The organism is Rhodobacter sp. SGA-6-6, assembly GCF_011043545.1.
Classification (GTDB): domain Bacteria; phylum Pseudomonadota; class Alphaproteobacteria; order Rhodobacterales; family Rhodobacteraceae; genus Pseudogemmobacter.
Genome location: NZ_JAAKGP010000002.1, coordinates 111859 through 168017, shown reverse-complemented (window position 1 = coordinate 168017; position 56159 = coordinate 111859). Strand labels below are relative to the sequence as shown.

Genomic DNA, 56159 nt, shown 5'->3' with positions numbered 1-56159 from the left:
TGCAGGCGCCGGACGGCTCCACCCGCCACATCTTCCTCGATCCCTGGGGCGGGGCAGAGGGCGTCCGCCCGGTCGGCGGCGCGAATGTGCTTGACCCCAGCGTGATCGTGTTCTGATCCTGCGGCCATGACCGAACATACGACAGACCGCATCCTGCCCGATCGTATCCTCATAATCGAGGACGACGCCGAGACCGCCGCCGCCGTGGCCGCGGCGGTCCGCGACCTCGGCTGCACCCCCGTCCACCGCGACACGCTGGACGATGGCGTGGCCGAGGCGGCCTTGGGCGGCTACCGGGTGATCGTGCTGGACCGGATGCTGCCCGGCGGAGACGGGGTGGAGGCGATGGCCCGCATCCGGGCCGGCGGCAGCGGCGCGCTGATCCTGATCCTCTCCGCCCTCGGCCGCGCCGCGCAAAGGGTGGAGGGGCTGGAGAAGGGCGCCGACGACTACCTGCCGAAGCCCTTCGAGCCCGAGGAACTGCGCGCCCGCCTGCGCGCGCTCTTGCGCCGCGGCACGATGCAGGTGCTGGACAACGACCTGATGGCCTTCGGCGATCTGGAAATCCGGCTGAAGGCCCGCACCGTGCATGTCAAGCTGACCCATGTCCCGGTCAGCCCCAAGGAATTCGAGCTGATCACCTATTTCGCCCGCCACTCCGGCCAGACCGTCACCCGGATGCAGCTTCTGGAGAACGTCTGGAACCTGCATTTCGACCCCGGCACCAATGTGGTGGATGTCCATGTCGGCCGGTTGCGCCGCAAGCTGGAGGAAGCCGGGTCCCACGCCATCCAGACCGCCCGGGGCGAGGGCTATGTCTTCGCGCCTCTGCCGGGCGCGGGCTGAGGGTGTCCCCCGCCGACGAACGCCCGCTGAAGGCCCGCGCGACATGGCGGCTGGCGGCGGTGATGGCGGCAGCGGTGGCGGCGCTGGCGATGCTGGCGATGGGGCTGCAATACAGGCTGGTGGAGACCCGGTTGATGCAGGCGCAAAGGGCGCTGCTGACCGCCGATCTGGACGGCTTCGCCGCCCTCTACGACCAGCGCCGGATCATCGCCGTGCGCGAGGCCATCGCCTTGCGGGCGGCCTCGGGCGCCGATGAGATGCTGCTCTTGATGGACCGGCAGGGCGGGGTGCTGGCGGGCACCTTGCCCGGCTGGCCCGAGGGGCTGGCGCGGCAGGGCGGGGGCTTCACCATAGACCCGGCGCAGGAGATCATCCGCGACGGCCACCGCTGGCTGGCGGTGGCGCGGGAATTGCCGGGGGGCTTCCCGCTGCTGCTCGGCCGGTCCTTGCAGCCGGTGGACGACACGCTGGCGGATCTGCGGCGGGGGATGCTGGGGCTGTTGCTGGCGGTGCTGCTGGCCGCCGGGGGCACCGGCTGGCTGGCCGCCCGCTGGGTGATGGCCCGCATCGGCCGGGTGAATGCGCTGGCCGACCGGGTGGCCGGCGGCGACCTCTCGGCCCGCCTGCCCGGCCCGCGCGCGCCGGACGAATTCGGCCTGCTGGAGACCCATGTCCACGCCATGCTGGACCGGATCGAGAACCTGAACCGCGCCACCCATCACCTGTCCGACACCATCGCCCACGAGCTGCGGACGCCGCTGAACCGCATGGTCCAGCGGCTGGCGCGGCTGGAGGGGCAGGAGGAGGAGGTCGGCGCGCTGAAGGCCGAGATGCGTCAGGCGATCCGCATGTTCGATGCCCTGCTGGACATCAGCCGGGCCGAGGCCGACCAGGGCGGCGGCGGGCTGGTGCCGGTGGACCTGTCTTCCGTGGCCGCCGAGGTCTGGGAACTCTACGAGCCGCTGGCCGAGGACAAGGGCCTGCTGCCGCGCGCCGAGGTGGCGTCGGGGTTGCAGGTGCTGGGAGACCGCACCCTGATCGCGCAGGTGGTGGCGAACCTGCTTGACAACGCCATCAAGTATTGCGGCCCGGGCGACAGCCTGGCCCTGACCGTGGCGACCGAGGGCGGCCGTCATGTCCTGCGGCTGGCCGACAGCGGGCCGGGCCTGCCGGCCGGGCTGCGCGAGGAAGCCTTCGACCGCTTCACCCGCGCCGACCGCGACCGGGCGCGGGGGATCAAGGGCCACGGGCTGGGGCTGGCGCTGGTCCGCGCCATCGCCGCCCGGCATGGGGCGCGGCTGATCCTGCCGCAGACGGCGCGCGGGCTGACGGTGGAACTGGCCTTTCCGGTGTTGGCCGAGGGTGGTGTGTAGCTGCTGTTTCGCGTCTCCCTGGCGAAGGCGCGTGCCTTCGCCACGGCGCAACGGTTCAATCATCCCGGCCGGGCCCCAAAGGCCCGGCCAGCGCCCGCCCCGCCCTCGGCGGGCGCTTCTCGCCCGCCGGGTCGGGCGCTGGCCTGTCGGGGTTATGCGCTGCCAGCGTGTCCGGGTGATATGCCACGCACGGGCGGGGGCGAGGCAATGCCTCGCCTTTTCCCGCCCGACCTGACCGCCGACCTCCCCCGATGACAAATGCAGTCATCCGATCCCGCATCCCCTGCGCGGACTTGTGCCACGCCCCGGCCCCGCTATCTTGGCCGCATGATCAGACCCCTGGCATATGCGCTTCTCCTTTCCACCACGGCCCTTCCGGCCCTGGCCGAGACGCGCGCCATCGTCATCGGCGTCTCCGACTACACCGTGCTGGACGCCGACCTGAAGGGCCCCTCGCACGATGCCCAGCTGATCGCCGAGACGCTGGTCGCCCGCGGCGTGGACCCGGCGCAGGTCACCGTCCTCGCCTCCGCCCCGCCGTCGCTGCCCGAAGGCGTCTCCAGCGCCCAGCCGACCCGCGCCGCCATCCTGGCCGCGATGGAGGATGTGGCGGCGAAGGCCCAACCCGGCGACACCGTGGTGTTCTACTTCTCCGGCCATGGCTCGCAGGCCCCCGATGCCTCGGGCGACGAGGGCGGGGGGTATGACGAGATCCTGCTTCCCGCCGATGCCGCCGGCTGGAAGGGCGCCATCGGTGCGGTGGAGAATGCCATCGTCGACGACGAGTTGCAGGCCTGGGCGCAGGGGCTGATGGACCGCGGCGTCCAGCTGGTCGGGCTGATCGACGCCTGCCATTCCGCCACCGGCTTCCGCGCCATCGGCGGCGAGGGCGTGGCGAAGACGCTGGAGCCGGAGACGCTCGGCATCCCCGACGACGCCCCCTCGGCCCCCGCCGCCGCGCCGCTGGTGCTGCAGGGGGACTACGTCTTCCTCTATTCCTCGCAGTCCGACGAGCGGTCCTTCGAATACCCGTTCGGCGACACCGGCGCCTGGCATGGCGAGTTCACCCTGCGGCTGGCGCAGGTGCTGGCCGAGGCGCCGCAGGCGACCTGGGCGCAGGTGCTGGCGGCGGCGACCGACGCCATGGCGCAGGGCCCGGCCCGGCAGATGCCGGAAGGCGAGGGGCCGCTGCTGGACGCGCAGGTCTTCGGCACCGGCTCCGCCCCCGGGCGCTGGCGGCTGGATGGGGCCAAGGTCGAGGCCGGGCTGCTGCAGGGGCTGGAGGCCGGGGCGGAACTGACGCTCTATGCCGCCGGCGCGGGCGGGGAACCGCTCGGCACCGTCACCGTGGCGAAGGCCGAGGCCCGCAGCGCCACCCTCTCCGGCCCGCTGCCCGAGGGCGCCGCCTGGGCCGAACTGACCGCTGCTGCTCCGGCGAAGCCCTTGGTGCTGGCCGCCCCGGTCCGCGCCGATGCCGGCGACGGCTTCGACTATGCCGCCTGGGAGGCGGCCCTTCCCGCCCCCGGGGCGGACCCCGACCTGATCCCGATCCTTGTGGACGGCACCGTGGCGCTGGCCAATGCCGACGGCGTGCTGGACCCGGAGGGCCCCGGCTCCACCCCCCGCATCGTGCCGGAGGAGGGCGAGACTCCGGCGGCGGCGGTGGAGCGGGTGCTGGAGACCGCCGCCCATGGCCTGCGCCTGCGCGAGACGCTGGCCGGCGCCGCGGGCCGCGGGCTGACCGGCCAGCCGGTGATCGCGATAGAGGTGGAGCGCCGCCCCGCGCTGCCGGTGCCGTCCGAGGGCGGCGTGGCCTGCGGCCCGGCCGATCCCGGCACCGCCGCCGATCCGGCGAAGGGCGTGGCGCCCTGCGACCAGCTGTGGCTGACGCTGACCAATACCTCCGGCAAGGCGCAGGACGTCTCGGTCCTCTATTTCTCCGCCGATTTCACCGTGGCGCCGATCTGGCCGGTGCAGAACCTGGCGAACCGCCTCGCCCCCGGCGAAAGCGTGACCGTGGGGCTGCAGATCGCCGCGGGCTCCACCGCGGGGCTGGAGGAGATCTGGGTCCTCGCCGTGCCGGAAGGCGACGGCCCGCGGGTGGACCTGACCCGCCTTGCCAGCCCGGAGATGACGCGCGATTTCGCCGGCGCATCGGACGGGATGACAATGTGGCTGGAAGACCGCATGATCGACCCCGAAGAGGCCGCCAACCGCGGATTTTCCCTGAAACCCAGCCCCCTTGCGATGATCCGCCAGGTGGTGAGACTGACGCCCGAGCCTTGAGACACCCCCGGGGACGATTGCCCCGGACCCGCAACGGAGACCATGATGCGAAAATCCCTTTTGACCTCGACATTCGCCGCCTTTCTGGCGCTGACCGGCGGCGCCCTGGCCGAAGCCCCGCCCGAGGTGCTGACCGGCGACTTCGGCGGCGCCGGCTCCTCCTCGCCCTTCGACTTCGCGGCCTCGGGTTCCAAGGCCGCCCGCAATGCCGAGCCCGAGGAGGCCGGCGCCAAGGTGATCGGCGGCGAGGTCGCGGCCGATGGCGCCTGGCCCTGGCAGGTGGCGCTGGTGGTGGCGGGGCAGCCGGTCTCGCCCGACACCCAGTTCTGCGGCGGCTCGCTGGTGCTGGACACCTGGGTGCTGACCGCGGCGCATTGCGTCCACATGGCGGACGACCAGGGCGAATGGTTCGATGTCGATCCCAAGGCGATCTCGATCCTGGTCGGCACCAACAAGCTGGACGGCACCGGCGACGTGGTGCCGGTGGAGAAGATCATCAAGCACCCCTCCTACCTGGGCACCCAGTTCGACTACGACATCGCGCTGATCAAGCTGGCCCGGGCGCCGACCGTGCCCTACAAGACCATCGAGGTGCCGGACGCCAACTTCAGCCAGGTGCTGAACCAGCCCGGGGTGACCACCATCGTCACCGGCTGGGGCCTGCAGAACGGCGGCAAGCTGTCGCCCGAGCTGCGGCAGGCGCAGATCCAGATGCTGGACCGCAACCTGTGCAACACCGCGATGATGGAGGCCCGGGCGGACGAGGCCGCCAAGGGCTTCTCCTACGCCGCCCAGGTCTTCGGCCTGCGCGAGGAGGACGCCTATGCGGTCTGGGACGAACTGGTCGCCAAGGCGCCGATGCCGCTGAGCGAGAACATGATCTGCTCGGGCACCTTCGAGGGCGGCAAGACCTCGTGCAACGGCGACAGCGGCGGGCCGCTGGTGGTGCCGCTGGAGGACGGCAGCTACATCCAGGCCGGCATCGTCAGCTGGGGGCTGAGCGCCTCGTCCGGCAAGGGCTGCGAGGAGACGGCGACCTTCTCGGCCTATACCAACATCGCCAATTTCGTGCCCTGGCTGAACGAGGTGATCCAGAGCGCCCCGTGAGGGGGCAGAAAGGACAGGAGGCCCCTTCCTTGAGGAGGGGTCTTCTTGCGTAGGGTTGGGGATAAGCCCTTTGGCCGTTGAGTGCTGGTTCAGTATTAAGGTGGAATGGAAGGACGGGAAGTGACACTGAAGCCAATGCTCGCGAGAGCGGTTTCCCTGATCAGTGCCAGTGCGGTATCGGCTGAGATGAGCACCGAAGTCAATGTGACTGAACCAACGGGGTTGCCTCCGTTCGAGCTGTTTCAGGAATGCGATGCCTGTCCCGAGATGATCGTCATGCCGCCGGGCGAGTTCATGATGGGGGCCATCCCGGGAGAATCCGTCAACCCGTTCGACATCTATGGCGAGAACGCCGGGATGCGTAAACGGGGGCCGGATGAGCCGAACATCATCCCGAGCGAGCACCCGCGGCACAGGGTGCAGATGGATATCCCCTATGCCATCGCGCGCAACGAGACCACCCATGCGGATTGGATGGCCTGTGTGGAGGATGGCGGCTGCACCCATGTGCCCGATCACCGTGTCCTGACACCCAGTGGATACAGGGAGCTGGGTCCACAGCATCCTGTGATCAACGTCTCCTATCTCGACTCGCTGGAATATGTGGCCTGGCTCAACGGGCAGGTCGGCGCCGAGGTCTATCGCCTGCCGACGGAAGCCGAGTGGGAATATGCCGCGCGCGCCGGGACGGAGACTCCCTTTGCGCAAGGCGATGAACTGACTGCGGAGCAGGCGAATTTCTCGCGGAGCGCGAGTGAGAACCTGCGGGGAGAGCCCATGCCCTGGCTTCTTGACCGATATATGCCGGTGCCTGTCAACGAACTCGACGCAGCGAACGCTTGGGGCGTTCGGCACATGTCGGGGAATGTCGTGGAGTTAACCCTGTCCTGTTGGTCGGAAGAGCACTTGGGCCTGTCAAGTGATAGCGCCTATCTTGCCAATGCTGTAGCACCGGATTCCTGCCGGAGCGTCGCCAATCGGCGTGTCGCCAAAGGCGGAGCATATATGATCGCCATGGACAGTCTCCGTCCTGCCAGACGATTTCGTCCGACTGAGGATCGCAGGCGTGGCTTTTTTGGGTTTCGTGTTGTCCGGATTCTTGAAGGCAGCGAGGGAGTGCAATAGCGATACTGGTTCAATGATCCGGCGATAAATTCGGGTCAGTGGTTGCAAGATGGCTCTCTTCCGCAAAGCTGTCGGCCAGGTCCTTGCTCCAACAATCCCGCGATGAGGAAAGACCCGGGCGTCCACCCGGGCCTTCCGTCCTCCGCCGCAGCGAAGATCAGTTCGTCATCAGGTAATAGGAGTTCCGGCTGCGGCCGGTGTTCTCCACCGCGATGTAGAAATAGCCGTCCCAGGCCGGGACGAAATCGCAATAGACTTGGTCCGAGGGCGAGGTGTCGTAGCAGATCACGTTGCCGTTCTCGTCGGTGATCACCATGTCGAGGTTGGCGTCGCCGTCGCCGACCACGGCCACCTCGGCATAGGAATTGCCGTAGAAAGGCACTTCCCAGATGTCCATCCGGCCCGAGTTCAGCCGCGACAGCCAGCTGACCGCGCCGCCGATCCGCCCGCGCGAGGTTTCCGCCTCGGCGTCGGCGATGATCTCCTTCAGCGCCTCGTCGTCTCCGGCCAGTTCCGTCGCCTTGGCGAACATCTCGGCGGCGGTCGGCGGGGCCTCGGCGGCGCCCTCGTCCTCGTTCGCGGCGGCGCCGAAGGTGGCCACGGCGGCGGGGCGGGTCTCGCCCTCGTTCATCATCGGCGCCGGGGCGGCGGGCGCGGCGGGGGCGGCCTTCTTGCGGAAGCTATCGAGGCTGAGTCCCTCCTCGTCGAAGCCGGCGGGGTCGAGCGCGGCGGGCTCCTTCGCCTCCACCTCGGCCGAGGCGGCCAGCTTGGCGGCGGTCAGCACGGTCAGCGCGTCGCCCGAGGCGGTGCCGATCTCGTAAAGCTCGTAGGCCATCGACAGCGTGGCCGCGGCGCCGCGTTCGCCGCCGGCGGCGGTGGTGACGTTGGTGCCGGACTTGTCGGCATCCTGGGCGAAGGAGGGCAGGGAAAGCGCCACCAGCGCGGTGGTGGCGAGCGTCAGGGAAAGGGATTTGAGTTTCATGGCGGATCCTATGCTTGCACATGTGGCCCGGGGGGCAGGGGGCCGGGATGCGGGCATGGTGTCATCCCGCGAAGCGTTTGGAAAGACGGCATGGCGTGACAAATGCCGTCATCCGGGGGAGGGCGATTTTTCGGCGAAAAATCGGGATCTCCCCGCAGCGGCGGTCAGTTGGTGACCAGGCGATAGCGGGTCTCGTTCCCACCCCGGTTTGTCACCGTCACGGTGAAGAAGCCGTTGCGCGCCGGGGTGAAGCCGCAGAAGGCACGGTCGCGGGAGCCGTCCTCGCGGCAGATCTCGGCGCTGGTCTCGTCGGTGACGGTCAGGTCGAGATTGCCGCTGCCGTCGCCCGTCAGCGCGATCTCGGCCGGCAGGCTGCCGTTGAAGGCGATGCGCCAGCTGTCGGCCTTGCCTGCGGGCAGGACCATGGCGGCGGCGCTGACATGGCCGCGGCCGGGGGCGGGGCGCTCCAGCGCCGCGGCGACATCGGCGGCCACGTCGGCCAGCGCCGGGCTCCCTTCGGCCATCATCAGCGCCAATGCCAGCGCCTCGGGCGAGGCCGGATCGCGCGGCAGGCCGGCGGCGGCGGGCGCCTCCGGGGCCGGAGTGCCGGCGCCCTCATGCGTCCAGCCGGTGGCGGGGCGCAGTTCGGCGCCGCGGGCCAGCCGGGCGGCGGCGAGCAGCAGCACCGCATCCTCGCGCGCGAGGCCGAGGTCGTGGATCTCCTGCGCCAGCGCCAGCTGCCGCACCGGGCCGGGGGCGGCGGCCTCGGCGGCGGGCGCAAGGTTGGGGCCTTCCGCCGCGGCGGGCAGGGCGGAGAGCAGCAGGGCAAGGGCGGCGCGCATCGGGTGGTCCTTCCTGGCGGCCAGATTTGCACCAAGGCCGCGGCGGGGGGAAGGCGGGATTTCCGCTTCCCCCTTCCGGCGCAACGGCTTTCGCGCTACCCCGGGGGCCGACAGGAGGAACCGCCCATGCCCGCCATCCCCTCGGCACAGGACATCCTTGCCCGGCTGATCGCCTTCGACACCGTGTCCTCGAACCCCAACCGGGCGCTGATGGACTGGGTGGCCGGGCTGCTGGCCGGGGCGGGAATCGAAAGCCTGCTGGTGCCGGACGCTGGCGGCGGCAAGGCCAATCTCTACGCCACCGTCGGGCCGGCGGGCGGCGGCGGGGTGATGCTGTCAGGCCATACCGACGTGGTGCCGGTCGAGGGGCAGGCCTGGACGCATCCGCCGTTCCAGCTGACCGAGGCGGAGGGGCGGCTCTACGGCCGCGGCACCGCGGACATGAAGGGCTTCGTCGCCTGCGCGATCCGGGCGATGCTGATGGCGGCGGAGACCGGGGTCAAGACGCCGCTGCACCTGGCGCTGTCCTATGACGAGGAGATCGGCTGCATGGGTGTGCGCAGCCTGATCGAGATGCTGGAGGCCGCGCCGCAGCGGCCGCGGTTCTGCATCGTGGGAGAGCCGACGGGGATGCAGGTCGCCACCGGCCACAAGGGCAAGGTGGCGCTGCGGGCTACCTGCATCGGCCGCGAGGGCCATTCCGCGCTGGCGCCGCTGGCGCTGAACGCGCTGCATCTGGCGGCGGAGTTCATCGGCACGATCCGGGCGGCGCAGGCGCGGGTGGCGGCCGAGGGGCCCTTCGACGGCGACTACGACGTGCCCTATACCACGATCCACGCCGGCAAGATGCAGGGCGGCGTGCAGGTCAACATCGTGCCCAACCGCGCCACGGTGGATTTCGAGATCCGCTCGCTGGCCGGGGTGGACGTGGCGGCGCTGATCGGCGAGCTGCGCGCGGGCGCGGAGGCGATCGTGGCGCCGCTGCGGGCGGAGTTCCCCGAGGCGGCGATCGAAGTGGAGCGGCTGTGGGACTATCCGGGCCTGGGGACGCCGACGGATGCCGAAGTGGTGAATTTCGTCAAGGCGCTGACCGGGGCGAACGGCACCATCAAGGTGGCCTTCGGCACCGAGGGCGGGCTGTTCGATGCCCGCCTCGGCGTGCCGACGGTGATCTGCGGCCCGGGGTCGATGGCGCAGGGGCACAAGCCGGACGAATTCGTTGCCGTCGAGCAGATCGGGCGCTGCGAGGCGATGCTGGCGGGGCTGGTGGAGCGGCTGCGGGCGGGGCTGTGAACTGGCCGAAGGGGCTTGCGGCTGGGGGCGGAGCCGGGGGTTTTCCACCCCCGGACCCCCGGAGGATATTTGGGGACAGATGAAGACGAGAGGCGTTGCCGGGCGCCGTGCGGCGGCCTAGCCTTGCGGCCATGTCGGGGCGCAATCGCATCACCATCGCGCAGAGCCAGAGGCTGTCGCTGAACACGCGGCTCTTGTCCTCGATCAAGGTGCTCGGCAGCGATGCCGCGGGGCTGAGCCGGTTCCTGGAGGAGGCGGCGGCGGAGAACCCGCATCTGCTGGTGGAGCCTGCCCCGCCGGGCGACTGGCTGCCGCGCTGGTCCGAGCCGCTGCGGCAGTTGCGGGAGGGGGCGGCGCCGGCGGCGGAGGAGATCGCCGCGGCGGCGGGGCCGAGCCTGCAGGCGCATGTGGCGGAGCTGCTGGCGGGGCTGCGGCTGCGCGGGGCCGAGGCGCGGCTGGCCGAGGGGCTGGCGCTGGCGCTGGAGCCTTCGGGCTGGCTGGGCCGGCCGCTGGAGGCGCTGGCGGCGGAGGCGGGGCTGGCCCCGGCGCAGGCGGAGGCGGTGCTGGCGCGGGTGCAGGCGGCGGCCGACCCTGCGGGCCTGTTCGCTCGCGATCTGGCGGAATGCCTGCGGCTGCAGGCGGCGGAGGAGGGCTGGCTGGACCCGCTGGCCGAGGGGGTGCTGGCGCGGCTGCCGCTGGTGGCCGCCGGCGCGGTGGAGCGGATCGCGCGGGAGCTGGCGGCGGAGGAAGCGGCAGTGGAGGCGGTGATCCGCCGCATCCGCGGGCTGGACCCGAAGCCGGGCGCGCGCTTCGCCGCCTGCGCCGCGCCCTTGCGCGAGCCGGACCTGATCGCCCTCCGCGGGCCGGAGGGCTGGGAGGTCCGGCTGAACGGCGCGGCGCTGCCGGCGCTGCGGTTGGCGGGGGAGAAGGGGCCGGGACGCAGCGCGGCGCAGGCGCTGGTCCGCATGGTCGAGGGGCGCAACGCCACCCTGCTGCGAGTGGCGCGGGCGATCCTGGCGCGGCAGGTGGCGGCGCTGGAGCAGGGGATCGGCGCGCTGCGGCCGATGACCATGGCCGAGGTGGCCGAGGCGACCGGGCTGAACCAGAGCACGGTCAGCCGGGCGGTGGCGGGGACGGCGGTGGACACGCCGCGCGGCACCTGGTGGCTGCGGCAGCTGTTCAGCCGGCCGGTCCGCGGCGAGGGGCCGGCGGCGGCGGCCTTGCGCGACAGCCTCGCCCGGCTGGTGGCGGCGGAGGATGCGGCGCGGCCGCTGTCCGACGCGGCGCTGGCGCAGGCGCTGGCCGCGGCCGGGGCGCCGGTGGCGCGGCGGACGGTGGCGAAATACCGCGACATGCTGGGCATCCCGCCGGCGCACCGGCGGCAGAAGCGCGACAGGAAAGGTCGCACCCGGGGATGACGCCGGCCCTTGGCCGCGCTAGTCAGGCGGGGCGAAGGACAGGAACGGAACACGCGCATGGCCTATTTTCTGGGCGTCGACACCGGCGGCACCTATACCGATGCGGTCATCATGGACGATGCCGCCAATCTGGTTCTCGGCAAGGCGAAGTCGCTGACCACGCGGGCCGACCTCGCGCTCGGCATCGGCGGGGCGGTGGATGCGGCGCTGGCGGCGGCGGGCATTGCGGCCGCCGACATCGCGCTGGTCTCGCTGTCGACCACGCTGGCGACCAATGCGCTGGTCGAGGGGCAGGGCGGCCGCGTCGCGCTGGTCTTCATCGGCTTCGACGAGGACGACCTGACCCGCGGCGGGCTGGCCGAGGCGCTGAAGGGCGACCCGGTGCTGCGACTGGCGGGCGGGCACGGCCATGCCGGCAACGAGGCGGCGCCGCTGGACCTGGCGGCGCTGGAGGCGGCGGTGGCGGAGCTTGGCCCGCAGGTGATGGGCTTCGCCGTGGCCGCCCGCTTCGCCACGAGGAACCCCGCGCATGAGATCGCCGCGCGCGAGGCGATCCGGCGGGTGACTGGGCGGCCAGTGACTTGTTCGCATGAACTCTCGGCCCAGCTGAACGGGCCGAAGCGGGCGCTGACCGCGGTGCTGAACGCGCGGCTGATCGGCATGATCGACCGGCTGGTCGCGGCCTGCGAGCGGCATCTGGCGCAGGTGGGCATCGACGCGCCGCTGATGGTGGTGCGCGGCGACGGGGCGCTGATCTCCGCCGCCATGGTGCGCGAGCGGCCGATCGAGACCATCCTGTCCGGCCCCGCCGCCAGCATCGTCGGCGCGCGCTGGCTGACCGGGGCGAAGGATGCGCTGGTCAGCGATATCGGCGGCACCACCACCGATGTCTGCCTGCTGAAGGACGGCCTGCCCGAGATCGACCCGCAGGGCGCCCGCGTCGGCGGCTTCCGCACCATGGTCGAGGCGGTGGCGATGCGGACCACCGGCCTTGGCGGCGACAGCGAGGTGCATCTCTTGACCGAGGGACTGGAGGGCGGGCTGCGCCTCGGCCCGCGGCGGCTGATCCCGGTGTCGCTGCTGGCGGCGGAGCATGGCGCCATGGTCCATGCCGCGCTGGACCGCTGGCTGTCGTCCGAGAAGGCGGGCGACATGGACGGCCGCTTCGTCCTGCCGATGGCCGGTTCGGCGGGCGGTCTCGGTCCGCGGGAACAGGCGGTGCTGGCGCGGCTGGACCGGCCGATGCCGATGGCCGATGCCCTGACCTCGCGGCTGGAGGCGGTGGCGCTGGACCGGCTGGTGGCGCGGGGGCTGGTGATGATCTCGGGCGTCACGCCCTCGGATGCCTCCCACGTGCTGGGGCAGCTGGACAGCTGGGACGCCGCGGCGGCCGAGAAGGCGCTGATGCTGATGGCGCGGCGGCGGACCGGGGCGGGCGAGCGCTTCGCCCAGGGTCCGGGCGCGCTGGCGCAGGCCATCGTCGACCAGCTGACGGCGCAGACGGTTGACTGCCTGCTGGAGGCCGCCTTCGCCGAGGACAGCGCCTTCGCCGGCGAGGACCCGGTGGCGCTGGCGCTGCACCGGCTGACCGCGGCGGGCCTGTCGCGGCACAGCGGCATCGTCGCGCTGTCGGCGCGGCTGGCGGTGCCGGTGATCGGGCTGGGGGCATCGGCGCCCTCCTACTACGGCGCGGTGGGAGACCGCCTGGGTTGCGAGATGATCCTGCCGGAACATGCTGGGGTGGCCAATGCCATCGGCGCGGTGGCGGGGCAGGTCAGCCAGCGGGTCTCCGGCATGGTCTCCTCGCCGGGCGAGGGGCGGTTCACCGCGCATATGTCCACCGGCCCGCAGCATTTCGCCGACCAGGACGCGGCGATGGACGCGATGGAGGCGGCGCTTCGCGAGGAGGCGGTGGCCCGGGCGCGGCTGGCGGGCGCGGTGGACCTGCGGGTGACCGCCAGCCGCGAGGTGCGCGGCGCCGAGATCGAGGGCCGGACGATGTTCGTCGAGGGCATGGTGACGGTGACGGCCTCCGGCCGCCCGCGGGTGGCGCACGACCGGGCGGCGGAGTAGGGCGGCCCGGGGAGCGCCCACGGCGGAGCGGAACACCTGCGCGAGGCCGTCGGAATGCCTCTTGACGGGGCCGGACCGACCGCCTATTCCGCCCGCCAGTGGCTAGGTAGCTCAGCTGGTTAGAGCACGCGACTCATAATCGCGGGGTCGGGGGTTCGAGTCCCCCCCTCGCCACCACTTATCTCTCTTCTCAGGATGCTTCCTTGCGGTCGGGCGATGTAAGCCCATCACGGGAGGTCAGGCTTGCCTGTGTTCCAATACATTCACCAGCTTCCCCGCCGGGTCCCGGAGGTAGAAGCGACGCACCCCCCATGGTTCGTCGGTAAGGTCGTAGGCGATGGGAAAGCCCCGCGCCTTTGCCCGCTCGAATACTTCATCCACATTGCTGACCTCTATCGAAAAGTCGGGAACGGGAGTGCCCGCCCCGCCTTCTTCGGCAATGCTGATCTGGGTGGCTGCGCTTTGGCCCGACATCAGCGTTACGATCCAGCCGTGATCCATGCCGACGGTCATGTCGAACAGCGTTTCGTAAAAGCTTCGGACTTCACCGATCTCTGACGTGCTGATATTCGCCACGATCCGAAGAACTGTCATGCTTCCCTCTTGCTGCTTGGCATCGCCTGTTGCCGGATCGGGCCCTCGATTCTCTGGCTGATCGGCAGTCTCATGGCTGCATCCCGCCCGTCGCTTCCGTCACCCTGTCCGCCGCCGCCCGCACCAGTTCCCCGATCCGCGTCGCGTCCGACAGGCCCATGCGGAAGGCGGGGCCTGACACCGACAGGCCCGCCACCGGCTCGCCGTGGGCGTTGAAGATCGGGGCGGCGACGCAGCGCATTCCTTCGGCGCGTTCCTGGTCGTCGATCGAGAAGCCGCGCTCGCGGGTGCGGGTCAGGTCGCGCAGCAGGGAATGGTCCGAGGTCAGGGTCAGCGAGGTGAACTTCGCCAGTCCCTGCCGGGCGATGATGCCGCGGACCTTCTCCTCGGGATACCAGGCCAGCAGCGCCTTGCCGATGCCGGAGGAATGCATCGGACCCTTGGTGCCGGGGGCGAAGAAGGCGCGGATCGCCTCGTGCGTTTCGACCTGGGCCAGGAAGACCACCTCGTCCTTGACCTCGGCGCCGAGGTTGGCGGTCTCGCCGGTGTCGCGCATCAGCTGGTCCATCGGCTGGCGGGCGCGTTCCACCACCTTGGTGCGGCGCAGGAAGGCGGTGCCGGTGCGGAAGGCGCCGGAGCCGATGTGCCAGAACTGGCCGGGTTCCTCGACCTCGACCATCCCGTGGCCCTGCAGGGTGACCAGCGCGCGGTAGACGGTGGCGACGGCCTCGCCGGTGGCCTCGGCGATCTCGGAAAGCGTCCGACCGGGATAGGCGGCGACATGGGAGAGAATCTCCAGCCCCCGGTCCAGCGCCTGCACGGTGTTCTGGTCGGTCTTGTCGTGGAAGGCCTTGGGTCGGCCGCGGGGTTTCTGCGCCATCGGTTTTCCTCCTGCCGCGGCTGAAAAACCGCAAGGTGATGATCCGGCGGGAGATTATCACCTCTCGAATCAAATGAAAAATCTTTTCGAAAAAATTGTGATGACGGCTCGGTCGCCCTAATGTGGTTCCATCCAAGAGGGAGCTTTCTGCCATGTCCTTCCAGAACCCGGTCTTCATCCCCGGCCCGACCAACATGCCGGAATCGGTCCGCAAGGCCTGCGACATGCCGACGCTGGACCACCGCAGCCCGGCCTTCGCCCGCCTGTTCAAGCCCGCGGTGGCCGGCGTGAAGCGGGTGCTGAAGATGGATGCGGGCGAGGTCGTCATCCTGCCCTCCACCGGCACCGGCGGCTGGGAGGCGGCGATCACCAACACGCTGTCGCCCGGCGACACCGTTCTCGCCGCGCGCTTCGGCATGTTCAGCCACCGCTGGATCGACCTCTGCCAGCGCCACCGGCTGAACGTCGAGATCATCGAGACGCCCTGGGGCCAGGGCGCGCCGCTGGCCGCCATCGAGAAGGCGCTGAAGGCCGACAAGGGCGGCCATATCAAGGCCGTCCTCGTCACCCACAACGAGACGGCGACCGGGGTGCGGTCCGACATCGCCGGCATCCGCCGGGCGATGGATGCGGCCGGGCATGGGGCGATGCTGTTCGTGGATGGCGTGTCCTCCATCGCCTCGATGCCCTTCGATTTCGCCGGCTGGGGCGTCGACATCGCGGTGGCGGGCAGCCAGAAGGGCTTCATGCTGCCGGCGGGGCTGGCGATCCTGGGCGTCTCGCCCAAGGCGCTGGCGGCGATGGAGACGGCGCAGCTGCCGCGCACCTTCTTCGACTTCCGCGACATGCTGGCGGCCTATGCCCGCGGCGGCTATCCCTATACGCCGGCCGTCGGGCTGATCGCGGGCCTCGCCCATTCCATCGAACTGCTGGAGGACGAGGGGCTGGACAACGTCTATGCCCGCCATCACCGGCTGGCCGAGGGCGTCCGCCGCGCGGTCGCCGGCTGGGGGATGGCGCCCTTCGCGGCCTCGCCGGAGCTGTATTCGGACACCGTCACTGCGGTGAAGGTGCCGGAGGGCTGCAACGGCACCGATCTGGTACAGCTGGCGGCGTCGAAATACGGCATGGCCTTCGGCGTGGGCCTCGGCGAGGTGGCCGGCAAGGTGTTCCGCATCGGCCATCTGGGGATGCTGACCGACGCCATGGTGCTGTCGGGCCTCGCCGTGGCCGAGATGTGCATGGCCGATCTGGGCTGGCCGGTGCGGCTCGGCTCGGGCGTGGCGGCGGCGCAGGAATACTACCGCGGCACGGCGCCGGCGATGGCCCTGGCGGCGGAGTGAGGGTGGAGAGCGCCGGGGGGCCAGCCCCCCGGACCCCCCGGGATACTTATGGACAGATGAAAGGGGTTGGCCGTGAAAGACCTGAACGGATTGATCGTTCCCACCTTCGATGACGTGCTGGCGGCTCATGAGCGGATCGCGCCTTATATCCACCGGACGCCGGTGCTGACCTCCTCCTATCTGAACGACCTGACCGGGGCGGAGCTGTTCTTCAAATGCGAGAACTTCCAGAAGGCCGGGGCGTTCAAGGTGCGCGGCGCCTGCAATGCGGTGTTCGGGTTGAGCGATGAGATGGCGGCCAAGGGCGTGGCGACGCATTCCAGCGGCAACCATGCGCTGTCGCTCAGCTATGCCGCCGGGCAGCGGGGGATTCCCTGCCATGTGGTGATGCCGCGCACGGCGCCGCAGGCGAAGAAGGACGCGGTGCGGGGCTATGGCGGCCAGATCACCGAATGCGAGCCTTCGACGTCGAGCCGCGAGGCGGTCTTCGCCGAGGTGGAGGCGCGGACCGGCGCCGAATTCGTCCATCCCTACAACGACCCGCGGGTGATCGCCGGGCAGGGGACATGCTCGCGCGAACTGCTGGAGCAGGTGGAGGGGCTGGAGGCCGTGGTGGCGCCGATCGGCGGCGGCGGCATGATCTCGGGCACCTGCCTGACGCTGTCGACCCTCGCGCCGGGGGTGGAGGTCTTCGCCGCCGAGCCGCTGAACGCCGATGATGCGGCGCGCAGCTTCCGCGCCGGGCATATCATCGCCGACGACGCGCCGGAGACGGTGGCGGACGGGCTGAAGGTGCCGCTGAAGGACCTGACCTGGCACTTCGTCAGCGGCCATGTGAAGGACGTGCTGACCGCGACCGAGGAGCAGATCGTCGACGCGATGAAGCTGATCTGGAAGCGGATGAAGATCGTGATGGAGCCGTCGAGCGCCGTTCCCCTGGCCTGCATCCTGGCCAACCGCGAGCGGTTCCGGGGGCGGCGGATCGGGGTGATCGTGACCGGGGGCAATGTCGATCTCGACCGGCTGCCCTGGATGAAATGAGGGGACAGGACATGAACAAGCAAACGAATTTCGAGGGTCTGGAAGTGGGCTACGACATCCCCGCGCTGCCGGGGATGGACGAGGCGGAGATCCAGACCCCCTGCCTGGTGCTGGATCTGGATGCGCTGGAGCGCAACATCGTCAAGATGGGCGATTATGCCAAGGCGCACGGGATGCGCCACCGCGCCCATGGCAAGATGCACAAGTCGGTGGACGTGCTGAAGCTGCAGGAACGGCTGGGCGGCGCCGTCGGCGTCTGCTGCCAGAAGGTCTCGGAGGCCGAGGTCTTCGTGCGCGGCGGCATCAGGGACGTGCTGGTCTCGAACCAGGTCCGCGACCCGCTGAAGATCGACCGCCTGGCCCGCCTGCCGAAGCTGGGAGCCAGGATCATCGTCTGCGTCGACGATGTGGCGAACGTGGCCGACCTGTCGGCGGCGGCGGTCCGGCACGGCACGCAACTGGAATGCTTCGTGGAGATCGACTGCGGTGCCGGGCGCTGCGGGGTCAAGACCACGCCGGAGGTGGTGGAGATCGCCAAGGCCATCGACGCCGCGCCGGGGCTGAAGTTCACCGGCATCCAGGCCTATCAGGGCGCGATGCAGCACATGGACAGCTACGACGACCGCAAGGCCAAGCTGGACGCCGCCATCGCGCAGGTGAAGGATGCGGTCGCGGGGCTGAAGGTGGCGGGGCTGGAGCCGGAGCTGGTCTCGGGCGGCGGCACCGGCAGCTATTATTTCGAAAGCAATTCGGGGGTCTACAACGAATTGCAATGCGGCTCCTACGCCTTCATGGATGCCGACTACGGCCGCATCCACGACGCCGAGGGCAAGCGCATCGACAAGGGCGAATGGGAAAACGCGCTGTTCATCCTGACCTCGGTGATGAGCCATGCCAAGCCGCATCTGGCGGTGGTCGATGCCGGGCTGAAGGCGCAGTCGGTAGACAGCGGGCTGCCCTTCGTCTATGGCCGCGACGATGTGAAATACATCAAGTGCAGCGACGAGCATGGCGTGGTCGAGGACCCGCAGGGCGTGCTGAAGGTCAATGACAAGCTGAAGCTGGTGCCGGGCCATTGCGACCCGACCTGCAACGTGCACGACTGGTATGTCGGCGTGCGCAACGGCAAGGTCGAGGCGGTCTGGCCGGTCTCGGCCCGCGGCAAGGCCTATTGAGGATACGATTTTTCGACGAAAAATCGGGCCCCGGCAACAGGCTGGGGCCCGGGACGGATTGCCGGAAAGGACTGCCATGCTGATCGTTCCCGAGGCGCTGATCGCCTCGCTCGTCTCGCCCGAGGATGCCTTCGCGGCGGTGGAGGCCACCTTCGCCGCCATGGCCCGGGGCGAAGCCTACAACTTCCCGGTGGTGCGCGAGGCGCTCGGCGGCGGGCGGCAATACGGCTTCAAGTCGGGGCTCGACCGGGCGGGAGGCCAGCTGGGGGTGAAGGCGGGCGGCTACTTTCCCGGCAATGCCGAGAAGGGGCTGATCAATCACCAGTCCTCGGTCTTCCTGTTCGACCCCGAGACCGGGCGGCCGCAGGCGATGGTGGGCGGCAACCTCCTCACCGCGCTGCGGACGGCGGCGGCGAGCGCGGTCTCGATCGACCGGCTGGCGCGGCCGGAGGCCAAGGTGCTGGGGATCGTCGGCGCCGGCCATCAGGCCGGGTTCCAGTTGCGGGCGGCGGCGCGGGTGCGGCGGTTCGAGCGGGTGATCGGCTGGAACCTGCACCCCGAGATGCTGCCCCGCCTCGGCGCGGTGGCGGCGGAACTGGGGCTGCCATTCGAGGCGGTGGACCTGCCGCGGATGCGCGAGGCGGATGTGATCGTGACCATCACCTCCTCGCCCGCGGCCAGCCTGATGGCGGCGCATGTCTCGCCCGGCACGCACCTGGCCTGCATGGGCACCGATACGGTGGGCAAGCAGGAGGTGGAGCCGGCGCTGCTGGCCGGGGCGTCGGTCTTCGCCGACGAGGTGGCGCAGTCGGTGACCATCGGCGAGGCGCAGCACGCGGTGGGGTCGGGTGCGCTGGCGGAGGCGGCGATCACGCCCATCGGCCAGGTGCTGGTGGGGGCGCATCCGGGGCGCCGCTCGGCCGGGGAGATCACGCTTTTCGACGGCACCGGCGTCGGGTTGCAGGACCTTGCCGTTGCCGCCGTCGCGGTGGCGCGGGCGCGCGAGCGCGGGATGGGGATCGAGGTCCGGGTCTGATCCCGGCCTTTCCTCCTGCGCCTCCGTCCCCGGCGGATTGTGACGGGCACAAGTTTTGATCAAAGCCCTGTTGATGCGGCGGCCCTGCCGTGGTGAGACTGCGCTGACGGCGGCGGGAGGGCGATCTGCGATGCGGGTCTTCATCAACGGCTTCGGGCGGATCGGCCGCTCGGTCTTGCGGGCCTGGGCGGGGGCGCCGGGCCGCTGGCCGGGGCTGGAGATCGTCGGCATCAACGACATCGCCGCGCCGGAGATGTGCGCCTATCTGTTCGAGTTCGACTCGGTCTTCGGCCCGTGGAAAGGCAAGGTGGCGCTGGAGAACGGCGCGCTGGTGGTGGACGGCCGCGCGATCCCGCTGCACCGGACCGGCGACATTTCCACGCTGGACCTGAAAGGCACCGATCTGGTGATGGAATGCACCGGCCGGGCCGACACGGCCGAGGTTGCCGGGCGCGGCCTGCGGGCGGGGGCAGCGCGGGTGCTGGTCTCCGGCCCCTCGGCCGCGGCGGAGCTGACGGTGGTCCTCGGCGCCAACGAGGAGCGGCTGGGGGATCAGCGGATCGTCTCCAACGCCTCCTGCACCACCAACGCGCTGGCGCCGCTGGCAAAGCTGATCCATGCGCAATGGGGCATCGTCACCGGCTCGATGACCACGGTGCATTGCTACACCGGCAGCCAGCCGGTGGTGGATGCCCCGGCCGCTGACTATGCCCGCAGCCGGGCGGCGGCGCTGTCGATGGTGCCGACCACGACTTCGGCCGCGCGGCTGCTGGATTGCGTCCTGCCCGAGGTGGCGGGGCGGATCGTGGCGCAGGCGGTGCGGGTGCCGGTGGCAAGCGTCTCCTGCGTCGACTTCCACCTGATGCCCGAGCGGCCGGTCACGGCGGATCAGGTCAACGCCGCCTTCCGGGCCGCCGGCGGCGTGATCGGCGCGACCGACCGGGCGCTTGTCTCCACCGACCTGCGGGCGCGGCCGGAGTCGGTGGTGATGGCGACGCCTGAGACCAAGGTGACGCCGCAGGGGATGCTGCGGGTCTTCGGCTGGTATGACAACGAGTGGGGCTTCTCCAACCGGATGCTCGACATGGCCCTGCGGATGGACTGAGGCCGGCGTTGGAGCCTCCGGCGGGAGTATTTGGGCCAAGATGAAGCGGCTTTTCCTTCATCTTGGCCCAAATACTCCGGGGGTGCGGGGGCTGGCCCCCGCCACGGGGTCAATCGAGCCCGTCGTCGGGGATATTGAGCAGCGTCCCGCAGGCCTTGCAATGCACGGCGTCGTGGTCGTGGCGGCGCAACCCGCAGCGGGGGCAGGGGAAATGCGCCTTCCGCGGCCGCAGCGCCACCTGCACCAGCCGCAGGAACAGGCTGATGCCGACGATCATGATCAGCACCGACAGCAGCCTGCCCCAGGTGCCGACCAGCGTCACGTCGCCGAAGCCGGTGGTGGAAAGCGTGGTGACGGTGAAGTAGAGCGCATCGACATAGTCGCCGATGCCCTCGTTCACGCCGGACTGGGTCTCGTAGACCAGCGCAGTCATGGCGAAGAGGAAGATCAGCAGGTTGGCCCCGGCGCGCAGCATGTCCTGATGGCGGCGGAAGCCGGGGATGTCGTCGCCCAGCTGGTCCAGCGTCTGCGGCGAATGCAGCACGCGGTAGAGCCGCAGGACGCGCAGGAAGGCCAGCCCCTCGCCCCAGATCGGGAACAGGAGCGAGACGATCACCAAGAGGTCGGCGATGCCCCAGAGGCTGAACAGCTCGCGCAGCGGGCGGCGCGCGATCAGCAGCCGCGCCAGCAGGTCGGCCAGGAAGATCAGCCCGATGGCGATGTCGATGCCGATGTTGGCCGGCCCGCGCGGCAGGAAGGAGCTGGCGACAAGGTAGCAGACCGTCGCCAGGTCGAAGGCCAGCAAGCCATAGCGGAAGCGGTCGCCCGCCTCGCCGTGGCCCTCGTAGAGCTCTCGCAGGCGGGTGCGCGGGGTCATTCGCCGTAGGGCACCCAGACGGTCTTCACCTCGGTGGCGCGGGCCAGGAATTCGCGCCCCTCGCCCTGAGTCCGCCAATCGCGGGACTGGCCGTTGGCGACCCAGGTGCGCTTCAGGTTGCCGGTGCTTTCCTTCTCGATCAGCGCCGCCGGAGTGCCGTCGAAGGCCCAGATCGCGTCCACGTCCATATGGCCGGCCAGCGGCTTGGCGATGTCGGCATGGCTGCCGGTCAGAATGTTGACCACCCCGGCCGGCAGGTCCGAGGTCTCCAGCACCTGATAGAAATCGGTCGCGGCCAGCGGGAAGGGGTCGGAGGCGGCAAGGACCACGGTGTTGCCCATGGCGATGGCCGGGGCCATCAGCGAGATCAGGCCGAGGAGCGGCGTCTCGTCGGGGCAGAGCGCGGCGATGACGCCGACGGGTTCGTTCAGCGCCAGGGCGAGGCCGCGCATCGGCACCGGCTTCGCGGCGCCTTCGTATTTGTCGGCCCAGGCGGCATAGGTGAACAGGCGCTGGATCGACGCCTCCACCTCGGCCTTGCCGTCCTTGCCGGTCATCTCCCGGATCCGGGCGGCGAATTCCGCGCCGCGGGCGGAGAGGTTCTCGGCGATGTAGTAGATCACCTGCGCCCGGTTGTGCGCGGTGGTCCGGCCCCAGCCTTTCGCGGCCTGGGCGGCCTCCACCGCGTTGCGCACGTCCTTGCGGTTGGCCAGGCCGACATGGCCGAGGAGGCGGCCCCGCGGCGACCAGACGGCGCGGGAATGGCCGCCGTCCGGGCGGGCTTGCTTGCCGGCGATGAACAGCTTGGCGGTGCGGTCGATGCCGTCCACCTGCGGGTCGCGCGGTTGGGGGACGGCGGGGATGGCTTTCAGCGGCCGCGCCCTGCGGGAGGGTTTGAGGTAGGCCGTCAGCCCCTCCCAGCCGCCCTCGCGGCCGAAGCCGGATTCGCGGACGCCGCCGAAACCGGCGGCGGCGTCGAACATGTTGGTGCCGTTGACCCAGACCACGCCGGCGCGCAGCTTCGGTGCCACGTCGAGGGCGAGGTTGATGTTCTCGCTCCACAGGCTGGCGGCCAGGCCGTAGCGGGTGTTGTTCGCCAGTTCCACCGCCTCGGCCGGGGTGCGGAAGGTCATCGAGACCAGCACCGGGCCGAAGATCTCCTCCTGCATCAGCCGCGAGGCGGTGGAGAGGCCGGTGATCAGCGTCGGCGGGTAGAAGCAGCCCTGCGGCACAGGGGTGGCGGCGCGGTAGATGTCGCCGTCCGAGGCGTCGACCAGCCGGGTGATGGTGTCCAGCTGGACCGGATCGACGATGGCGCCGATGTCGATGCATTTGTCCAGCGGGTCGCCGATCCGCAACCCGTCCATCCGGCGTTTCAGTTTCGCATGGAAACGGTCGGCGACGCCCTCCTGCACCAAGAGGCGGCTGCCGGCGCAGCAGACCTGGCCCTGATTGAACCAGATCGCATCGACCAACCCTTCCACCGCCGAGTCGAGATCGGCGTCGTCGAAGACGATGTAGGGCGACTTGCCGCCGAGTTCGAGCGTCAGCGCCTTGCCCTGTCCGGCGGTGGCTTCGCGGATGCGCTTGCCGACCGAGGTCGATCCGGTGAAGGCCACCTTCGCCACGCCGGGATGGGCGACCAGCGCCGCCCCGGTGTCGCCGTCGCCGGTGACGATGTTGAGCACGCCCTTCGGCAGCCCGGCCTCGCGGGAGATTTCCGCGAAGAGAAGCGCGGTGAGGGGGGTGTATTCGGCGGGTTTCAGCACCACGGTATTGCCGGCGGCCAGCGCGGGGGCGACCTTCCAGGCCAGCATCAAGAGCGGGAAGTTCCAAGGGATGACCTGCCCGCAGACGCCGAGCGGTTCCATCCCGGGCTTTTCCGAGGCCAGAAGCTGGGCCAGCCCGGCGTGGTAGTAGAAATGCCGCGCGACCAGGGGGATGTCGATGTCGCGGCTTTCGCGGATCGGCTTGCCGTTGTCCATCGTCTCCAGCACGGCGAAGAGACGCGAGTGCTTCTGCACCAGCCGGGCGAGGGCGTAGAGCACTTTCGCCCGCTCGTGCCCCGGCGTCCGCGCCCATTTCGGGAAGGCGCGGGCGGCGGCGGCGACGGCCTTGTCCACCGTGGCGGCGGAGCCCTGCGACACCTGCGCCAGCACCGCGCCGGTGGCGGGGTTCCGCGTCTCGAACGGGTCCTCCGCCGCGGTGAAGCGGCCGTCGATCCAGTGGCCGAAGCGGCCCTCGTGCTTCGCCAGCCAGGCCAGCGCCTCGGTGTCGGCCTCGGGCGCGGGGCCGTAGGACATGGCGTCGAAGATTTCCTGGATGGTCACTTCAATGCCCACTTTCGACCTGAGAAGGTCAGTTTCGTTGCGCCTCTGAGATTCTGAGCTGCCCACCGCATGTCATATTGCCAAGTATAGAATAGGTCGCCGGAGCCTTCGAGTTCCTTGCGAAAGTTTGCCCAGATATACTTGGCAACTTCTACGATTGAAGCTTCGCCTCCGGTGGCGCGAATCGCTTCAATGACCCAATTCTCTAGATCAGCTTTCGTGGCCATCATTTATCCTATCGCGTGGCGGTGGCCGGCCGAGTAATGGCCGGTCAGGTGGTGTTCCAGCTGCCGCTCGATGTCGCCCAGAAGCGAGGAGGCGCCGAAGCGGAACAGGTCGGGGTAGAGCCAGTCGTCGCCGAGTTCGTCCTTCATCAGCGCGAGGTAAAGCAGCGCGTCCTTGGCCTTGGAGATGCCCCCGGCGGGCTTGTAGCCGACCTTGATGCCGGTGCGGTCCTGGTAGTCGCGGATGCAGCGGATCATGGTCAGGCTGACCGGGAGGGTGGCGTTCACCGCCTCTTTCCCGGTGGAGGTCTTGATGAAATCTGCGCCGGCCATCATGCAGACCAGCGAGGCGCGGGCGACGTTGCGCAGGGTCTGCAGCTCTCCGGTGGCGAGGATCGCCTTCACATGGGCGTCGCCGCAGGCCGCGCGCATCTCGCGCATCTCGTCGTAAAGCGCCTGCCAGTCGCCGGTGAGGACGTGGCGGCGGGAGATCACGATGTCGATTTCCTGCGCGCCGGCCTTCACCGACTCGCCGATCTCGGCGATGCGCAGATGATATGGCGACAGCCCGGCGGGGAAGCCGGTGGAGACGGCGGCGACCGGGATGCCCGATCCCTCCAGCGCCTGCACCGCGGTTTCCACCATCTCGTGGTAGACGCAGACGGCGCCGACGGTCAGGCCGGGCATCCCGAGGGCGTCGAGTATCTCGGCCCGCACCGGCTGACGGGCCTTGGCGCAGAGGCGGCGGACGCGGCCGGGGGTGTCGTCGCCGGAGAGCGTGGTCAGGTCGATCAGGCTGATGGCCTTCAGCAGCCACGCCGCCTGGAAGTCCTTCTTGACGCTGCGGCGGCCGCCCAGCGTGGCGCAGCGCCGTTCGATGGCGCTGGTGTTGGCCTGCACCGAGGCCACCCAGTCGAGGTCAAGCGCCATGCCGGGGTTGCGCGGATGGCCCTGCCGGGGGGCAAGCTGCGGCAGGAGGCCCGGGTCGGCCTTGGTCGGGGTCAGGGTCTGCAAGGCGGCCTCCGCTTGCCCGGACGGGCAGGGTCAGGATGCCATGCGCGGGACCGGGCTGGCAAGGGCGGGCCTGACCGGCTGGTCAGGTTTTGCCGCCCGGCGGATCGGGGGTGAAGCTGGCCCAGTCGCTGCCGGTTCCGGGCGGCGGCAGGCTGTCGCGCGGGATGTCGCGGAAGAGATGCACCTTGGCCAGGAACAGCGCCGACAGCGGCGCGGTGGAGAAGAAGAACACCGCCACAAGGATTTCGCGCAGGGCGAGGCGGCCCTCGGCCAGCCAGACATGGAAGGCCACCGCCACCAGCGCGGCGCCGACGCCCAGCGTGGTGGCCTTGGTCGGCGCGTGCAGCCGCTGCATCCGGTCCTTCAGCCGCAGGAGGCCGAAGGAGCCGATCAGGCCGAACAGCCCCCCGGCGACCAGCAGCAGGGCGACGACGATCTCGGCCAGCGCGGTCATTCGACGATGCTCCCGCGCAGCAGGTATTTGCAGAAGGCCATGGTCGAGACGAAGCCGGTCATGGCGAAGATCACCGCCGCCTCGAAGCTGAAGACCGAGCCGGAGCGGGCGCTGTAGAGGATGACCAAGGCGGTGACGTTGACGGTCATGGTGTCGACCGCCAGCACCCGGTCGGCGAAGCCGGGGGCGGTGGCGATGCGGATCAGGTTCAGCAGAAGCGCCAGCGCGAAGCAGCCGATGGCGAAGGTCAGGGCGTGGTCGAGGATCATGCGAAAATCCTTTTCAGCCGGGATTCGTAGCGGGTGATGATGCCCTGCCGCACCTCCTCGGGGTCGGGGGCGTGGAGCGCGTGGACCAGGAGGACGCGGCCGTCGGCCGAAATGTCGGCGGTCAGCGTGCCGGGGGTCATGGTGATGGTGCCGGCCAGCAGGGCGACGGCCTCGGGCGAGGTCAGCGATGTGGGGACGGCGATGAAGGCGGAGCGGATGCGGTCGGGCGGCAGGAACAGCACGATCCGCGCCACCTGGAAGCTGGAGACCACCACGTCCCAGAGCACGATGCCGAGGTAGGGCAGCAGCGCCAGCGGGCGTTTCAGCCGCGGCTTCCCGGGCCACCAGGGCGCGGTCAGCAGCGGGACGGCGGTGGCGAGGGTGGCGCCGAGGGCCAGCGAGCCGAAGGTCCAGCTGTCGGCCAGCACCAGCCAGAACAGCGTCAGGAAGACGGTCAGGCCGGGATGGGGGAAGAGGCGGCGGAGAGGCATTTGCTCAGGCACCTCAGGGCAGGTCGTTGGCGAGGATATAGGGGGCGGGGTCGTGCAGGGCCTCCGCCGTGCCGGCCAGCCAGCCGGTGACGGGGCCGGCGAAGACGGTCAGCGCCGCCAGCGCCAGCAGCAGGGCGGCGGGGGCGAGGGCCTGGCTTGCGGGCAGGGCGGCGGGTTGCCCCTGCGGCTTCCAGAACAGGGCGGAGCCGGCGCGGGACAGCGCCAGCAGGGCGAGGAAGGTCGCGCCGAGGACAACCATCCAGACCGGCCAGAACGGCAGCGCCTGCAGCACCATCAGTTTGGCCGGGAAGCCCGACAGCGGCGGCAGGCCGACGGTGGCGATGGCGGCGGCGAAGAACAGCGCCGCCAGTGCCCCCGGCAGGGGCGGGGAGGCGGCGTCCAGCCCCGCGGACCCGCGGTCGCGGGCGAGGTCGGCGATCAGGAACAGCGCCGCGCCGGCAAGGGTGGAATGGATCATGTAGTAAAGCGCCGCGGTGGTGCTGGCGGCGGTGAAGGCGGAAAGGGCGGTGAAGACCGTGCCCATCGACATCACCGCGGCATGGGCGGCCAGCCGCGGCAGCGACCTTGCGCCGAGGAGGCCGACGGCGCCCAAGGCCAGCGTGACCAGCCCGGCGGGCAGGAGAAACTGGCCGATCATCCCCCCGGTCAGGGCAAGGTCGGGCGGGAAGACCAGGGTGCCGAAGCGCAGGGCGGCATAGGCGCCCAGCTTGGTCATCACCGCGAAGAGGGCCGCCACCACGCCGGGCGACTGCGCATAGGTGCCTGGCAGCCAGAACTGCAACGGCACCAGCGCCCCCTTCACCGCGAAGACCAGCATCAGCAGCACCGCCGCCACCCGTATCAGCGCATGGTCGCCCTCGGGCAGCGCGGGCAGCTTCGCCGCCAGGTCGGCCATGTTCAGCGTGCCGGTGACGGCATAGATCGTCGCCAGCGCGAACAGGAACAGGGTGGAACCGAGCAGGTTCACCGCGATGTATTGCAGCCCGGCGCGGATGCGCGGGCCGCCTCCGCCATGCACCATCAGCCCGTAGGAGGCGATCAGCAGCACCTCGAAGAAGACGAAGAGATTGAAGGCGTCGCCGGTCAGGAAGGCGCCGTTCAGGCCCATCAGCTGGAACAGCCAGAGCGCATGGAACCGCCGCCCGCGCCGGTCCCAGCCGGTGGCGACGGCCTGCGCCAGCACCACCAGCGCAAGGCCCGAGGTCAGCACCAGCATCAGCGCCGACAGCCGGTCCAGCACCAGCACGATGCCGAAGGGCGCGGGCCAGTCGCCGAGGCGGTAAAGCTGCGGCGGCCCCTCGGTCGCGGCCTGCAGCAGCGCCAGCGCGATCGCCAGCAGCGCCGCGGTGCCGCCCAGCGACAGCACCCGTCCGGCCATGCCGGACCGGCCCGCGAACAGCGACAGCGCGGCCAGCGCCGCGGGCAGCACGACGGGGGCGACGATCCAGTGCCCCATCAGCCGCGATCCTCCGGCGTGCCGGAGGCGGGGTCGGTGCCGTCGTGGCCAAGCTCCAGCCAGGCGCCGAGGGCCATCATCACGATCACCGCCGTCATCCCGAAGCTGATCACGATGGCGGTCAGCACCAGCGCCTGCGGCAGCGGGTCGGTCGGCGCCTCCACCGTGCCGACGATGGGCGCCGCGGCGGTCTTCAGCCGGCCGGCGGAGAAGATGAACAGGTTGACCGCATAGGAGAGGAAGGTCAGCCCCAGGATCACCGGAAAGCTGCGCAGCCGCAGCATCAGGTAGATGCCGACGGCGGTGAGCAGGCCGATGGTCAGGGCGAACAACACTTCCATCTACAGCTCCCGGTCCGCGGTGTGCTGCGCCAGCCGCGACAGGGTGGAGAGCGCCAGCAGCACCCCGCCCAGGACGCAGAGGAAGACGCCCAGGTCGAACAGCGCGGCGGTCGTCAGCTCGACCTCGTCCAGCGGCCAGGGGTGGATATGGGTGTATCCCGAGGTCAGGAAGGGCCATCCCATCGCCCAGGCGGCGGCTCCGGTCAGGGTGGCCACCAGCACGCCGGCGCCGATCAGGCTTTGATGGCCGAAGCGCAGACGGCGTTCGGACCAGACGAAGCCGGAGGCGATGTATTGCAGCAGGATGGCGATGGAGACCACCAACCCGGCGACGAAGCCGCCGCCCGGCAGGTTGTGGCCGCGCAGGTAGATGAAGATGCCGACCAGGATCGCCGGCGGCATCAGGAAGCGGGTGGCGGCGACCAGCATCGGCGGATGCGGGTCGCCGGCGTTGCGGGCCAGCTTCAGCCCGGCCAGCCGGTCCAGCGCGGTCCTCGACGACAGCACGGACGCGGCCAGCGCGAAGATCACCAGCGCGGCGATGCCGAGGACGGTGATCTCGCCATAGGTGTCGTAGCCGCGGAAATCGACGATGATGGTGTTCACCGCATTGGTGCCGCCGGCCCCGGGCTTCGACTGCGCCCAGTGGTAGTCCGACACCCGGGGGAAGGCCGGGTCGCGGGTCATCAGCGCGAAGGCCAGCAGGCCGGCGCCGATGCCGGCGGCGGCGGCAAGGGCGGCGTCGCGGGCGCGGCGCAGGGAAGTGCTTTCCCGCGGAGTCTCGTCCGGCAGGAAGTTCAGCGCCAGCAGCATGAGGAGGATGGTCACCACCTCCACCGTGATCTGCGTCAGCGCCAGGTCGGGGGCCGAGGCCCAGGCGAAGGCGGCCGAGAGCATCAGCCCGACGATGCCTGTCAGCAGCAGCGCCAGCACCCGGTTGCGGTGGCGGAAGGCGGTGGCGATGGCGGCGGCGGTCAGCAGGACCCAGCCGGCGAGAGGGGCGAATTCCAGCGGCAGCAGCGGCCGGTTGCCGGCGGCATGGGGGCCGGTCAGGAAGGCCCAGGCGGCCAGCGCCACGATCACCGCGGTGGCGGCGAAGATGCTGCGGGAGAGGCGGCCGTCGTTCAGGAGGTCGGTCGCCCTGCGGCAGGCGCGGGCGAGGGCATCGGTGGTGGCCTCGAACACCGCCTTCGCCTCGGGCAGCGGCGCGGCCTCCCAGACCGCCCGCAGCCGGGGGTAGAGGCCGAGCAAGACGAGGCCGCCGCCGAGGGCGGCGAGCGACATCCACAGCGCGGGCGAGGCCAGCCCGTGCCAGAGCGCGATATGGGCGTGGACCGGCGTGCCGGTCGTGGCCGAGGCGGCGGCCTCGACGAAGGGGCCGAAGACGGCCATCGGCATCAGGCCGGAGGCGATGACGATGGCAACCAGCAGGGCCGGTGCCAGCCAGAGGCCGGGGCCGGGGTCATGGGCGCGGGTTTCCATGGGCGGGCCGAGGAAGATTCCGGCCAGGAAGCGGAGGGAATAGGCCACCGACAGCAGCGCCCCCGCCAGCGCCAGCAGGGCGACGAGGGGCGTTGTCAGCGCGGCATTCTCCAGCATCGCCTCCTTCGACAGGAAGCCGTTCAGCGGCGGGATGCCGGCCATCGACAAGGCGGCGACCAGCGCGAGGACGAAGGTCAGCGGCATCGCCCGCCGCAAGCCGCCGAGTCGGCGGAGATCGCGGATATGGGTGGCGTGGTCGACAATCCCGGCCACCATGAACAGCGCGGCCTTGAAGCTGGCATGGGCGAGGACGTGCAGCATGGCCGCACTCGCCGCCGCCTTGGTGCCGAGGCCGAGGAGGAAAGTGATCAGGCCGAGGTGGCTGACGGTGGACCAGGCCAGGATCGCCTTCAGGTCGTCCCTGAACAGCGCCACCTTGGCCCCCAGCAGCATGGTCAGCAGCCCGGCCCCGGCCACCGCCACGGTCCATTCCGCCGTTCCCGACAGCACCGGCCAGAGCCGCGCCATCAGGTAGAGCCCGGCCTTCACCATCGTCGCCGAATGCAGATAGGCCGAGACCGGCGTCGGCGCGGCCATGGCGTGGGGCAGCCAGAAGTGGAACGGAAACTGCGCCGACTTGGCGAAGGCGCCCAGCAGGATCAGCGCCAGCGCCAGCGGGTAGAGCGGGCTGGCCAGGATCGCCTCGCGGCTTTGCAGGATCACCGACAGTTCGTGCGACCCGGCGATGCGGCCCAGGATCAGCATCCCGGCGATCAGCGCGATGCCGCCGCCGCCGGTGACGGCCAGCGCCATGCGGGCGCCCTGCCGGCCCTCGGGCAGGTGGCTCCACCAGCCGATCAGCAGGAAGGAGGAAAGCGAGGTCAGTTCCCAGAACACCAGCAGCAGCAGAATGTTGTCGGAGAGCACGATCCCGGTCATCGCGCCCTGGAACAGCATCAGGCAGGTCAGGAACCGCGCCATCGGCTCGCTGGGGGCAAGGTAGAAGCGGGCGTAGAGGATGATCAGCAGGCCGATGCCAAGGATCAGCCCGGCGAACATCAGCCCCAGCCCGTCGATGCGGAAGCTGGCGTTCATCCCGAGGGCGGGAAGCCAGTCGAAGGTGGCCGTGACCGGGGTGCCGTTCAGGATCGCAGGCGCGTGGGACAGCAGCCCCGCCAGCGCCAGCGCGGTCGCCGCGCCTGCCGTCAGCGCCGCCGCGCCGCGCCCCAGCCATCCCGCCAGCGCGGCCAGAATCGCGCCGAGAAAGGGCAGGGCTGCGATCAGCGCAGGCGACATGCGGGACGGGTCCTCCTCGGGCCGGATGGTGGCGGGCAGACTTGCCCGCCGGGCCGGGGAATTCAAGCCTTTCCCGGGCGTAAGGCGTGCCGCCGATGCCGGAAGAGGGCGATTTTTCGACGAAAAATCGGGGCCGCCGCGCCCGTCACAGGTTCCGCAGCGTGATCTCGGCGGGGCGGGAGCGGGTGATCACCGTCAGCGCGTTCGGCAGGTCGTTGGACTCGATCCAGTCGCGGGCGGCCTGGTCTTCGCGGCCGTGGTGCTTCCAGCGGGCGGTCAGGCGGCGGACCAGTTCCGCCTCGGGCACGTCCAGGAAGACGGTCAGGTCGAACATCGGCGCCATTGCGCGCCAAGGGTCCTCGTCCAGCAGCAGGTAGTTGCCCTCCACGATCAGGATGCGGTCCTCTGGCCCCACGATGTCGGCCCCGGCGCGGGAGAGTTCCATCGCGCGGTCGAAGATCGGAATCGCCACCTCCTCTTCCTCGCGCAGGCGGCGGAGCAGATGCAGGAAGCCCATGGCGTCGAAGGTTGGCGGCGAGCCCTTGCGGGCGCGCAGGCCGCGGGCCTCCAGCACCGCGTCGTCGTAGTGGAAGCCGTCCATGGGGACGACGCGCGCGCCGGGGGAAAGGGCCTCGGCCAGGGCGGCGGCGAGGGTGGATTTGCCCGAGGCCGGCGGCCCCGCCAGCGCGACGAGGAGCCGCCCCGGCCCCTCGGCCCGGGCGCGGATCAGCTTGGCGAGGCCGGTGGGGGTCATCCGGGGGTCCTTTCGTTTGGCTGGAGGTTAGCCGGGGCGGAGGGAAAGGGGCAAGCAGGGGGAGAGCGCATCGTGGCGGGCGGGAAAAGGCGAGGCATTGCCTCGCCCCCGCCCGTGCACAGCGGCTGTCCCCGGAGACGGTGGCAGCACGAGACCGGGAGAGGCCAGCGCCCGCCCGGGCGGGCGAGAAGCGCCCGCCGAGGGGCGGGCGGGCGCTGGCCGGGCCTTTGAGGCCCGGCCGGGAAGGTTGAAATGGCGCACTGTGGCGAAGGCACGCGCCTTCGCCAAGGAGGCCGGGCAAAGCCTGCCTCACCCCTGCAACGACATCGCCTTGCGCTGCCGCGCCCGCTCCAGACCCAGCTGCCGTTCCCGCCAGATGATCAGGATCCCCGCCGTCACCACCAGCGAGGCCCCCAGCAGCATGGTCCAGGTCGGCGCCTCGGCGAAGACGAACCAGCCGATGGCCAGGGCGAAGATCATCGAGGCATAGTCGAAGGGCGCCACCAGCGAGGCATCCGCCTCGCGGTAGCTGGAGGTCAGCAGGATCTGCCCGACGCCCCCCAGAAGCCCCGCGCCGACCAGCAGCGCCGCCTCGGCCGGCGTCGGCCAGACCCAGCCGAAGGGCAGGGTGGCCAGCGACAGCACCGAGGCGGTGACCGAGAACCAGAACACGATGGTCGCGGTCTTCTCGGCCAGCACCAGCTTGCGCACGAAGACCTGCGCCAGCGCCGAGAACATCGCGCCTCCCAGCACCACCATCGCCCCGAAGGCCTCGGCATAGCCCGCCTGGGCCGGATCCAGCACGGTCAGCCGCGGATAGACCACCACCAGCACCCCGCAGAGGCCGAGCGCGACGCAGGCCATGCGGAAGAGCCGCACCTCCTCGCCCAGAAACATCGCGGCGAAGACCACCGTCAGGATCGGCGAGGCATAGCCGAGCGCCGTCACCTCGGGCAGCGGCAGGTAGGCGAGGCCCGCGAACCCCAGCCCCATGGCGCAGGTGCCCATCAGCCCGCGCCAGAAATGGCCGAAGGGATTGGCGGTGCGGAAGCCCTGCGCCAGTTCCCGCCGCCAGGCCAGCCAGGCGACGATCACCGGGATGGCGAAGAACGACCGGAAGAACACCGTCTGCCCGGCCGGCACATGGTCGGCGGTGGCCTTGATCAGCGCCGACATGGTGATGAACACCAGCACCGAGGCCAGCTTGTAGGATATGCCGCGCAGCGGGCGCATGGGGGGCTCCTTCGATCCCGCCGATGAAGCATGGGGCGGCGGGGAAGTGCAATCCCTCTGGACCTTTGCGCCCGCCGGGGGTTCCATGGCCGGAAAGGGAGGGCGCCATGACCGTTGCGACGCAAAGACCGCTGCCGGAGCTGATCGACCAGGGCCGCGGCCTTGTTCCCGCCGACCTGGTGCTGAAGGGCGGCCGGGTGTTCGACCTGATCACCGGAGAGATGGTCGAGACCGATGTGGCGATCTGCGGCGACACCATCGTCGGCACCTTCGGGACCTACGCCGGCCGGCGGGAGATCGACGTGGCGGGCAAGGTGCTGGTGCCCGGCTTCATCGACACCCACCTGCATATCGAAAGCTCCTGCGTCACCCCGCATGAATTCGACCGCTGCGTCACCCCGCGCGGCGTCACCACCGCGATCTGCGACCCGCACGAGATCGCCAATGTCTGCGGCCTGACCGGCATCCATTACTTCCTCGACTCCGCGGCGCAGACGCTGATGGACATCCGCGTGCAGCTGTCGTCCTGCGTGCCCTCGACCCATATGGAGACCGCGGGAGCGCGGCTGGAGGCCGGGGACCTGGTCCCGCTGATGCACCACCCCAAGGTGATCGGGCTGGCCGAGTTCATGAACTTCCCCGGCGTGCTGATGAAGGACCAAGGCTGCCTGGCCAAGCTGGAGGCCTTCCGCGGCCGCCATATCGACGGCCACGCGCCGCTGCTGCGCGGGCTGGACCTGAACGGCTACATCGCCGCCGGCATCCGCACCGAGCACGAGGCGACCACGGCGGAGGAGGCGCTGGAGAAGCTGCGCAAGGGGATGCGGGTGCTGATCCGCGAGGGCTCGGTCTCCAAGGACCTGCACGCGCTGGCGCCGGTGCTGACGGAACGGCATTCGCCCTATCTCTGCCTCTGCACCGATGACAGGAATCCGCTGGACATCGCCGAGCATGGGCATCTGGACCACATGATCCGCACGGCCATCGGCCTGGGCTGCCCGCCGCTGGCGGTCTACCGCGCGGCCTCGCTGTCGGCGGCCGAGGCCTTCGGGCTGAAGGACCGCGGGCTGATCGCGCCGGGGAAACGGGCCGACATCGCGGTGATCGACAGCCTGGAAGGGTGCCATGCGGCGATGGTCTTCGCCGGCGGCGTGCTGGCGGACGACGCGGGCTTCGCGGCGCGCAAGGGGACCGAGCCGGTGGCCCGCGCCTCGGTCAAGGCGCCGAAGGTGGGGCCGCAGGACTTCCGCACCGCCGGCAACCGGGCCGAGACGCCGGTGATCGGCATCCTGCCGGGCAAGATCATCACCCCGCACCTGAGCTTCGACATTCCCCCGGTGGACGGCGACAAGCGGCCCGATCCTGCGCGCGACCTGATGAAGATCGCGGTGATCGAGCGGCATGGGAAGAACGGCAACCGCGCGACCGGCTTCGTGCAGGGCTTCGGGATGAAGGCGGGCGCCATCGCCTCGACCGTCTGCCATGACCACCACAACATCGCCGTGGTGGGGGCGGATTACGCCGACATGGCGCTGGCGGCGAACCGGCTGGGCGAGATCGAGGGCGGCTTCGTGGTGACCCGCGGCGGCAAGGTTCTGGCGGAGCTGGCGCTGCCGGTGGCGGGGCTGATGAGCCTGCGGCCGTTCGAGGAGGTGCGCGAGGCGCTGGTCGCTTTGCGCGCCGCCGCCCGCGAACTGGGGGTCACGCTGGAGGAACCCTTCCTGCAACTCGCCTTCCTGGCCCTGCCGGTGATCCCGCATCTGAAGATCACCGACCACGGCATGGTCGATGTCGACCGCTTCGAGGTGCTGCCGTGACCGCCACGATCTGGCACAACCCGCGCTGCTCCACCTCGCGCCGGGTGCTTGCCGACCTGCGGGCGGCCGGGGTGGAACCGGAGGTGGTGGAGTATCTGGCGACCGGCTGGACCGAGGCGGGGCTGCGGGCGCTGCTGGCCGAGGCGGGGATGACGGCGCGGCAGGCGCTGCGGGCGAAGGAGCCGCTGGCGAAGGACCTCGGGCTGACCGCCGAGGGCGTGTCCGAGGCGGCGCTGATCGCCGCCATGGTCGCCCATCCGGTGCTGGTGGAACGTCCCTTCGTCCGCACCGCCAAGGGCACTGCGCTCTGCCGCCCGCCGGAGCGGCTGGCCGGGCTGCTGGATTGAGCCGCTGCCGCGGCAAGCCTTATACATTGCGGCCGGCGGGAGTCCTTTGCGGCCAATGTCGCAGGCTGGGGGCGCTTCGCCCCCCAGACCCCCCGAGGATATTTAAGTCCAGAAAGAGGAGAAACCTTTGCCCCTCTTTCTGGACTTAAATATCCCCGCCGGAGGCTCCGACATCGGCCGCAAGGCGCTCCATCAGGGGGTTTTCCTTTGCCGTCAGCCCGCTAAGCTGGCGGCGGAGCGGAGGGGAACATGGTTGCCATCGTGACGGCGGGGGTCTCGGCCATCGGGCGGCCTCTGGTGCTGGCGCTGGCCCGGGCCGGGCATGACGTGGGCTTCACCCATCTCGGCGCGCCCGAGGCGGCGGCGCGGCTGGAGGTCGAGGTGGCCGCTCTTGGGCGCCGGGCCAGGGGCTGGGACAGCGACGCCGGCGACGAAGCGGCGGTGGCCGCGTTTCACGACGCGGTGGCGGATTGGGCCGGGGCGGCGCCGGAGGTTCTGGTCAACAATGCCGGCATCCAGACCTGGGCCTCGCTCCTGGACCTGCGGGCCGAGCAATGGGATGCGGTGATGCGCACCAACCTGCGCGGCTGCTTCCTGAACACCCAAAGCTTCGCCCGGGCGCTGGTGGCCGCCGGCCGGGGCGGCGCCATCGTCAACCTCGGCTCGGGCTGCAACAAGCTCGCCTTCCCGCGGCTGGTGGACTACACTGCCTCCAAGGGCGGGATCGAGCAGTTCACCAAGGTCGCGGCGGTGGAGCTTGGGCCCCTTGGCATCCGCGTCAACTGCATCGCCCCCGGCGCCATCGCCACCGAGCGGACGGCCTCGGAGGCCGGAGACTACGCCGCCACCTGGGCGAAGGTCACCCCGCTGCGCCGGGTCGGCGCGCCGGAAGACATCTGCGGCCCGCTGCTGTTCCTGATCTCGGAGGCCGCCGGCTTCGTCACCGGCCAGACGCTCTGGGTCGACGGCGGGGCGTTCAGCCAGGCCAACTGGCCCTATGAGGTGACGCCGTGACCCGCACCCTGCTGCTGTTCGGCGACAGCAACAGCCATGGCACGATGCCGATGGCGGCGCTGTCCGACACCGGGCGGTTCTCCCGCGCCGAACGCTGGGCCGGCCGGTTGCAGGCGCTGCTGCCGGACTGGGAGGTGATCGCCGAGGGCCATCCCGGGCGCACGACGCTGCACGACGACCCGGTGGAGGGGCCGCACCGCAACGGCCTGCGGGTGCTGCCAGCGCTGCTGGAGACGCACCGGCCGGTGGATGCGGTTCTGGTGATGCTGGGCACCAACGACCTGAAGGAGCGGTTCAGCGTCAACGCCGGCGACATCGCCCTGGCGCTGGAGCGGCTGGTGCGGGAAATCCGCGCCAGCGCCGCCGGGCCGGGCGGCGCCGCCCCCGGCATCCTGATGGTGGCGCCTCCGCCGATCGAAGAGGTGGGTTGCCTGGCGGAGATCTTCGCCGGCGGGGCGGCGAAATCCCGCCTGCTGGCCGCAAGGATCAGGGCGATGGCCGAGCGCAACGGCCTGCCCTTCCTCGACGCCGGGGAACTGGTCCGGGTCAGCCCGCTGGACGGCATCCATTACGGGCCGGAGGCCAACCCGGTGCTGGCGCAGGCCTTCGCCGAAGCCATCCGCCGCCACTTCCCCTGATTAGGCCCATCCTAATCCGCGCTGCGCCAATCCATCCTTTTTTTCCAAAGCTGAATCCCGGCAATCTCTTTTCCGACCCGCCACCCGCCCGATCCCCGGAGGCCGCCATGACCCTGCACGATCCCGCCCTCGCCGAGTTGCGCGCCAATGTCGCCCAGCCCTTCGACCGCGCGCAGGCGATGCCGAAATCGGTCTATACCTCCGCCAGTTTCGCCGAGCTGGAGCAGCAGCACATCTTCGGCCGCGAATGGCTCTGCGCCGGCCGGGCCGAGGCGCTGCCCGACCCCGGCGACTACATGACGATGGAAATCTCCGGCGAGCCGGTGATCATCCTGCGCGACCGCGACGGCAGCCTGCGCGGGCTGTCCAACGTCTGCCGCCACCGGATGAGCACGCTGCTGGAGGGCCGCGGCAACCGCCGCAGCATCGTCTGCCCCTATCACGCCTGGACCTACAATCTGGACGGCTCGCTGCGCGGCGCCCCGGCGATGGCGCGCAACGAGACCTTCTGCAAGGAAGACGTGCGCCTGCCCTCGATCCGGGTCGAGGACTGGCGCGGCTGGATCATGGTGACGCTGAACCCCGACGCCCCGCCGCCGTCCGAGACGCTGGCCGGGGTGGACCGGCTGGTCGGCCACCTGCCGATGGAGACCTACACGGAAGTCTTCCGCGAGGAATTCGAATGGGCCACCAACTGGAAGGTGCTGGCCGAGAACTTCATGGAAAGCTACCACCTGCCGGTCTGCCACGCCGGCACCATCGGCGGCGCCTCCGACCTGAACAAGATGGAATGCCCCGAGGGCGAGGAGGCCTTCAACTACCACTGGATCGTCAAGAACGACCTGGTGCCGCTGGCGCTGGCGCATCCGTCGAACACCGCGCTCACGGGCGACGACCGCCGGATCACCTGGCTGCTGGCGATCTACCCTTCGCTGCTGATCACCCTGACGCCCGGCTATTTCTGGTATCTCTCGCTGACGCCGAAGGGGCCGGGCAAGGTGCAGGTGCTGTTCGGCGGCGGGATGAGCGCCGACTGGATGGCCGACCCGCAGGCCGCCGAGCATCTGAAGGGGGTCAAGGCGCTGCTGGACGACGTCAACGTCGAGGACAAGGGCTGCGTCGAGCGGGTCTACCGCGGCCTCTGCGCCGGCCTCTCCGCCCCCGGGGCGCTGTCGCATCTGGAGCGCCCGAACTACGATTTCGCCCGCTGGATCGCCTCGAAGATCCCCGAGGCGCAGAGCTAGACCTGCAAGAAAGGACCATCATGGCCCACAAGCGCCATCGCAAGTTCAACACCAAGGACACCTACCCCGAGCAGAAGCTGGACAACGACCTGTGCCAGGCCGTGGTCGCCCGCGGCACCACGATCTTCCTGCGCGGCCAATGCCCGCAGAACCTGGACGACGCCAGGGACATCGGCAGCCACGACCCGGTGGAGCAGACCCACAAGGTGATGCAGAACATCCGGCAGCTGATCGAGGAATGCGGCGGCCGGATGGAGCACCTGTGCAAGGTCGTGGTCTACCTGACCGACGTGCGCCACCGCGAGGCGGTCTACCGGACCATGGGCGAATACATCAAGGGCGTGCATCCGGTCTCGACCGGGGTGGTGGTGACCGCGCTGGCGCGGCCAAGCTGGCTGGTCGAGATCGACGCGACCGCCGTCATCCCGGACTGAACCGTCGAAAGCCGGGGGTTTCACACCCCCGGACCCCCGTGGGATATTTTCAGACAGATGAAAGGGAAGGGGTCTTCCAGTTTTCATCTGTCCATAAATATCCTCGGGGGGTCCGGGGGGCGAAGCGCCCCCGGCGGCCTGCCGCAAGGAGCCTGCGCATGACCTTCTCGCTTCTCGCCCGCTGCCCGGAGACCGGCGCCTTCGGAATGGTGATCTCCTCCTCCTCTCCGGCGGTGGCGGCGCGCTGCGCCCATGCCCGGGCGGGGGTGGGGGTGGCGGCGACGCAGAACATCACCGACCCGACGCTGGGACCGAAGCTCCTGGACCTGATGGAAGCCGGGGCCTCGGCGGCGGAGGCGATGGCGGCGGTGGTGGCGCAGGCGGCGCATGTGGAGTATCGCCAGCTGCTCTGCGTCGATGCGCAGGGCCGGTTCGCCAGCCATTCCGGCGCGAAGACGCTGGGGGTCTGGGCGCTGGCGGAAGGCGAGGGCGCCATCGCCGGGGGCAACCTGCTGGCGGACGAGGGCGTGCCAGCGGCGATGCTGGCGGGGTTCGCGGCCGCAAAAGGCAGCTTCGGCGACCGGCTGGTGGCGGGGTTGCAGGCCGGGGCTGCGGCCGGGGGAGAGGCCGGGCCGGTGCATTCCGCCGGGCTGCTGGTGGTGGACCGGGAGAGCTGGCCGGTCGCCTGGCTGCGCGCCGACTGGTCCGAGGCCGCGACGCCGATCGAGGAGGTAGCCCGGGCCTGGCAGGTCTATCAGCCGCAGATGGCCGCCTATATCCAGCGGGCGAAGGACCCGGAATGGGCGCCCTCCTACGGCGTGCCCGGCGACGAATAGCGCGACGAACAGGCTTTCGCACCGGAGGCGGCGCCGCTAAACCTGCGGGATGCCGCTGCGCTTCACCCTTCGACAGCTGGAATACCTGGTCGCCGTGGGCGAGACCGGCTCCATCGCCGCGGCGTCGGAGCGGGTGAACGTCTCCTCGCCCTCGATCAGCGCCGCCATCGCCCAGCTGGAGCAGGAGTTCGGCCTGCAGCTTTTCGTCCGCCGCCACGCGCAGGGCCTGTCGCTGACCCAGGGCGGTCGCCAGTTCGTCGACGAGGCCCGCGCGGTGCTGGCGGCGGCGGGGCGGCTGAACGACCTGGCCAACGGCATCACCGGGCAGGTGCGGGGCCCCCTGTCGGTCGGCTGCCTGGTCACCTTCGCCCAGGTGGTGCTGCCTCGGCTGCGGCGCAGCTTCGTCACCCGCTATCCGCAGGTGGACTTCCGCCAGTATGAGCGCCACCAGGCCGAGATCCTGGACGGCATCCGGCAGGCGCGGCTGGACGTGGCGCTGACCTACGACCTCGACATCCCCGCCGATCTGGAGTTCGTGGCGCTGCTGAGCCTGCCGCCCTATGCGCTGGTCCCGCCCGACCATCCGCTGGCCGGGCGGGACCACGTCACCCCGCAGGACCTCGCCCCGCATCCGATGGTGCTGCTGGACCTGCCCTTCTCTACCGACTACTTCATGGAGGTCTTCCGCCCCCACGGGTTGCGCCCGCGGGTGGTGGAGCGGACGCGGGACATGGGGGTGATGCGGGCGATGGTGGCGAACGGCTTCGGCTATTCCATCGCCAATATCAGCCCGCAGTCGGCCCTTGCCCCTGATGGCCAGCAGCTGCGCCATGTGCCGCTGCACGGCGCCGATCCCCTCAGCCTCGGCCTCGTGCTGGCCGAGGGGGCGACCAGCGCGCTGACCATCCGCGCCTTCATCGACCATTGCCGCGAGGCGGTGACGGCGCCGCTCCTCTCCGGGGCGGCCGCACCGTGAGCCGGGTGCTGATCGTCGCTCATGGCCAGCCCTCGGACCCGCTGCCGGCCGCCGCGGCGCTGGACCGGCTGGCGGCGCAGGTGGCCCAAGGCCTGCCCGGCTGGCAGGTCCGCGCCGCCACGCTGGCCGAGCCGGGGCGGCTGGAGGCCGAGGCCGCGGGCGAACCTGGGATGGTCTTCCCGCTTTTCATGGCCGGGGGCTGGTTCACCGGGGCGCAGATCCCGGCGCGGCTGCGGGCAGCGGGGGCCGAGGGCTGGCGGCTGCTGCCCCCCTTGGGCAGCCTGCCGGCGTTGCAGGACCTGACCGTCGCGCTGGCGCGGGACAGCGGAGCGGAGCGGATCTTGCTGGCGGCGCATGGGTCGTTCAAGTCGCGCGCGCCGGCGGCCATCGCCGACCGGATGGCGGCGCGGATCGCGGCCGAGACCGGCATCCCGGCGGCGGCGGCCTTCATCGAGCAAAGCCCGCGGCTGGAAACCGCCACCGGCTACTGCCCCGGTTCCGCCTGCCTGCCGTTCTTCGCCATGGCGGGCGGGCATGTGGAGGAGGACCTGCCGCAGGCGCTGGCCCGGGCGGGATTCCAGGGACGCATCTTGCCGCCGGTGGGGCTGGATCCGCGGGTGCCGGGGCTGATCGCGGAGGCTTTGCGGCAGGCGTAGGGTCCCGAGTTTTCGTCGAAAACTTGTGAATTACGGATTTTCGGCGAAAATCCGGGTCAGACCGTGTGTAGGTAGAGGTCGAAGTCCACTTCGGAGACCGTCCGCATCACCCGGGCATATTCCGCGGCCTTGATCGCGGTGAAGGTGCGGTGCATGTCCTCGCCCAAGGCGTCCTTCAGGAAGTCCGAGCGTTTCGCCGCCTCGATCGCCGATTTCCAGTCGGTCGGGATCGCCGCGGCATCGGCGGTCTCGGCATAGGCGTTTCCGGTGACTTCCGGCCCCGGGTCGGTCTGCTGCGCCATGCCGCGGCGGATGCCGGCCAGCACGGTGGCCGCCACCAGATAGGGGTTGGCGTCCACCCCCGCCGGGCGATGTTCGATCCGCCGGGCCTTGATGTCGCCCGCCGGAATCCGCAGCGCCACCGAGCGGTTGTTTACCCCCCACGAAGGCGAGACCGGGGCGTAGCTTTGCGAGGCGAAGCGGCGCCAGGAATTGGCGTGGGGGGCGAAGACCAGCATCGATTCCGCCATGGTCTCCTTCAACCCGCCGAGGGCGTGCAGGATCGCCGGGTTCCACCTGCCCTCTTCGGCCTCGACGAAGACGTTCTTCCCCGCATCGTCCAGCATGGAGACGTGGAAATGCATCCCCGAGCCGGCGTAATTCTCGTTCGGCTTGGCCATGAAACAGGCGGTCACGCCATGGGCGCGGGCCTGCGCCCGGACGATCCGCTTCAGCCGCATCAGGTCGTCGGCGGCCTGCATCACGTCGGTGCGGTAGTGCAGGGTCAGCTCATACTGGCCGGGGGCGTATTCGGAGATCAGCGTCTCGGCGGTGATCCCGGCCTTCTTCGCGCTGGCGTAGATGTCGGAGAACAGCGGCAGCATCCCGTGCAGGTGGTCGACCGAATAGACCTCGGTCTTCCACGATTTCCGCCCGTCCAGCACGTCGCGGGCGGGCTGCATCTTGCCGTCCGGGCCGCGCTCGTTGTCCAGCAGGAAGAACTCCAGCTCGAAGGCGCCGGCGGGGTGCAGCCCTTCGGCGGCCAGCGCATCCACCTGCCGCTGCAGCGCGTGGCGGGGGTCCGAGGTCATCCGCTGGCCGTCCAGCGTATACATCGACATGAAGACCTCGCCGCGGGGCGGGTTGGTCCCGTGCAGCGGCACCAGGGTGCCGGGAATCGGCCAGGCCCGCAGGTCGCCGTCGCCCTGATCCCAGATCAGCCCGGTCTCGTGGACATCCTCGCCGCAGATGTCCAAGCCGAGGATCGAGATCGGCAGGTGCCGGCCGGATTTGTAGAAGGACAGCAGCTCGTGCCGGCGGATGATCTTGCCGCGGCCGATGCCGTTGGCGTCGTGCAGCACGATGTCGAAGGCCTCGATGTCCGGGTGGGCGGCAAGGAAGGCTTCGGCCTCGGCGGGGGTGGAGCCGGAGGGGCTGGTCTCGGTCATGTCAGGCTTTCGCGAAAAGGTCGGTCAGGAGGGAGTCGAAGCCGGCGATCAGGCGGTCGATCTGGGCCTTCTTCGTTGCCGGGCTGACCAGCATCATGTTGTGGAAGGGCGCGATCAGGCTGCCGCGGTTGATCAGCCCGGTGTGGAGCGCCGCCTCCAGCTGCGGCTGGTGGGCGAAGCCGGCCTCGGTGCCGTTGCGCAGGGGGCCGGGGGCGCAGATGAACTCCACCCGCGCGCCGACGCGGACGACGTGCCAGGGGGCGCCATGGGCCTTGATCGCCTTGGCGAGGCCATGGCTCAGCCGCTCGGCGCCCTTTTCCATATGGGCATAGGCGTCTTCCGTCATCACCTCGGAGAGGGTGGCGACCAGGCAGGCGAATTGCATCGGGTTGGCCGAAAGCGTGGTGCCCATGCCGGAATGGCCCGAGGGGCGGCCGGCGTTCACCTCCTCGTATCGCTGCGCGATCTCGTCTGTCATGCCCCAGACCGCGGTGGGCATCCCGCCGGCCACGCATTTGCCGACGACGAACATGTCGGGGGACAGCGAATGGACGCTTGTATAGCCGCCGAGGCCGGACGAGATGGTATGGGTCTCGTCGATGATCAGCAGCGCGCCATGGCGGCGGCTGAGCTGGCGGAGGCCGTCGTGGAAGCCGGCCTCGGGCAGGACCATGCAGGAATTGGTCATCACCGGCTCGGTCAGGATGGCGGCGATCTCGCCGGTGGCCAGCGCGGCCTCGACCGCGGCGAGGTCGTTGAACTCGACGCAGGCGGCGCTGCCGGTCAGGTCGGCGAACTGGCCCAGAAGGCCGGGGCGGTTGACGGTGCGGCCGTTCTGAAGCGTCACCATGGTCTCGTCGACGGTGCCGTGGTAGCAGCCGTTGAACACCAGCACCTTGGGCCGGCCGGTGACGGCGCGGGCGACGCGCAGGGCGAAGCGGTTGGCGTCGGTGGCGGTGGTGGCGATCTGCCAGCGGAACCTGCCGAAGCGGTCGGTCAGCAGCTGGCCCGCGTCCAGCGCGGCCTCGGTCGGCAGCATGTAGGTCAGGCCGCGGCGGGCCTGGTGGCGGATGGCCTTCGCCACCGGGGCAGGGGAGTGGCCGAACATGCTGCCGGTGTCGCCGAGGCAGAAATCGTCCAGCCTGTTGCCGTCGATGTCCTCGATCCTTGAGCCATGGGCCTTGGCGACCAGCGGCAGATGCGGCATCGGCCAGTCGGCCATCCAGTGCATCGGCACGCCGGAGAGGAAATTGCCCGCCCCCTTCGCCAGTGCGGCGGCGGCCTTGGGCCGGGCCCTGGCATAGGCGGCGGCCTCGCGCGCGGCGAAGGCCTGAAGACGGTTCTGGCGGACCCCGGCTATGGTCTCGGCGGGCATCTGTCCGGCTCTCGCGGCTGGGGATGATGGCGCGCACTATGCCGCAGGATTTGATCAAATTGCAAGGGGCGAGAGGGGAGGCGCGGGCGGGAGTTCCGGCGATCTTGGCGAAGGCCATCGCCTTCGCCACAGCACGACGGTTCCCCCTGTCTGGCCGGGTGCCCAAAGCACCCGGCCAGCGCCCGCCCGCCCCTCGGCGGGCGCTTCTCGCCCGCCCGGGCAGGCGCTGGCCTATGTGGTCTCTCACGGTCACCGTCTCCGGGGCACCCGCCGCGCACGGGCGGGGGCGAGGCAGTGCCTCGCCTTGTCCCGCCCGGCCGGCACCCGCCGCAGATGTCGACCCTCCCTAGCCTCCAATGCCCGGAACCCCCATATCCCCCGATGCCCCGGATACAGGAGGAGCCATGGAACAGGCCGTCAGACAGTTGTTCGAGCGCTACGCCGGCTTCTTCGCCCGGTCGCTGGCCGGCGAGCCGGACCCGGAGGAAGCCGCCGCGCTCTACGCCCCCGAGTTCATCGCCGCCACCCCGGCCGGCATCGCCACCGGCAAGAACGACGCGGAGTTCCTGAAGGCGATGCGGGCCGGCTACGAATATTACCGCAGCATCGGCACCCGAGAGATGCGCATCCGACACCTGCATGTCGCCTGCATCGACGACTGGCACTGTCTGGCCCATGTCGCCTGGACCGCGGTCTATGCCCGCGACGACCTGCCGGAGACGGAGATCGACTTCGAGGTCCATTACCTCGTGCAGGTGCTGAATGGGGAGCCGAAGGTCTTCGGCTGGATGTCGGGCGACGAACAGGCGCTGCTGAAGGCGCGCGGGGTGGTTTGAGTGACGAGACCCCGGACATGGGGCGCCTTGGCGTTACCTTCCCGATGAAGCTCCGGCCGGGTCAACAGGCGCGTCAGCGCCCCCGGCCAGCGCCCGACCGCCCCCCGGGCGGGCGCTTCTGCGCCGTCGGTTCTCCGCTCGGGCCGAAGGAGAGGCCGCACCATAAAGCGCCTGCTACGCACCGTCGGAGGCGCCCACCCGCGGTCGGGCACTGGCCTCTGTTGCGCGCGGATGACCGCAATATCCTGCGAAGCAGACATGCCGCCGCGCGCCTACCCCCACCGCCCCTCGAAATCCTCCGGCACCAGCAGATCGTGTCGACCCACATCCCGCAGCCTCCGCTCGCCGCAGAGCGCCATGGTGATGTCGATCTCCTTGCGGATCACCTCCAGCGCCGCGGTCACGCCGGCCTCGCCCATGGCGCCCAGGCCGTGCAGGTAGGCGCGGCCGATCATCGTGCCGGTGGCCCCCAGGGCCAGCGCCTTAAGCACGTCCTGGCCCGAACGGATGCCGGAATCCAGCCAGACCTCGGTCTGGCCGCCCACGGCCCGGACGATGGAGGGCAGGGCGCGGATGGAACTCAGCGCGCCGTCCAGCTGCCGGCCGCCGTGGTTGGAGACCACCACGGCATCGGCGCCGGCGTCCACCGCCATCTGCGCGTCCTCGGCGTCCAGCACGCCCTTCAGCACCAGCTTGCCGCCCCATTGGTCGCGGATGCGGGCGACCTTGCTCCAGTCCAGTTTCGGATCGAACTGCTCGTTGGTCCAGGCGGTCAGGTCGGCGAGGTCGGTCACCCCCTTCACATGGCCGACGATGTTGCGGAACTGCCGCCGCGGCGTCCGCGCCATCGCCAGCGCCCAGCGGGGCCGCCGCAGGATGTCCAGCAGGTTGGGGATCGTCGGCCGCGGCGGGCTGGTCAGGCCGTTCTTCAGGTCCTTGTGGCGCTGGCCCAGGACCTGGAGGTCCAGCGTCAGCACCAGCGCCGAGCAGCCGGCCTTCTTCGCCCGCTCGATCACCGCATCGACGAAATCCTCGTCGCGCATGACGTAGAGCTGGAACCAGAAGCCGGGGCCGGCATGTTCGGCCACATCCTCGATGGAACAGATCGACATGGTGGAGAGCGTGAAGGGCACCCCGAAGCGGGCGGCGGCGCGGGCGGCGAGGATCTCGCCGTCGGGATATTGCATCCCGCAGCTGCCCACCGGAGCCAGCGCCACCGGCATCGTCACCGGCTGCCCCAGCATCGTGCCCGAGGTGTCGCGGTCGGAAAGGTCGCGCGCCACCCGCTGCCGCAGCCGGATGAGGGAGAAATCGGAGCAGTTGTCGCGGAAGGTCTGCTCGGTATAGCTGCCGGACTCGCAATAGTCCCAGAACATCCGCGGGGTGCGCCTGCGGTGCAGGCGTTTGAGGTCCTCAATGCAGGTGATGACGGGCATGGCTTTCCCCGGAACAGTCGGAACTGGTCAGAAGTCTTTACCGATGTTCAGGGGGCGGCGCAATTCGCCGCCACGATGATTTCCGCGCGGAAATCGTGCCGAAATCCGCGCGGATTTCGGCGGGGGCTCAGGCCGAATGCGCCCCGGTCGCCAGCGCCTTCACCTTCGCCAGCACCTCGGCCGGGGCCTTGCCCTCGCCGATGTCCTTGACGATGGCCGAGCCGACGACGCAGCCGTCCGCCACCCCGGCGATGGTCTTCGCCGCCTCGGGCGTGGTGATGCCGAAGCCGACGATCACCGGCAGGTCGGTGGAGCGCTTGATCCGCGCCACCTCCGGCCCGACATCGGTGGCCTGCGCCGAGGCCGCCCCGGTGATCCCGGTGATCGAGACGTAATAGACGAAGCCGGAGGTGTTCTGCAGCACCTTCGGCAGCCGCCTGTCGTCGGTGGTCGGCGTCGCCAGCCGGATGAAGTTCAGCCCGGCGGCCTGCGCCGGCAGGCACAACTCGCTGTCCTCCTCGGGCGGCAGGTCGACGACGATCAGCCCGTCGATCCCGGCCTCCTTGGCCTCGGAGAGGAAGCGGTCGACGCCGCGGGAATAGATCGGGTTGTAGTAGCCCATCAGCACGATCGGGGTCCTGTTATCCCCGGCCCGGAAGGTGCGGACCATCGCCAGCACCCGGTCCATGGTCATGCCGGCCTCCAGCGCCCGCTGGCCCGCGGCCTGGATGGTCGGACCGTCTGCCATCGGGTCGGTGAAGGGCATCCCCAGTTCGATGATATCCACCCCGGCTCCGGGCAGGCCCTTCACCACCTCCAGCGAGGCGGCCTCGTCCGGGTCGCCGGCCATGACATAGGCGACGAAGGCCTTCTTCCCTTCGGTTTTCAGCCGCGCGAAGGTGTCGTCGATCCTGGTCATCTGCATCCCCTGCCATCCCCCTTGGCATCTGCCATGGCGGGGCAGGGGAAATCAATGGGGGCGGGGCTTCGGGTTTTCGTCGAAAACCCGTCCTGTCCGAGTTTTCGACGAAAACTCGCTGCGCGGGCGATGGGGCAAGCGCTCACCCCTGCTGGCGCCAGGGCGCCGAGACCATCCAATGGGTGCCGAAGCGGTCCTTCAGCATCCCGAACCCGTCGGACCAGAAGGTCGGCTGGTAGTCCATCATCACCGCGCCGCCCTCGGCCAGGGCGGCGAAGATGCGGCGGGCCTCGGCATCCGATCCGGCCTCGTGGCTGATCGTCACCGACTGCTGCGGTTCTCCGGCATGGCCGGGCGGGAAGTCCGAGGCCATCAGGCTGCGCCCGCCGGCCGCCAGCGTGGCGTGCATGACGAGGGACGAGGCCTTCATCTCGGCGGTGGCATCCGGCGCCTCGGCATAACCCATCATGGTCAGCGTGCCGCCGAAGATCTGCCGGTAGGCGGTCATCGCCTCGCGGCAATTGCCCTGGAAGTGGAGATAGGGGTCGAAGGACATCGCCGTTCTCCCGCTGGTATCCGTGCAGGGTAAAGGGGAATCGGCGGGTCGGGCAACGGGGGGCCGGTCGGCGGAGCCGGGATTGGCGGGTTTCGCTCTTGCCGTTTCTCCCATTGCCATGGCGAAGGCGCGTGCCTTCGCCACGGCGCAACGGTTGCAACTTGGACCGGCCGGGCCCCCAAGGCCCGGCCAGCGCCCGCCCCGCCCTCGGCGGGCGCTTCTCGCCCGCCGGGTCGGGCGCTGGCCTCTCGGGGTTTAGCATGGCCAATGTCTCCGGGTGCTGCCGCCGCGCACGGGCGGGGGCGAGGCAGTGCCTCGCCTGATCCCGCCCGCTCCAGCGTAGGGAGGTGTGGTTGATCATCTTCCGCAATTGCATCCGATCGCCGCTCCGCGACCCTGTGCCGGGAAACCTTGATCCTTCCCCCCGCCCCCCGTAGAAGCGCCCCGTTCGCGGCGCAGCGCCAATGGAGGGCAGCATGGGTTTCAGGATGGGCATCGTCGGGCTGCCGAATGTGGGCAAGTCCACCCTCTTCAACGCGCTGACCCGCACCGCCGCGGCGCAGGCCGCCAACTTCCCCTTCTGCACCATCGAGCCGAACGTCGGCGAGGTCGCCGTTCCCGACGCCCGGCTGGAGGTGCTGGCCGCCATCGCCGGCTCGAAGCAGATCATTCCCACCCGGATGACCTTCGTCGACATCGCCGGCCTCGTCCGCGGCGCCTCGAAGGGCGAGGGGCTCGGCAACCAGTTCCTCGCCAATATCCGCGAATGCGACGCCATCGCCCATGTGCTGCGCTGCTTCGAGGACGGCGACATCACCCATGTCGAGGGCCGGATCGACCCGGTGGCCGATGCCGAGACCATCGAGACCGAGCTGATGCTGGCCGACCTCGACTCGATCGAGCGCCGCCGCGCCAACCTCGCCCGCAAGCTGAAGGGCGGCGACAAGGAGGCCGCCGACCAGGACCGTCTGCTGGCACTGGCCGAGAAGGCGCTGGCCGAGGGCCGCCCCGCCCGCAGCGTGAAGGTGTCCGAGGACGACGCCCGCGCCTGGCGCCTCCTGCAGCTGCTGACCGCCAAGCCCGTCCTCTACGTCTGCAACGTCGAGGAAGGCTCCGCCGCCACCGGCAATTCCCGGTCCGCCCGCGTGGCCGAGATGGCGGCGGGCCAAGGCGCCGGGGTGGTGGTGATCTCCGCCCGGATCGAGGAGGAGCTGGCGCAACTGCCGCCCGAGGACGCTCAGGTATTCCTCGAAGAGATGGGCCTGCACGAGGCCGGGCTGGACCGGCTGATCAAGGCGGGCTACGACCTGCTCGGCCTGCAGACCTATTTCACCGTCGGCCCGAAGGAGGCCCGCGCCTGGACCATCCAGAGGGGCACGCTGGCCCCGCAGGCGGCCGGCGTGATCCACGGCGATTTCGAGAAGGGCTTCATCCGCGCCGAGACGGTGGCCTACGAGGACTACGTTGCCGGCGAGGGCGAGGCCGGCGCCAAGGAAGCCGGCAAGTTCCGCGTCGAGGGCAAGACCTACGAGGTCAAGGACGGCGACGTGCTGCACTTCCTGTTCAACGCCTGAGGGAGCGAGGCAGGGGGCAGCACCTCCGGCGCAATGCGGTCTCGCGGCGGGTGCGGGCGGCGGCGAGACAGCGCCGCGCTTCCGCCTTTGCGGGACAGGTCTGCCCGGCTGTCCTCCCGCAAGAGTTGCCCGCCCCGGTCCGGCGTTCCGCTTCCGCTTTCAGGCTGAAGCTGTCCTCTCCGCGTGCAGGACCTGGGACGGTCCAACGTGATCTCCGCTCCCCTGCGGAGGGTCCCGCGCGTGTGGACGTGACTACGATATTTCATACATCTGCATCCGCCGGGCCTGCCCGGTCTCGTCCCTCGCGCGGCGACTTGGGCCAGATCGTGCCGAACTACAGTCTGGGACTGGGGGCCGAAGGCGCCGCGACTGCCGTTCGGCATCATCCTTGGCCCCGATCATGCCCGACCTTTCCCCCTTGCCCCCGCCCGCGCGCCCCGATAAACGGGCAGGCGGAGTGGTGGCCGAGTGGTCGAAGGCACACCCCTGCTAAGGGTGCAGGCGGGGAACCGTCTCGAGGGTTCGAATCCCTTCCACTCCGCCATCCATTCTCCGGCTATCTAACCCATTGAATCAACCGGAGGAATTTCTCCGTCATTTCCGCCGCTTGCGTGGTATCGGAGACGCATTCCCCGTCTCCGCGCACACCTATCTCCCCTTGAATCCGCGATTTCGCGCGCCCGGTCTTCGTTGGCGAAGGGACGGTCTGGATCCTGATTTCCCTGCCATTCCCTGACGGCCGCGGATTTGCAGGGAAATGCCTTCTCTCCCGTCGGACAGCCCGTGCGATTGTAGCGCGACACGAAATTTTGCAGCGTGCGACACGAAGATTTGCAGCAGCGCAGTTTTCTGGAACGGGGTGATCAAGGGGTCTTCAACTTGCGCCCGAACGGATGGAACGGAGAGGTGTAGCCCCGCTCCATCGTCCCGTCGGCCAGCTTCCGCTGCGGGAAGGCGTCGAGGGGGCCGCCCGGATCGACTGCGACAAGGTCGTGGCGGAGGGGATTCGGGCCAGATATGGTCTGGTCCAGAGCGCAGGCCCGAGCCATCTGGCCGGCGACTGGATTTCCCCGCCATATCCCGCCGGTGGCCGACGGCCATCCTGCGCCCGGTCATCCCCGGTCTCCCGCGGGGTTGCCCGCTGGGATCGGGTCCATCGTAACGGGATCGGCAGGATCAGAAGGTGCTCATCACGTTGAGGATGCTCTGCTTGCTGTTCTCCAGATGCCGCTCCATGGCGGCTGCGGCGGCCTCGGGGTCGCGTTTGCGCAGCGCCTCGATGATGTCGAGATGCTCCCGGCTGCCGGGCACGAAACGCTCGGGCATCCGCTTGATGCTGAAGATGCGGGTCTTGCGGCGCAGGTTCTTGATCATCTCGGCCAACGTGGAGTTGCCGGTGGCCTCGGCGATGTCGCCATGCAGCAGGTCGTCGGCATCCCAGTGGTTGCCGAGTTCGGGCACCGGCCTGCCCATCTGGTCGGAGAACATGCCTTCCAGCTTTTCCAGCGTCTCGTCCGAGATGCGCGAGGCCGCCAGCCGCGCCGCTTCGGTTTCCAGCAGCTTGCGGACATAGAAGATGCAGACGATCTCGTGGAAGGAGAAGTTGCGGATGGTGATCAGCCGCCCGTTGTAGCGGGTGACCAGGCCTTCGGATTCCAGCCGGGTCAGCGCCTCCCGCACCGGCGTGCGCGAGATGTTCATGTCGATGCTGAGCAGCCGCTCGTTGATCATCTGGCCGGGCTTGAGGCTCAGGTTCATGATCCGCTCGATCAGCGTGTCATAGGCGACCTCGGAAAGGCTTCGGCCGTCGGCCTCGGGGGGGGAGGCCGACTTGTTCGACAGGGCAGTGCTCTCCATCATCCGTCTCTTGTCTGTCCCGGTTGCGTTGTTGTCGTCCGACCCGCCCCCGCCCGGTCCGGTCGCGCAATCCCCGTTCCGCGACACGTCCCGGGCAAAGCGCAGGAAGGCGTCCGCGTCATCGGGCCGGAAGACCGGCAGGCCGCCGGTTCTGCCGGTGCAGGCCATGGCCGATCCGTCCCTGCCGCCGCAACACCCGCCCGGGCCGGTTGCCGGTAGGTTTGCCATTCTGCCAGACGGTCTCTCCGTTGACAACGACCATCAGTATACCATCGCTGACACCGTCGACATTCTGGTAGTCCGCCCGGTCGATCACCGTCCCGGGATCGAAGAGCGTCAGGTCGGCCCAGGCTCCGGGCCGGATCACGCCGCGGTCCTTCAGTCCGAACGACTCCGCTGCCAGCGAGGTCATCCGCCGCACCGCCTCTTCCAGCGGGAAAAGGCCGAGATCGCGGCAGTAATGCCCCAGCACGCGGGGGAAGGTGCCCCAGAGCCGGGGGTGGGCGCGTTCGTCATGGGGCAGGCCGTCCGACCCGATCATCGCATAGGGGCGCGACAGGATGCGCTGCACGTCGTCTTCGGACAGCATGAAGTAGATTGCCCCGGCGGGCAGCAGGCGCCTGCCGGCCTCGACCCCGTCGACCCCCCATTCCTCGGCGATGTCGGCCACGGTCCTGCCCGCCATCTCGGGGAAGGGCGTGGACCAGGTGACGATCACCTTGTAGCGGCCGTCGCAGCGGCCGGGGTCGAGCACGGTGGAGCCGGCGTTGTAGGGATAGACGTCGATGGCGACAGTCTGTTCCTCGCGCGCCCGCTCGATGCGTTCCAGGGTCTCGACCGAGCGGCCATGGTTCCTGGCGTCGATCAGCTTGTGGTGCGAGATCTGCACCGGCACGTCGCCCTCGCGCCCGATGCGCAGGGCCTCTTCGATCGACGGGTCGATGTCGTCGGCCTCGTTGCGCATATGGGTGGTGTAGATGCCGCCGTGGCGGCCCACCACCCTGGCGATCTCGATCACCTCTTCGGTCGCCGAGGCCTTGGCAGGCGGATAATGCAGCCCGGAGGACAGGCCGAGCGCGCCGGCCTCCATGCATTTCTCCATCGCTTCGCACATCCTGGCCGTCTCGTCGGCGGTGGCTTCGCGGTCCAGCCGGTCCATGGCGCCGTAGCGCAGCGCCGAATGGCCGACCAGGACGCCGGCGTTGACCGCCGAGGGGCTGGCTTCCAGCGCGTCGAGATAGCCGGCGAAGTCCGGGAAGGCATAGCCCTCGCGCGCGCCCAAGAGGCCGAAGGACATCGGCCAGGCGCGCCCCTCGGTCGCCCGGATGTCGACCGGCGCCAGCGAGAAGCCGCAGTTTCCGGTGATCACCGTCGTCACGCCCTGGCTGATCTTGTTCGGCAGCAGCGGATTCGACAGCAGCACCTGGTCGTCGTGGGTGTGGACGTCGATGAAACCCGGGGCAAGCGCCTTGCCTTCCGCGTCGATGCAGGTGTGTCCCTCGTAGTCCGGCAGCGTGCCGACAGCCTCGATCCGGGCGTTCCGCACCGCCACATCGGCGGGACGGCCCGGCGCCCCCGTGCCGTCGATGACCCATGCGTTGCGGATCAGGAGATCGCATGTCTTCATTTGAATTCTGCCTTTCTCGTCAAGGAGGAAGCGCCGCCGGAAGCATGGGATCACGGCTCAGGATTCGGTTGGCCGACTTGTGATCCAAACAGGTTGCGCCATAGTTATTTCATTGGTATACCAAACTGGAAATGCGAGTCGAGCAAGAAAATTCAACACTCTAATGGAAGTTCCTCGCCAGCCTTGGCCCATGCACGCCTGTGTGGGGCGCGGCCGGAAGGGCCTTCTGCGATCTGATCCCGGAGCAAGAAGATGACCAGCAGCAACGACAGGGCCGACCGGCTTTCCGGCCTGTTCAACATCACCGTCACGCCCTTTTCGGCCGATGGCGCCATTGACGGTGCGGCCTTCGCCGACGCCATCGAGCGGGTGATCGCGCAGGGGTTCGACGGGCTGCTGATCGGCGGGACCTACGGCGAATTCGCCACCATGGATACAGCCGAGCGCGCGGACCTGTTTCGCCGCGCGGTGGAGGTGGCCGCAGGTCGCGTGCCGCTGCTGCTCTGCACCGCCGACTCGGACCCGCGGGTGGTGCGCGAACTGACTGCCCTGGCCGAAGACCTGGGCGAAGTGCCCATGGTCATGCCGCCCTATGTCTCGGAAGTGAACGACGACCATATCGTCGCCTTCTTCGAGGAGATGTCGAAGATCTCGCGGTCCATCATGATCTACAACGCGCCGGGGGTCGGCATCACGCTGTCGCCTGCGCTGATCGAGCGGCTGGCCGGGGTGAAGGGCGTCATCGCCATGAAGCAGGGGGCGCTGCATCCGCTGGTGGTGGACGACATCCTCGGCCGGGTGAAGGGGCGGCTGAAGCTGTTCTGCGCCTCCGACCTGCAGATGCTGGGGCCGATTGCAGCCGGTTTCGACGGCGTCAGCAGCACCAACAGCTGCGCCTTCCCGGAGCTGATCCATGCGATCTATCACGAACTGGCCGAGGGCAATGCGAAGAAGGCCGGTGCGATGCAGCATTCCTGGCAGGAATATCGCGCCTTCGCCCTGAAGAAGGGTCAGCCCCAGACCACCAAGGCGGCGATGACGCTGCGCGGCTGGGTCGGCGGCCATGTGCGCGCGCCGCTGCTGGACCTGGGCGCCGCGGATAGGGAGGCGCTCGGCGCCATCGTGAAGCGTCTGGGATACTGACGCGCCGCCGGCGCATTCCCGAGCTTAGGGAGGCAGACATGGATCTTGGCCTGGCAGGGCGCCGTGCGCTCGTCTGCGGGGGCAGCAAGGGGCTCGGCTTCGCCTGCGCCAGGGCACTGGCGCAGGAAGGGGTGGCCGTGACCATCACCGCGCGCGGCGAGGCGGGCCTTGCCGCCGCCGCCGCCGCGATCCGCGCCTCCTGCGGCGCCGAGGTCGGCTGGACGGCGGCCGACATGCGGTCCGAGGCGGATCGCGCCCGGCTGGTCGCCGGCGTCGGCCAGGTCGACATCCTCGTCACCAATGCGGGCGGCCCGCCGCCCGGCGATTTCCGCAACTGGTCGGCGGCCGACTGGCACCGGGCGCTGGAGCTGAACATGCTGGCCCCGATCGACCTGATCCGGCTGGTGATCGACGGCATGACCGCGCGCGGCTTCGGGCGCATCATCAACATCACCTCGGGCGCGGTGAAGGCGCCGCTTCCGGGGCTTGGCTTGTCCAACGGCGCCCGGGCGGGGCTGACCGGCTTCGTCGCAGGGCTCTCGCGCGAGGTGGTGCGGCATGGCGTGACCATCAACAACCTGCTGCCGAGCGCGTTCCGCACCGAGCGGCTCGACCTGACCGCCCGGACCATCGCGGCCGAAAAGGGCGTTCCGGAAGAGGAGGCGATGGCCGACCGCCTGGCCGGGATACCGGCGGGACGCTTCGGCGACCCCGACGATTTCGGCGCGGCCTGCGCCTTCTTCGCCTCGGCCCGCATGGGCTATGTGACGGGCCAGAACCTGCTGATGGACGGCGGCAGCTTCCGCGGCACCCTGTGATCGAAAGGCCCGGGCGGGCGGCATCCGCCCGGGGCGACAAGAACCCCCGGACGGCCGGGGCGGCAGATGGAGGAAGAAGATGGATCTGGGAATTCGGGGCAAGGTGGCCCTTGTGTTCGGCGCCGGTGGCGGGCTCGGCGGCGCCATCGCCACGGCCCTCGCCGCGGAGGGGGCCGCGGTCGCGGTCGCCGACATCGCCGCCGAGGCGGCAGAGGCGCGGGCCGAAGCGATCCGCAGCGCCGGCGGCCGTGCCATGGCGCTGGTCTGGGACCTGTCGGACCACGCGGCGATCCCGGACCGGCTGGCCGCGGTCGAATCCGGCCTCGGCCCGGTCGACATCCTGGTCAACAACACCGGCGGCCCGCCGCCGACGCCGGTCTCGGGCCAGCCCGGCGAGGTCTGGCTGCGGCATTTCCAGTCGATGGTGCAGTCGGTCATCCTGATCACCGACGCGGTCCTGCCCGGGATGCGCGCCCGCGGCTGGGGCAGGGTGATCACCTCGACCTCTTCCGGCGTGGTGGCGCCGATCGCCAACCTCGGCCTGTCGAACACGCTGCGCGCCAGCCTGGTGGCCTGGTCGAAGACGCTTGCCGGCGAAGTCGGGCGCGATGGCGTCACCTCGAACATCGTGCTGCCCGGCAGGGTCGCCACGCAGCGCATCACCTTCCTGGACGAGCAGCGCGCCAAGCGCGAGGGGCGAAGCCTCGAAGAGGTGCAGGCCGCCTCGACCGGCACGATCCCGGTCGGGCGCTATGGCCGCCCCGAGGAATATGGCGATGCGGTGGCCTTCCTGGCCTCGGAGCGCGCCTCCTACATCACCGGCACCGTGCTGCGGGTGGATGGCGGGCTGATCCCCAGCATCTGACCGGCGGCTGGGGCACCCCTCCGACCGGAACGACACGAGGTCCCGGATGACGACCGATCCTCCGCCCGCCCGCCGCAGCCTTGCGGAATGGGAGTTCACCGTCCTCGACTCGGCGCTGGTGGCGCCGAGGATGATGCGGATCGGCCTGACCTGTCCCGATCTGGCGCGGTTCGACTATGCGCCGGGCCAGGCCCTGCGGATCGCGGTGCCCTGCGGGCGCGACGGCGTGGGCGAGCGCGACTACACGATCCGCGGCCTCGACCGTGCGGCCGGGCGGATGGACGTGGACGTGCTGCTGCACGGCGATACGCCCGGTCCCCGTTGGGCGCGCTCTGTCGTGGCGGGCGACCGGGTCCGCGCCCGCGGTCCGCGCAGTCCGGTCCGGCTGTGGCCGGGGCGGGACTGGTATCTCCTGGCAGGAGACGAGACGGCGATGCCCGCGATCCTGCACATGCTGGAAACCCTGCCCGCGGGGGCCACCGCCCGGGCGTTCGTGGAGATCGCGGACCCGGAGGACCGCATGGAGGCCGCGATCCGCCCCGGAGCCGCCCTGACCTGGGTCCTGCGCGGTCGGGGCGGGTCGCCACACGCGGAATTCATCGGCCAGGTGCTGGAATTCCCGCGCCCGCCCGGGCAGGGTCAGGCCTGCGTCATCGGCCAGACCGGCCCGGTGCAGGCGATCCGGCGCGGATTGATGGCGGCCGGCATGGCCCGCGAGGACATCGCGGCGGAAGGATACTGGCGCCCCGGCCGGACCGGCGGCGTCATCGAAAGCCTCGACTGACCCCCGGGCCTTCCCGGATTCCACCACAGGAGCAAATCAGGTGCAGCCGCAATCCCCGTCCCATGTCTTCGCCCCGCCGCCGGTTCCGGCCGTGCCGGTCATGGGGTCTTCCGGGCTTTTCCCGGTGCGCAGGATCTATTGCATCGGGCGCAACTTCGCTGCCCATGCGATCGAGATGGGACATGACCCGGACCGCGA

At 70.1% G+C, this 56159-nt stretch carries 53 protein-coding genes and 2 tRNA genes (2 of these 55 only partly in view); 32 read left to right on the top strand and 23 right to left on the bottom strand.

The window, feature by feature from the left end:
• The 6 genes from G5B31_RS04080 to G5B31_RS04055 all read left to right on the top strand — a co-directional run.
• A protein-coding gene (locus G5B31_RS04080; protein ID WP_240904317.1) for a S1C family serine protease crosses the window boundary here: on the top strand, nt 1-116 show its 3' end. The gene continues 1270 nt to the left of window position 1, outside the view; the window shows 116 of its 1386 coding nt (coding positions 1271-1386); the start codon falls outside the window, past its left edge; it ends in the stop codon at nt 114-116.
• Nucleotides 117-126: 10 nt separating this feature from the next.
• Nucleotides 127-846, top strand: coding sequence for a response regulator transcription factor (locus G5B31_RS04075; protein WP_165014064.1), 720 nt, complete (start codon nt 127-129; stop codon nt 844-846).
• Nucleotides 847-848: 2 nt separating this feature from the next.
• A complete protein-coding gene (locus G5B31_RS21445) occupies nt 849-2219 on the top strand; it encodes an ATP-binding protein (RefSeq protein WP_165014062.1) in 1371 nt (456 codons plus the stop codon).
• A gap of 327 nt (nt 2220-2546) precedes the next feature.
• Nucleotides 2547-4505: a caspase family protein gene (locus tag G5B31_RS04065; protein WP_165014060.1), complete on the top strand. Its 1959-nt coding sequence runs from the start codon at nt 2547-2549 to the stop codon at nt 4503-4505.
• A 45-nt stretch (nt 4506-4550) separates the two neighbouring features.
• Nucleotides 4551-5612 carry a serine protease gene (locus tag G5B31_RS04060; protein WP_165014058.1) on the top strand — a complete coding sequence of 354 codons (1062 nt, stop codon included), beginning with the start codon at nt 4551-4553 and terminating at the stop codon, nt 5610-5612.
• Between the two features lie 120 nt (nt 5613-5732).
• Nucleotides 5733-6737, top strand: a complete 1005-nt coding sequence (locus G5B31_RS04055) for a formylglycine-generating enzyme family protein (protein WP_165014056.1) — start codon at nt 5733-5735, stop codon at nt 6735-6737.
• 157 nt (nt 6738-6894) lie between these two features.
• Here G5B31_RS04055 and G5B31_RS04050 read toward each other — a convergent pair whose 3' ends face one another.
• Both G5B31_RS04050 and G5B31_RS04045 read right to left on the bottom strand, forming a co-directional pair.
• Nucleotides 6895-7719 carry a hypothetical protein gene (locus tag G5B31_RS04050; RefSeq protein WP_165014054.1) on the bottom strand — a complete coding sequence of 275 codons (825 nt, stop codon included), beginning with the start codon at nt 7717-7719 and terminating at the stop codon, nt 6895-6897.
• 164 nt (nt 7720-7883) lie between these two features.
• Complete coding sequence (locus G5B31_RS04045; RefSeq protein WP_165014052.1) at nt 7884-8561, bottom strand: hypothetical protein; 678 nt, start codon at nt 8559-8561, stop codon at nt 7884-7886.
• A gap of 126 nt (nt 8562-8687) precedes the next feature.
• On the opposite strand from G5B31_RS04045, the gene argE reads away from it, so the two are divergent.
• The 4 genes from argE to G5B31_RS04025 all read left to right on the top strand — a co-directional run bounded on the left by argE (nt 8688) and on the right by G5B31_RS04025 (nt 13522).
• Entirely contained in the window at nt 8688-9854 is a 1167-nt protein-coding gene (gene argE / locus G5B31_RS04040) for an acetylornithine deacetylase (protein WP_165014050.1), read from the top strand.
• A 131-nt stretch (nt 9855-9985) separates the two neighbouring features.
• Complete coding sequence (locus tag G5B31_RS04035; protein WP_165014048.1) at nt 9986-11272, top strand: RNA polymerase sigma-54 factor; 1287 nt, start codon at nt 9986-9988, stop codon at nt 11270-11272.
• A gap of 57 nt (nt 11273-11329) precedes the next feature.
• Nucleotides 11330-13345: a hydantoinase/oxoprolinase family protein gene (locus G5B31_RS04030; RefSeq protein WP_165014046.1), complete on the top strand. Its 2016-nt coding sequence runs from the start codon at nt 11330-11332 to the stop codon at nt 13343-13345.
• 100 nt (nt 13346-13445) lie between these two features.
• Nucleotides 13446-13522, top strand: a tRNA-Met gene (locus G5B31_RS04025).
• A gap of 60 nt (nt 13523-13582) precedes the next feature.
• Here G5B31_RS04025 and G5B31_RS04020 read toward each other — a convergent pair.
• Nucleotides 13583-13939, bottom strand: a complete 357-nt coding sequence (locus G5B31_RS04020) for a VOC family protein (protein ID WP_165014044.1) — start codon at nt 13937-13939, stop codon at nt 13583-13585.
• A gap of 70 nt (nt 13940-14009) precedes the next feature.
• A complete protein-coding gene (bhcR, locus tag G5B31_RS04015; RefSeq protein WP_165014042.1) occupies nt 14010-14819 on the bottom strand; it encodes an HTH-type transcriptional regulator BhcR in 810 nt (269 codons plus the stop codon).
• 152 nt (nt 14820-14971) lie between these two features.
• On the opposite strand from bhcR, the gene bhcA reads away from it, so the two are divergent.
• The 5 genes from bhcA (at nt 14972) to G5B31_RS03990 (ending at nt 20519) form a co-directional block, all read left to right on the top strand.
• A complete protein-coding gene (bhcA, locus tag G5B31_RS04010; RefSeq protein ID WP_165014040.1) occupies nt 14972-16162 on the top strand; it encodes an L-aspartate--glyoxylate aminotransferase BhcA in 1191 nt (396 codons plus the stop codon).
• A 72-nt stretch (nt 16163-16234) separates the two neighbouring features.
• Nucleotides 16235-17203 (top strand): beta-hydroxyaspartate dehydratase BhcB, encoded by a 969-nt coding sequence (gene bhcB / locus G5B31_RS04005; protein WP_165014038.1) that lies wholly within the window; start codon nt 16235-16237, stop codon nt 17201-17203.
• 11 nt (nt 17204-17214) lie between these two features.
• Nucleotides 17215-18378, top strand: a complete 1164-nt coding sequence (bhcC, locus tag G5B31_RS04000; RefSeq protein ID WP_165014036.1) for a 3-hydroxy-D-aspartate aldolase BhcC — start codon at nt 17215-17217, stop codon at nt 18376-18378.
• A gap of 76 nt (nt 18379-18454) precedes the next feature.
• Nucleotides 18455-19414, top strand: coding sequence for an iminosuccinate reductase BhcD (gene bhcD, locus G5B31_RS03995; protein WP_165014034.1), 960 nt, complete (start codon nt 18455-18457; stop codon nt 19412-19414).
• A 130-nt stretch (nt 19415-19544) separates the two neighbouring features.
• On the top strand, nt 19545-20519 hold the full coding sequence (locus G5B31_RS03990; protein WP_165014032.1) for a type I glyceraldehyde-3-phosphate dehydrogenase: 975 nt from the start codon (nt 19545-19547) through the stop codon (nt 20517-20519).
• Between the two features lie 109 nt (nt 20520-20628).
• On the opposite strand, the gene G5B31_RS03985 is transcribed toward G5B31_RS03990, so the two are convergent.
• From G5B31_RS03985 to G5B31_RS03930, 12 genes are all read right to left on the bottom strand, one after another.
• Complete coding sequence (locus tag G5B31_RS03985) at nt 20629-21396, bottom strand: potassium channel family protein (protein ID WP_205911800.1); 768 nt, start codon at nt 21394-21396, stop codon at nt 20629-20631.
• Nucleotides 21393-23726: an aldehyde dehydrogenase family protein gene (locus G5B31_RS03980; protein ID WP_165014030.1), complete on the bottom strand. Its 2334-nt coding sequence runs from the start codon at nt 23724-23726 to the stop codon at nt 21393-21395. Before G5B31_RS03980 ends, G5B31_RS03985 begins: the two co-directional genes overlap by 4 nt.
• Nucleotides 23723-23953, bottom strand: coding sequence for a hypothetical protein (locus tag G5B31_RS03975; protein ID WP_165014028.1), 231 nt, complete (start codon nt 23951-23953; stop codon nt 23723-23725). Before G5B31_RS03975 ends, G5B31_RS03980 begins: the two co-directional genes overlap by 4 nt.
• Nucleotides 23954-23956: 3 nt before the next feature.
• Entirely contained in the window at nt 23957-24955 is a 999-nt protein-coding gene (gene deoC, locus G5B31_RS03970; protein WP_394352116.1) for a deoxyribose-phosphate aldolase, read from the bottom strand.
• 91 nt (nt 24956-25046) lie between these two features.
• Nucleotides 25047-25418, bottom strand: a complete 372-nt coding sequence (locus G5B31_RS03965) for a Na+/H+ antiporter subunit G (RefSeq protein ID WP_165014026.1) — start codon at nt 25416-25418, stop codon at nt 25047-25049.
• Nucleotides 25415-25684 carry a monovalent cation/H+ antiporter complex subunit F gene (locus tag G5B31_RS03960; RefSeq protein ID WP_165014786.1) on the bottom strand — a complete coding sequence of 90 codons (270 nt, stop codon included), beginning with the start codon at nt 25682-25684 and terminating at the stop codon, nt 25415-25417. The genes G5B31_RS03965 and G5B31_RS03960 overlap by 4 nt, the downstream gene beginning before the upstream one ends.
• Nucleotides 25684-26178: a Na+/H+ antiporter subunit E gene (locus G5B31_RS03955; protein ID WP_165014024.1), complete on the bottom strand. Its 495-nt coding sequence runs from the start codon at nt 26176-26178 to the stop codon at nt 25684-25686. The genes G5B31_RS03960 and G5B31_RS03955 overlap by 1 nt, the downstream gene beginning before the upstream one ends.
• 13 nt (nt 26179-26191) lie before the next feature.
• Entirely contained in the window at nt 26192-27655 is a 1464-nt protein-coding gene (locus G5B31_RS03950) for a monovalent cation/H+ antiporter subunit D (protein ID WP_165014022.1), read from the bottom strand.
• A complete protein-coding gene (locus tag G5B31_RS03945) occupies nt 27655-27996 on the bottom strand; it encodes a Na+/H+ antiporter subunit C (protein WP_165014021.1) in 342 nt (113 codons plus the stop codon). The genes G5B31_RS03950 and G5B31_RS03945 overlap by 1 nt, the downstream gene beginning before the upstream one ends.
• Nucleotides 27997-30774: a monovalent cation/H+ antiporter subunit A gene (locus G5B31_RS03940; RefSeq protein ID WP_165014019.1), complete on the bottom strand. Its 2778-nt coding sequence runs from the start codon at nt 30772-30774 to the stop codon at nt 27997-27999.
• Nucleotides 30775-30919: 145 nt separating this feature from the next.
• Nucleotides 30920-31528, bottom strand: coding sequence for a nucleoside/nucleotide kinase family protein (locus G5B31_RS03935; protein WP_165014017.1), 609 nt, complete (start codon nt 31526-31528; stop codon nt 30920-30922).
• A 309-nt stretch (nt 31529-31837) separates the two neighbouring features.
• Nucleotides 31838-32761: a DMT family transporter gene (locus tag G5B31_RS03930; RefSeq protein ID WP_165014015.1), complete on the bottom strand. Its 924-nt coding sequence runs from the start codon at nt 32759-32761 to the stop codon at nt 31838-31840.
• A 107-nt stretch (nt 32762-32868) separates the two neighbouring features.
• On the opposite strand from G5B31_RS03930, the gene ade reads away from it, so the two are divergent.
• The 9 genes from ade (at nt 32869) to G5B31_RS03885 (ending at nt 40723) form a co-directional block, all read left to right on the top strand.
• The gene (ade, locus tag G5B31_RS03925; RefSeq protein WP_165014013.1) at nt 32869-34578 is read left to right on the top strand and encodes an adenine deaminase; all 1710 of its coding nucleotides are present in this window, start codon (nt 32869-32871) and stop codon (nt 34576-34578) included.
• Nucleotides 34575-34925: an arsenate reductase (glutaredoxin) gene (arsC, locus tag G5B31_RS03920; protein WP_165014011.1), complete on the top strand. Its 351-nt coding sequence runs from the start codon at nt 34575-34577 to the stop codon at nt 34923-34925. Before ade ends, arsC begins: the two co-directional genes overlap by 4 nt.
• 249 nt (nt 34926-35174) lie before the next feature.
• Nucleotides 35175-35939 carry an SDR family NAD(P)-dependent oxidoreductase gene (locus G5B31_RS03915; protein ID WP_165014009.1) on the top strand — a complete coding sequence of 255 codons (765 nt, stop codon included), beginning with the start codon at nt 35175-35177 and terminating at the stop codon, nt 35937-35939.
• The gene (locus G5B31_RS03910) at nt 35936-36577 is read left to right on the top strand and encodes an SGNH/GDSL hydrolase family protein (protein ID WP_165014007.1); all 642 of its coding nucleotides are present in this window, start codon (nt 35936-35938) and stop codon (nt 36575-36577) included. Before G5B31_RS03915 ends, G5B31_RS03910 begins: the two co-directional genes overlap by 4 nt.
• Before the next feature lie 107 nt (nt 36578-36684).
• Entirely contained in the window at nt 36685-37821 is a 1137-nt protein-coding gene (locus tag G5B31_RS03905) for an aromatic ring-hydroxylating dioxygenase subunit alpha (protein ID WP_165014005.1), read from the top strand.
• A gap of 20 nt (nt 37822-37841) precedes the next feature.
• Nucleotides 37842-38255, top strand: a complete 414-nt coding sequence (locus G5B31_RS03900) for a RidA family protein (RefSeq protein ID WP_165014003.1) — start codon at nt 37842-37844, stop codon at nt 38253-38255.
• A gap of 158 nt (nt 38256-38413) precedes the next feature.
• Nucleotides 38414-39091: a DUF1028 domain-containing protein gene (locus G5B31_RS03895; RefSeq protein ID WP_165014001.1), complete on the top strand. Its 678-nt coding sequence runs from the start codon at nt 38414-38416 to the stop codon at nt 39089-39091.
• A 49-nt stretch (nt 39092-39140) separates the two neighbouring features.
• Nucleotides 39141-40067 carry a LysR substrate-binding domain-containing protein gene (locus tag G5B31_RS03890; RefSeq protein ID WP_165013999.1) on the top strand — a complete coding sequence of 309 codons (927 nt, stop codon included), beginning with the start codon at nt 39141-39143 and terminating at the stop codon, nt 40065-40067.
• Nucleotides 40064-40723, top strand: coding sequence for a CbiX/SirB N-terminal domain-containing protein (locus tag G5B31_RS03885; RefSeq protein ID WP_165013997.1), 660 nt, complete (start codon nt 40064-40066; stop codon nt 40721-40723). The genes G5B31_RS03890 and G5B31_RS03885 overlap by 4 nt, the downstream gene beginning before the upstream one ends.
• A gap of 56 nt (nt 40724-40779) precedes the next feature.
• Here the strand turns inward: G5B31_RS03885 and G5B31_RS03880 are convergent, their stop codons facing one another.
• Nucleotides 40780-42171: a glutamine synthetase family protein gene (locus tag G5B31_RS03880; RefSeq protein WP_165013995.1), complete on the bottom strand. Its 1392-nt coding sequence runs from the start codon at nt 42169-42171 to the stop codon at nt 40780-40782.
• Nucleotide 42172: 1 nt separating this feature from the next.
• On the bottom strand, nt 42173-43546 hold the full coding sequence (locus G5B31_RS03875) for an aspartate aminotransferase family protein (RefSeq protein ID WP_165013993.1): 1374 nt from the start codon (nt 43544-43546) through the stop codon (nt 42173-42175).
• A 404-nt stretch (nt 43547-43950) separates the two neighbouring features.
• On the opposite strand from G5B31_RS03875, the gene G5B31_RS03870 reads away from it, so the two are divergent.
• Entirely contained in the window at nt 43951-44382 is a 432-nt protein-coding gene (locus G5B31_RS03870; protein WP_165013991.1) for a nuclear transport factor 2 family protein, read from the top strand.
• Between the two features lie 272 nt (nt 44383-44654).
• Here G5B31_RS03870 and G5B31_RS03865 read toward each other — a convergent pair whose 3' ends face one another.
• The 3 genes from G5B31_RS03865 to G5B31_RS03855 all read right to left on the bottom strand — a co-directional run bounded on the left by G5B31_RS03865 (nt 44655) and on the right by G5B31_RS03855 (nt 47293).
• A complete protein-coding gene (locus G5B31_RS03865) occupies nt 44655-45818 on the bottom strand; it encodes an alpha-hydroxy acid oxidase (RefSeq protein WP_165013989.1) in 1164 nt (387 codons plus the stop codon).
• Nucleotides 45819-45945: 127 nt separating this feature from the next.
• The gene (gene trpA, locus G5B31_RS03860; protein WP_165013987.1) at nt 45946-46737 is read right to left on the bottom strand and encodes a tryptophan synthase subunit alpha; all 792 of its coding nucleotides are present in this window, start codon (nt 46735-46737) and stop codon (nt 45946-45948) included.
• 142 nt (nt 46738-46879) lie between these two features.
• Nucleotides 46880-47293: a VOC family protein gene (locus tag G5B31_RS03855; RefSeq protein WP_165013985.1), complete on the bottom strand. Its 414-nt coding sequence runs from the start codon at nt 47291-47293 to the stop codon at nt 46880-46882.
• Nucleotides 47294-47769: 476 nt separating this feature from the next.
• Here G5B31_RS03855 and ychF point away from each other — a divergent pair, with 476 nt between their 5' ends.
• Nucleotides 47770-48867, top strand: coding sequence for a redox-regulated ATPase YchF (gene ychF / locus G5B31_RS03850; protein WP_165013983.1), 1098 nt, complete (start codon nt 47770-47772; stop codon nt 48865-48867).
• A 454-nt stretch (nt 48868-49321) separates the two neighbouring features.
• Nucleotides 49322-49411 (top strand) — tRNA-Ser (locus tag G5B31_RS03845).
• A gap of 632 nt (nt 49412-50043) precedes the next feature.
• Here G5B31_RS03845 and G5B31_RS03840 read toward each other — a convergent pair.
• Both G5B31_RS03840 and G5B31_RS03835 read right to left on the bottom strand, forming a co-directional pair.
• A complete protein-coding gene (locus G5B31_RS03840; protein WP_165013981.1) occupies nt 50044-50724 on the bottom strand; it encodes a GntR family transcriptional regulator in 681 nt (226 codons plus the stop codon).
• A gap of 118 nt (nt 50725-50842) precedes the next feature.
• Nucleotides 50843-52351, bottom strand: coding sequence for an amidohydrolase family protein (locus tag G5B31_RS03835; RefSeq protein ID WP_165013979.1), 1509 nt, complete (start codon nt 52349-52351; stop codon nt 50843-50845).
• A gap of 252 nt (nt 52352-52603) precedes the next feature.
• Between G5B31_RS03835 and G5B31_RS03830 the strand changes: the two genes are divergently transcribed.
• The 5 genes from G5B31_RS03830 to G5B31_RS03810 all read left to right on the top strand — a co-directional run.
• Nucleotides 52604-53494 (top strand): dihydrodipicolinate synthase family protein, encoded by an 891-nt coding sequence (locus G5B31_RS03830; RefSeq protein ID WP_165013976.1) that lies wholly within the window; start codon nt 52604-52606, stop codon nt 53492-53494.
• Nucleotides 53495-53532: 38 nt separating this feature from the next.
• Nucleotides 53533-54312 (top strand): SDR family oxidoreductase, encoded by a 780-nt coding sequence (locus tag G5B31_RS03825; RefSeq protein WP_165013974.1) that lies wholly within the window; start codon nt 53533-53535, stop codon nt 54310-54312.
• Between the two features lie 79 nt (nt 54313-54391).
• Entirely contained in the window at nt 54392-55177 is a 786-nt protein-coding gene (locus G5B31_RS03820; RefSeq protein WP_165013972.1) for an SDR family oxidoreductase, read from the top strand.
• A gap of 46 nt (nt 55178-55223) precedes the next feature.
• Entirely contained in the window at nt 55224-55961 is a 738-nt protein-coding gene (locus G5B31_RS03815) for a siderophore-interacting protein (RefSeq protein ID WP_165013970.1), read from the top strand.
• Nucleotides 55962-56061: 100 nt separating this feature from the next.
• On the top strand, nt 56062-56159 hold the 5' portion of the coding sequence (locus G5B31_RS03810) for a fumarylacetoacetate hydrolase family protein (protein WP_165014783.1). It continues 544 nt past the right edge of the window; the window shows 98 of its 642 coding nt (coding positions 1-98); it begins with the start codon at nt 56062-56064; its stop codon lies off the right edge, out of view.

Bases quoted from the DNA above. Each gene is read 5' to 3' on its own strand.
- G5B31_RS04030 (WP_165014046.1), top strand. From the start codon at position 11,330: ATGGCCTATTTTCTGGGCGTCGACACCGGCGGCACCTATACCGATGCG.
- G5B31_RS03900 (WP_165014003.1), top strand. From the start codon at position 37,842: ATGGCCCACAAGCGCCATCGCAAGTTCAACACCAAGGACACCTACCCC.
- G5B31_RS04060 (WP_165014058.1), top strand. From the start codon at position 4,551: ATGCGAAAATCCCTTTTGACCTCGACATTCGCCGCCTTTCTGGCGCTG.
- G5B31_RS03840 (WP_165013981.1), bottom strand. From the start codon at position 50,724: ATGGAGAGCACTGCCCTGTCGAACAAGTCGGCCTCCCCCCCCGAGGCC.
- G5B31_RS03820 (WP_165013972.1), top strand. From the start codon at position 54,392: ATGGATCTGGGAATTCGGGGCAAGGTGGCCCTTGTGTTCGGCGCCGGT.
- G5B31_RS03955 (WP_165014024.1), bottom strand. From the start codon at position 26,178: ATGCCTCTCCGCCGCCTCTTCCCCCATCCCGGCCTGACCGTCTTCCTG.
- G5B31_RS03815 (WP_165013970.1), top strand. From the start codon at position 55,224: ATGACGACCGATCCTCCGCCCGCCCGCCGCAGCCTTGCGGAATGGGAG.
- G5B31_RS03975 (WP_165014028.1), bottom strand. From the start codon at position 23,953: ATGGCCACGAAAGCTGATCTAGAGAATTGGGTCATTGAAGCGATTCGC.
- G5B31_RS03940 (WP_165014019.1), bottom strand. From the start codon at position 30,774: ATGTCGCCTGCGCTGATCGCAGCCCTGCCCTTTCTCGGCGCGATTCTG.
- G5B31_RS03965 (WP_165014026.1), bottom strand. From the start codon at position 25,418: ATGACCGCGCTGGCCGAGATCGTCGTCGCCCTGCTGCTGGTCGCCGGG.
- G5B31_RS03835 (WP_165013979.1), bottom strand. From the start codon at position 52,351: ATGAAGACATGCGATCTCCTGATCCGCAACGCATGGGTCATCGACGGC.
- G5B31_RS03870 (WP_165013991.1), top strand. From the start codon at position 43,951: ATGGAACAGGCCGTCAGACAGTTGTTCGAGCGCTACGCCGGCTTCTTC.
- ychF (WP_165013983.1), top strand. From the start codon at position 47,770: ATGGGTTTCAGGATGGGCATCGTCGGGCTGCCGAATGTGGGCAAGTCC.
- G5B31_RS03945 (WP_165014021.1), bottom strand. From the start codon at position 27,996: ATGGAAGTGTTGTTCGCCCTGACCATCGGCCTGCTCACCGCCGTCGGC.
- G5B31_RS04075 (WP_165014064.1), top strand. From the start codon at position 127: ATGACCGAACATACGACAGACCGCATCCTGCCCGATCGTATCCTCATA.
- G5B31_RS04065 (WP_165014060.1), top strand. From the start codon at position 2,547: ATGATCAGACCCCTGGCATATGCGCTTCTCCTTTCCACCACGGCCCTT.
- G5B31_RS04050 (WP_165014054.1), bottom strand. From the start codon at position 7,719: ATGAAACTCAAATCCCTTTCCCTGACGCTCGCCACCACCGCGCTGGTG.
- G5B31_RS03985 (WP_205911800.1), bottom strand. From the start codon at position 21,396: ATGACCCCGCGCACCCGCCTGCGAGAGCTCTACGAGGGCCACGGCGAG.
- G5B31_RS03875 (WP_165013993.1), bottom strand. From the start codon at position 43,546: ATGCCCGCCGAGACCATAGCCGGGGTCCGCCAGAACCGTCTTCAGGCC.
- bhcD (WP_165014034.1), top strand. From the start codon at position 18,455: ATGCTGATCGTTCCCGAGGCGCTGATCGCCTCGCTCGTCTCGCCCGAG.
- G5B31_RS03950 (WP_165014022.1), bottom strand. From the start codon at position 27,655: ATGGGGCACTGGATCGTCGCCCCCGTCGTGCTGCCCGCGGCGCTGGCC.
- G5B31_RS03890 (WP_165013999.1), top strand. From the start codon at position 39,141: ATGCCGCTGCGCTTCACCCTTCGACAGCTGGAATACCTGGTCGCCGTG.
- G5B31_RS03880 (WP_165013995.1), bottom strand. From the start codon at position 42,171: ATGACCGAGACCAGCCCCTCCGGCTCCACCCCCGCCGAGGCCGAAGCC.
- G5B31_RS03935 (WP_165014017.1), bottom strand. From the start codon at position 31,528: ATGACCCCCACCGGCCTCGCCAAGCTGATCCGCGCCCGGGCCGAGGGG.
- ade (WP_165014013.1), top strand. From the start codon at position 32,869: ATGACCGTTGCGACGCAAAGACCGCTGCCGGAGCTGATCGACCAGGGC.
- G5B31_RS03905 (WP_165014005.1), top strand. From the start codon at position 36,685: ATGACCCTGCACGATCCCGCCCTCGCCGAGTTGCGCGCCAATGTCGCC.
- G5B31_RS04045 (WP_165014052.1), bottom strand. From the start codon at position 8,561: ATGCGCGCCGCCCTTGCCCTGCTGCTCTCCGCCCTGCCCGCCGCGGCG.
- bhcA (WP_165014040.1), top strand. From the start codon at position 14,972: ATGTCCTTCCAGAACCCGGTCTTCATCCCCGGCCCGACCAACATGCCG.
- G5B31_RS03915 (WP_165014009.1), top strand. From the start codon at position 35,175: ATGGTTGCCATCGTGACGGCGGGGGTCTCGGCCATCGGGCGGCCTCTG.
- G5B31_RS03895 (WP_165014001.1), top strand. From the start codon at position 38,414: ATGACCTTCTCGCTTCTCGCCCGCTGCCCGGAGACCGGCGCCTTCGGA.
- G5B31_RS04035 (WP_165014048.1), top strand. From the start codon at position 9,986: ATGTCGGGGCGCAATCGCATCACCATCGCGCAGAGCCAGAGGCTGTCG.
- G5B31_RS03825 (WP_165013974.1), top strand. From the start codon at position 53,533: ATGGATCTTGGCCTGGCAGGGCGCCGTGCGCTCGTCTGCGGGGGCAGC.
- G5B31_RS03830 (WP_165013976.1), top strand. From the start codon at position 52,604: ATGACCAGCAGCAACGACAGGGCCGACCGGCTTTCCGGCCTGTTCAAC.
- bhcR (WP_165014042.1), bottom strand. From the start codon at position 14,819: ATGGCGCAGAAACCCCGCGGCCGACCCAAGGCCTTCCACGACAAGACC.
- G5B31_RS04020 (WP_165014044.1), bottom strand. From the start codon at position 13,939: ATGACAGTTCTTCGGATCGTGGCGAATATCAGCACGTCAGAGATCGGT.
- bhcC (WP_165014036.1), top strand. From the start codon at position 17,215: ATGAACAAGCAAACGAATTTCGAGGGTCTGGAAGTGGGCTACGACATC.
- argE (WP_165014050.1), top strand. From the start codon at position 8,688: ATGCCCGCCATCCCCTCGGCACAGGACATCCTTGCCCGGCTGATCGCC.
- trpA (WP_165013987.1), bottom strand. From the start codon at position 46,737: ATGACCAGGATCGACGACACCTTCGCGCGGCTGAAAACCGAAGGGAAG.
- G5B31_RS03990 (WP_165014032.1), top strand. From the start codon at position 19,545: ATGCGGGTCTTCATCAACGGCTTCGGGCGGATCGGCCGCTCGGTCTTG.
- G5B31_RS03930 (WP_165014015.1), bottom strand. From the start codon at position 32,761: ATGCGCCCGCTGCGCGGCATATCCTACAAGCTGGCCTCGGTGCTGGTG.
- G5B31_RS03865 (WP_165013989.1), bottom strand. From the start codon at position 45,818: ATGCCCGTCATCACCTGCATTGAGGACCTCAAACGCCTGCACCGCAGG.
- G5B31_RS03855 (WP_165013985.1), bottom strand. From the start codon at position 47,293: ATGTCCTTCGACCCCTATCTCCACTTCCAGGGCAATTGCCGCGAGGCG.